This window comes from Bacillus sp. 1NLA3E, assembly GCF_000242895.2.
In the GTDB taxonomy this organism is placed as follows: domain Bacteria; phylum Bacillota; class Bacilli; order Bacillales; family Cytobacillaceae; genus Bacillus_BU.
This window is the reverse complement of record NC_021171.1, coordinates 2,710,559-2,768,229: the sequence shown is the minus strand read 5'-3', so window position 1 is coordinate 2,768,229 and position 57,671 is coordinate 2,710,559. Positions and strand designations below refer to the sequence as shown.

Sequence of the window (57,671 nt, the reverse complement as noted above, 5' to 3'; positions counted from 1 at the left end):
TCAAAAGCTATTTGAATATGGAAGTCGAGATTGAAATATCAGGAAGAACATTTTTTACAGGAATACTTCTTGACATTGGTCTTGATATTTTAGTCCTTTTTGATGGACAGGAATATTTATACATTCCACTCATGCACCTCCATAATATTAAAGAAAGAACCATCAAAATAAATGAAGAAGGAACAGTGCAACCAACTGGAAAAATGCCATTTCAAAATGAGAAGGAAACCATCTCTTACCGAAAAATACTCAATAATGCCAAAGGGCAATTCCTGGAGGTTTTTGTTACCGGAAATCGCTCTATTCATGGATATATAACCAGTGTTTTAAATGATTATATTGTCTTTTACTCACCAGTTTATAAAACCTTATTTATTTCCATGCAGCATCTTAAATGGCTAATTCCCTATTCAAGTCAATTAACACCTTATACACTGAGTAATGCAGTTTTACCTGTTGTTCCTTCAAGTATTCCGTTGTCTCGCTCATTTGATGAACAATTAAAAAAATATGAGGGTAAACTCCTTGTTTTTGATTTAGGTGATAACCCAAATAAAGTAGGGTTAGTGAAAAGTATTCACAATAATATTGTTGAACTTATCACAGCAGGAGGTCAAAAAATCTATTGGAAGCTAACGCATTTAAAAACGGTTCATATCCCTTGAATATCCAAAAAAATACCAATGAGGTTACCTCATTGGTATTTTTTAATAAAAAACCAGCTTAATCCAATAATATAAGCAAATCAAGGTGAAAACCATTGATGGAGGGATTGTAAGGATTGTAACCTTAACATATTGTTTCCATGTAATTTTCACATTGTGTTGTTTTAGAATATGCATCCAAATAAGGGAGGCTAACGTACCAATCGGAAATAGGAGGGACCCAATATCACTTCCGATTATATTTGCTAAATAGATGGTTTTCATTGTAATGGGATCAAGGCCCATTTCCGTAAGTGCAAAGGTACTAATCATTAGGGCTGGGTGATTATTAAAGGTATTAGAAAGAATCGCTGTAAGGGTTCCCATTATCAAACTAGCATGAAGCAAGCTGTTTGACACAATAGGTTTTATATACTCAATTAATAGGTGGGTTAGACCGATATTGTGCAATCCAAAAATAATCACATACATGTTAAAGGCAAAAATGAAAATATGCCAAGGAGTTTTTTTTATCATGTCCAAAGGATTAATCTTTAGGATGTACCATCGCCAGCCTAATAACCCAATTGAGCAAAGGGCAGCTACTAAAGAAACGGAGACTCCGATATAGGATGCGACAAATAAGCTGATTCGTACAATGAAAATGAAAATTAAAACCCAAATCATTAGTCTGGTTTGTTTTTTTTCAAATGCCACATCAGGGTCGGATTGTAGTGGATGAAAATTTTGTAATCCAAATAGGCTGATTCGTTTGGGCAATAGGGGAAGCGTTTTGGGAAGGTCTTTATAAAATGTCACAAAAAGTAGACCTGATAGGAACAAAAGTCCAGTTGTTGCAGGGACAAACATCATTATAGTGTGCAGGTACAAATCCATACCTATTATCTTTAATGCAATCAGGTTCACAATGTTACTTACCCCTATGGGTGCACTTGATGCCGTTGCTATAATCGCTCCACTTATAAGATATGGTAATTTTTGGTGATGTTTTAAGCCGATATATTTTAAAAGTAATATTAAAATTGGTGTGGTAATTAAAATACTTCCATCATTATTTAAGAAAAGGGTCATCATAAAGCACAGTAGGTTAGTCAACCAAAACAGTCTGATTCCAGAGTTTTTTGTTGCAATCAAAAGCTTGGCTGCCACCCAATGAAAAAATCCAAAGCTTTCTAATGCAATAGCCATTACCATAGTTGAGATGATTGTAATCGCTGCACCACTTACTTTTGAACTTATCTCACCTAGATCTGCGATTGATACACTGCCACTTATTAATACAAAAATTGCCCCAATGGTGGCAGGAATTGCCTCATTGATTCCTCTAGGTCGCCAAAAAATGAGAGTCATTGTTAATAGAAATGAGAGGATCGTGAAAAAAGGAGTGAATTGTGAAAAATCCAACACCTCCTTTCTAGTTTGGGGGAAAATGTTTTAAAGACCTCACTCCTTCATCTGTCATTAGTATTTAGTTATACTGTATCTATACGTGTACCTACGGGAAGTTGTACTAAACGTTTCCATTAAATCAAGAAAAATCCACTACTATCCACTAAAGATATTTACCCATAAAAAAGATAATAATCAGGAAAAATCGCTAATTAATGGCTTGCCCAAATTTTAAAAAGGTGTTGGGAGCAGGACAAAACAAAAAAATCCCCCTCTTGGATTTCAAGAGGGGGAAAATATATTAATTGGGGTAGGTGGATATCTTAAATATTGGCTCTGTTAAACTAGAATGTTGATTTCCGTTTCAGGCACTCGCGCACCTTAGGGGCGGGAGGTGAGCCTCCTCGGCGCTGAAGCGCCTGCGGGGTCTCACCTGTCCCGCTGCTCCCGCAGGAGTCTTCGTGCCTACCACTCCAATCAACATTGTGCAAAAATCAATATTGAGCTATAACACAGCCTAAAAGTTAGGAATTCAGCGTATTATGAATTCCAGTATTAGCTTTCACCAGAATTTCATCAAACTTCTTAACATCAGCTTTCTTAGATGATAGAAGGGTACCAACAATGGCGGCAATAAATCCGACTGGAATGGAAATGATTCCTGGATTGGTTAAACTTATCAGCGGTTTACCTACAAAGATTGCTACACCAGCCTCAGGAGACCAAACGTTTGGACTGATTGCAACAAGAACTAAAGAGGTAATTAATCCAACTAGCATCCCCGTGATTGCACCTGTTGTATTGAATCGTTTCCAAAAAATTGTGAACAAAATAATTGGTAGGTTAGCACTTGCTGCTACAGCAAAAGCTAGGGCTACTAGGAAAGCAACATTCATTTTTTGTGCAAACAGCGCTAGGATGATCGATAATACTGCAACACCTATCGAAGCCCAACGTGCTGCGACAATTTGTTCTTTTTCAGTGGCTTGTCCGCGGCGGACAATGTGACTATAAAAATCGTGCGCAAAGGCGGAGGCTGCTGTAAGAACGAGACCAGCAACTACTGCTAGAATAGTAGCAAAAGCTACTGCAGATATAAAAGCAAACAGGAAGTCTCCACCTAGTGCTTTTGCTAAAAGTGGCGCAGCCATATTGCCTGCTGCGTTAGCTGCTACAATATTGTCATAGCCTACAAAGGCAGCTGCCCCAAAACCAAGGAAAATCGTCATAACATAGAAGATTCCGATTATCCAGGTAGCGTATACAACAGATTTACGAGCTGTAATGGAATCTTTTACAGTAAAGAAGCGAATTAAGATGTGCGGTAATCCTGCTGTACCTAAGACAAGGGCTAAATTAAGTGAGATCGTATCTAACGGGTTGGTAAATTTGTTTCCTGGATTTAGGAAAGTTCCGGCTAAAGGTGTGGCTGATTTCATGGCAGTAAACATTTTCATTACATTAAAATCAAATTTTGAAAATACGATCATTGAGATAATAAACGTTCCAACCATTAATAAAACCGCTTTAACGATTTGTACCCAGCTTGTTGCAGTCATTCCACCAAACACAACGTAAACTGTCATTAATGTTCCAACGATGAGGACAGCGTATACATAATCAATACCTAGTAAAAGCTTGATCAGACCACCTGCTCCTACAAGCTGTGCAATCATGTAAAAAATAGAAATGGTCATTGTATTTAGGGCTGCGACACCTCGGATTTTTTTATCATTGAAACGTGCCGCTATCATGTCTGCTAATGTATATTTTCCTAGATTTCGGAGGGGCTCCGCTACCACATAAAGAACAACTAAGTAGGCAACTAGAAAGCCAATGCTATAAAAGAATCCATCGAAACCGGTTAGGGCAATCATTCCGGCAATACCTAGGAATGATGCAGCGGACATGTAATCACCTGCAATTGCCATTCCGTTTTGCCATCCTGTTAAGCTGCTGTCTGCAGTATAGAAGTCGCTGGTTGTTTTCGTCCTTTTCGAAGCAAAGTAGGTAATAACAAGCGTTAGACCAACAATGATCAAAAATAGTATGAATGCGAGTTTATTCAAAACTTTTCCCCCTTAGTTCACTAGTTCTGAGATTCTTCGATAATTCCCTCGACCATTTGATCAAATTTTCTAGCTTTTCCAGAATAAATGCCACATAGGGACCAAGTCATAATGAACTGAGCTGATCCAAACACCCATGCCCAAGTAATGTCACCAAAAGCTTTCTGATTCAGGATGTCAGAGTAAGCGGTCAGAACGGGCAGTGTAAAATAAAACACTAAGAAAAATATTGACATGGGTACAATAAAGCCTCTTTTTACGCGAAGTAGTTTTTGAAATGAAGCTGTTTTGACAATCTTCGAATAATCAAGTTCTGCGCCATTATCATCAAAACCTTTATTGAAAGCCTTTTCATTAACTGCCATAAAAATCCTCCCCTATGATCGATTTGTATTGGTTGTCTACCAAATACAGTCTTTATTATAGCTTCTGCTAATATTTTTGTAAATTCAGAATATTATAAAATCTTTCATCATTTTTCACCATATATTTCGTTTAAAATGGAAAATATCTTGATTTTAGACATAAAAAGAAAAACCCCCAACAAAAATAAAGTAGGTTGGGGACAAATTTTGTAGTTTTTATTGTTGAACATAGTATGAATTAATTCTCACTAATTGAATAAACGGTTTTAACAAATAAATTAGCAAGGTTTCTAATATCGTCCTCAATTACATCTCGACCTAAAGAGATTCGAAAATACTCTTTTGCTTTTTTTCCCGAAAGTCCTAACGCAATCATCGATTGTGAGGGAGATTTCATTCCACTATGGCAGGCGCTACCAGTTGAAATAGCAAACCCATTACGATTGCACTCCAACAGCATCCATTGACCTTCAACCCCTATGATGCTCATTCCAATTATGCTTGGTAACTGATGTTGGTCACCAATGGATCCGTGTATGATAATCCGATCTGAAACTGGTCCTAGAGAATCAATCAAGATCTTCCGTAGGTTCAAATAGTGAACCATGTCTTGATCAAGAGTTGAATTCGCTTTTTTTGCAGCAATCGTCATTGCAGCAATTCCAGCCACATTAATAGTTCCAGGCCGGAATCCTTTTTCATGGGTAGTGTTTGGAAAAACAGGTACCCATGTCAATTGAGGACGAATGTAAACTGCGCCCGTACCCTTTGGACCATAAAACTTGTGACCTGATAAAGAAAGGCTATCAATATATGGAGTAATCTGTTTTAGATTCCACTTACCAAATGTTTGAACACAGTCAGAATGGAGAAGGATGCCATGTTTTTGGCAAAGTTTGCCGATTTCAACAATGGGTTGGACTGTCCCTATTTCTGAATTCCCATGCTGAATGACAGCCATGATTGTATCCTCACAGATTGCCTGAGCAAATTCAGAGACTTCTATTAAGCCCTCATCATTAAAAGGTAAATAAGTGATCCGAAATCCGTTAAGCTTTAAACGATCGATTACACTTTGAATGGAAGAATGCTCAGCAATTGTCGTGATAATATGATTACCATCTTTCTTATTCCCTGAAAGTAACGATTCAATTGCTAGAAAGTTCCCTTCTGACCCTCCACTTGTAAAGAAAATCCCTTCTTTTTCAGCATTTAGCATTTGTGAGAACTCAATACGGCAGTTTTCTAATAATTGACTGGCTTCATCACCAATATCATGGAGGCTTTGGGAATTACCATAATGTTCAGTCGCGATTTTAACATATACAGAAGCAGCGTCTTGGTCTAAGGGACAGGTTGCGGCGTAATCGAAATATTTCATTTTTCCTCTCCAGTTAACTGTAAATTTCAAAAAATACTTGTCATAAGTGTAAAACTGTGTAAAGATATGTGTCAAGACACATGTTTAGTCTCAGGAGGGAACAATCTTGAAAAAAGCTGACGTGATTATTATCGGAAGTGGAATTGCGGCGTTGCAAATGGCGCACCACATAAATTCAAATAAGAATGTGATGATACTCACAAAGTCTAATATTAAAGACAGTAACTCATCTTTAGCACAGGGAGGAATTGCTGCCTCTGTTGGCAAAAACGATCACTTTTATTATCATAGCAAAGATACAATGGATGCGGGTCGGTATCACAACAATGAAGAGGTTGTTTTCAAAATAACAAAAGAAGCACCCCAATTAATAACGGACCTACGGCAAAAAGGATTTTCTTTTGATGAAGATCGTTTAGGGCAAATGTTGCTAGGAATGGAAGGCGCCCACAGTAGGAATCGTATCGTTCATTCAGGTGGGGATGCAACAGGGAAACATGTCATTGATTTCCTTGTCGATACTTTAAAAAATAATATCTCTGTTATTGAAGATATTTTTGTATATGAATTAATAATTAATGAAAAACAGCAATGTATCGGTGTAAAAGGAAAAGATTCCGTTGGAAATATCCAATATTATTTCTCAGACCACACTGTTATTGCTACAGGTGGTTGTGGTTATTTATATAGTCTAACGTCCAATAGTCCGAATGTAACTGGTGATGGGATCGCTATGGCATATCTTGCTGGAGCGGAAATCACGGATATAGAATTTATCCAGTTCCATCCCACCATGCTAGTTAAAAATGGTCAGATATGCGGACTAATTTCAGAAGCTGTTCGAGGACAAGGGGCAATTCTTAAAACAAAGAATGGGAAAGCAATCATGGACGATATCCATCCATTAAAGGATTTAGCTCCCCGCCATATTGTTTCACAAACCATTTTTGAATATCTCCAAAATGGAGAAGAGATATTTCTTGATATAACAATGATTGAACATTTCGCGAAAAAGTTTCCAAGTATAACAGCCTTATGTATTCAAAATAATATTAATTTGAAGGCAGGAATGATTCCTGTTGTCCCCGGAAGTCATTTTCTCATGGGTGGCGTAAAGGTTGACATGAATTGTCAAACCAATATTACTGGTTTGTATGCGATCGGAGAGGTAGCCTGTACAGGTCTTCACGGAGCAAATCGTTTAGCCAGTAATTCACTCCTGGAAGGAATGTATTTTGGAAAGAGATTGGCAGAGCACATTAATTTAAGTACGGCTAGTAATGAGGACATCCAATTTCCATTAAAATCAAAAAGGCCAATCTTTATGCCACTATCCTTCCCAGACAAGAACGAATTAAGAAGGACGATGATGGAACAGGTTGGGATTGTCCGAAATAGAGAAGGATTACAATGGCAAAAGGATTGGCTTGAAGGCTTCGTACAACTTGAACAAGATTTTGGAGCATTTGATAATCTATCAGCTTCAGAGATTCAAAGCACGCTTGAATGCCTGACCTCTTTACTTATTACAACTGCGGCATTAGAAAGAACGGAGAGTCGTGGCGGCCACTTTAGATCTGATTTTCCTCTAGAGAATGATGATCATTGGCAAAATAAACAATTGATCTATCAATATGGAAAAGGGAGATTTGAAGAAGATGAACAAACTAAAGTTACGAGCTATGCTAGAGCAGTATTTTCTTGAGGATATGGGTGAACGGGATATCTCGACTGAACTCATTTTCGGAAAAGAAGAGTATGGTGAAATTTCCTTTATTGCAAAAGAAGACGGAATTTTTTGTGGTGAAGAAATTATCACTGTAGGATTCGGATTACTGAGTAATCAAAATAGGGTTGAGCTTTATGTTCATGATGGCAATAAAATTGAAAAAGGCCAAATCCTTGCTAGGGTAACAGGAAACATATCGGATTTGTTATCGGGTGAAAGGGTAATCCTTAATTTAGTTCAAAGAATGAGTGGTGTAGCCACTTTAACCCATAATGCGGTTTCAAAATTAAACGGTACGAAAACACGTATTTGTGATACGAGAAAAACAACACCAGGTTTACGAATGTTAGAAAAATATGCGGTCCGAATTGGCGGCGGCTATAATCACCGTTATGGGTTGTATGACGGAGTCATGATTAAAGACAACCATATTTCCTTTGCCGGTTCAATTACAAAAGCTGTCGTAAAAGTTCGGGAACAAATCGGGCATATGGTGAAAATAGAAGTTGAAACTGAAACGTTGGAACAAGTAAAAGAAGCTATTGCCTCGGGTACCGACGTTATCATGTTCGACAATCGAACTCCTGAAGAAATTAAAGCTTGGATTGATTTAGTTCCTGATTCAATTATTACAGAAGCTTCTGGCGGAATCACGCTGGAAAACGTAGCTTCATACGGCAGTACAGGTGTTGATTATATTTCACTTGGTTTTTTGACTCACTCAGCTAAGGCAATTGATATTAGTGTTAAAGTATCAATCACATCTTGATGATACATTCATAGGGGGGGAATTCGATGAATTTATTAGATACTCTCGTAAAAACTACTTCTATTCCTGATTATTTTAGGTTTATGAATCGGGAAGAATTGGAGGAAAGAGTAAGAGAGGTAAAGGCTAGGCTAGGAAAAAAGTTATTTATTCCAGGGCATCACTATCAAAAGGATGAAGTGTTTCAGTTCGCTGATGCTACCGGAGATTCCTTGAAGCTTGCTCAATATTCTGCGGAAAACAAAGATGCCGAAGCAATTGTTTTTTGCGGTGTTCATTTTATGGCAGAAACTGCAGATATTCTTACCGCAGAGAATCAAACAGTATATTTACCAGACATGCGTGCTGGTTGCTCGATGGCTGATATGGCCGATATTTTTCAAACAGAAAGAGCATGGCAGGAATTAATAGACTTATTGGGTGAAACGATCATTCCCTTGACCTACGTTAATTCAACTGCAGCGATTAAAGCTTTTGTGGGGCGTCATCACGGGGCAACTGTAACCTCGTCTAATGCAGAAAAAATGGTGAAATGGGCATTGGAGAGAAATAAAAGACTATTATTCTTGCCAGATCAACACCTTGGTCGAAATACGGCGTTTAATCTCGGCATCAAGCTAGAAGAAATGGCTGTGTGGGACCCAATCCTTCATAGACTAGAAACAAGAGTAGAAATCGATAAAATCAAAGTGATTCTTTGGAAAGGGCATTGCTCCGTTCATGAAAATTTCACGGTGGAAAATATTTTGCAAACTAGAGAACAATATCCGGAAATGAATATTATTGTTCATCCTGAATGTAGACGCGAAGTGGTCGCTTTATCAGATTACGCAGGTTCCACCAATTATATTATTGACCGGATTAAAGAGTCCAAAGCAGGTTCATCATGGGCAATTGGTACGGAAATGAATTTGGTCAAACGAATCATCCACCAATATCCAGATAAACATATTGTTTCCTTAAATCCGCATATGTGCCCCTGTTTGACTATGAATAGAATTGATTTACCACATTTGGTTTGGTGTCTGGATCAGATTGATAAAGGTGAAAATCACCATGTCATTAAGGTTGACGCTGAAATTGCCAAAGATGCAAAGCTTGCACTGCAACGGATGTTAGATCTGGCCTAACCGATAACAAAGCCCCCATCACTCATTTGAGTAGTGGAGGCTTTATTTTTTTTTTATTAGGTTAGCTTGCTTTAGAAAAATCATTGTTTTGTTTAATCGAGTTTAATTTTGCATAAACTGGAAGTCCGATCAAACCTGTACAGATGGATAGGAGTGCATCAAAAGGAGTGTTGATAAGAGTACTTACAATGATATAAATGGCTCCTAGAACGGCAATGATTGGTGTTAATGGGAATAACGGGACTCGATAAAGACCTTTGTTTCCAATTCCTCTTTTACGGAGTAAAAATACAGCAATAAAGGCTAAACTATAAAATGAAAACACTGTAAATATGGCTATGTCTGAAAGCCGATCAGGATTTCCTAGTGTCATCATTAAAATGGCGATAACGATCTGAAGAATTGTTGCCATTACAGGTGTTTGAAATTTAGGATGGATCATTGAAAATATTTTCGATCCAGGTAGTAATCCATTTTCCGCCATCGCAAACGGGATTCTTGGGAAAGATAATATTTTTCCATTTAGACAACCGAAAATGGAAATTAATATTCCAATCGTGATGAGGTTTCCACCCATTTTACCAAAAAGGAGTGCAGCGGCAGTGCTAGCGGCATTCGGCCCCAACTCGACAATTTTGCTTGCGGGTAATACGTGAAGCATGGCAATGTTTACAGTTAAATAGGCGACAATGACAATAAGAATCCCTGAAATAATGGCTCTTGGTAGCGTTTTACTTGGGTTCTTCATTTCTCCTGCCATATAACCAACATTCATCCACCCATCATACGCCCAAAGGGTTGCTAAAACTGCAGCACCCATACTGAAGGAGTGACTATCGCCACTTCCCATATTAAGGATATGAACATCTCCTTGGGAAATTCCAAATATAGCAATAAGCGCTATCGGGATCAGTTTTCCAATCGTTGAAATGTTTTGGATAAGACCCCCATACTGTGTTCCTAATAAATTCATGAAACCAAGGAAGATAATTGATATAATACCAATATATATATGACTACCATCTGAAAAACCAAATAGACCGGCTACCAATGAACCAAAATATAAGCTGAGTGCGCCCATAATGGCTGGTCCGTAAATGAGGGTTTGCACCCAACCACATAAAAAACCCCATAGTTTTCCATAAACTTCTTCAATATAGGCATAAAGTCCGCCTGTTTTCGGGATTTTAACACTGACTTCCGCAATCGTTAATCCGCTGGCAAGCGTGATTATTCCACCTATAATCCAAGCCCATAGCGCTATGGTAGAGTTTCCTGTAGCTGAAATTACGATTCCTGGTTTCATAAAGATTCCAGAACCGATTACAGTTCCAACAACTAATGAGGTAGCAACAGCAAAACCAATGTTTTTCTTTAGATGGATTTCATTTTTCATGTCCGTCTCCTATGCACAAATGTATTTCTTGTCTCAAGACGGATTATAACATGGATACTATCTTAATATAACTTTTTAGAAAATTATTATTTTTTAGGCTGTGTTAAAAGCTCAAGGTTGATTTTTTGCACAATGTTGATTGGAGTGGAAGGCGCGAAGACTCCTGCGGGAGCAGCGGGGCAGGTGAGACCCCACAGGCGCTTTAGCGCCGAGGAGGCTCACCGCCCGCCCCTAAGGTGCGCGAGTGCCTGGAACGGAAATCAACATTCTAGTTTAACAGAGCCATTTTTTTAAATGTAAAACTGAAGGATTAATATTCAAAAAAGGAGTCCTAATATATGCATTCATTAATATCTATATATCCACAAGCGGTGGATCACACGAAAAAAAAGGTTTTTGAAGATATCAATCATTATTTAGAAACAAAGGAAACACAGCCTTCCTATCAACAATTTAAACTCGATCGTACCCATTTTCTAGAACAAATTTGGGCAAATGTTTGGATAAATAAAGCCTCTAATGCCATTAATAAAAAAGAAAAAAAGGCTTATTTAAGTGAAAGAGGTTTTGAAGTAGAAGGGGTAGATCGAAAGCTTATTAATCAATTATTTCGAACTGAAATTAGAAACTACCAGCCATTTAATGTGTTCGATTGGGTTGATGGAATCTTTCTTCATCAGGAGATAAAATGGCAGGAGCAATATAACAAGGCTAGAATATATTTTGCTAAAAAAAGGGAAGATGCGCTGCTAGCTGAAAAAAGGCGAAATGTTGAAATGGAAATTGAAGAGGTAACCCAAGATATTTTAGAAAATGAATATCTCCATTTATATCTATATATTCGCCATTACGCTTCAAAACATTTACTAAAAGATATTGAGCAAAATCCTAAATATGATGTCTCCAAAAACTATCAACATGAAACTCTCACCGTTACTTCCGAACATTTTTATGTTGATGATTATCCACTCGTATCGGAATTTTTTGGGGAACTAACCGGAGCGATAGAGGAATCGCTACAATGGGGTCGAAGCTATTATGAATATGAGACCTATTATTCAATTTATGAAAATCTTATTACAGAATATCTTTTTGAAATAGCACCAGGATTTATTATGGAACGTCCATCCGAAATGGTTAAGTTGTTTGAGGACACCCTTAACAAAAAATTAACAGAATCAATATTAATGGAAATTATTTCTGATTCCCTAATTGAACTTGCGGAGGATTATACGGTCTATATTCAAGAGGAATATGTTTCTGATTTATTGAATCTTGAAAAGATCCCCTTTGATGAAGAGGTGCATCGCAAAATATTTGAACAGGATCAGAAACAACGGGACAAACGAAAGGCCGATGAACTAGCTGAAATTAGACGGAAAAAGCAGGAAGAAGCGCGGGTCATCGAAGATGTATTCGGACAAGAATACCGAACGAGTGTAGGGCAAAATATTCGGTTTGTTTTGCATATTGGTGAAACCAACACCGGGAAAACCCATCAGGCATTGTCAAGAATGAAGGAAGCAAAGAGTGGGCTATACCTTGCACCACTGCGACTGTTAGCGTTAGAGGTTTTTGACAAACTAAACGCTGAAGGTGTTCCCTGTTCATTAAAAACAGGCGAAGAGGAAAAATTGGTATTGGATGCCACCCATTTTTCTTGCACGGTCGAAATGTTTCACGAAAAAGATCATTTTGAGGTGATTGTTATTGATGAGGCTCAAATGATCGCCGACAAAGATCGTGGATTTTCTTGGTACAAAGCGATTTCAAAAGCAAATGCCAAAGAAGTCCATATTATCGGAAGTCGTAATATTAAAGAAATGCTCTTGCAATTATTGGGTGAATCGGAAATTGAAATTTACGAGTATAGCCGGGAAATTCCACTTGAGGTCGAACAGAAGGAATTTAATTTGGTCCATTCAAAAAAGGGAGATGCTCTTGTTTGTTTTTCAAGAAGAAAGGTCCTTGAAACGGCTTCGAAACTGCAAACTAAAGGGATTTCCGTTAGCATGATATACGGAAGCATGCCACCTGAAACAAGGAAAAAGCAAATTCAGCGTTTTATTGATGGAGAAACAACCAGGATTGTTTCTACTGATGCGATTGGGATGGGTTTAAATTTACCAATCCGGCGGATTGTCTTTTTGGAAAATGAAAAGTTTGACGGAACAAGAAGGAGACGCTTGACTTCCCAGGAAGTGAAACAAATTGCTGGTCGGGCAGGGCGTAAAGGGTTGTATAATATTGGAAAAGTGGCGTTTACCTCGGATATTATTAAAATGAAAAACCTTTTACACCAAGAGGATGAAACGGTCCTTATTTTTGCCATTGCCCCGACAAATGGTGTATTTGAACGATTTCAAAAATATTATCATGATCTTGGAACTTTTTTCGACCTTTGGGATAAGTTCAACAGCCCGAAAGGAACAAAAAAGGCTTCACTGGCTGAAGAACGTGAGTTATATGAGCTAATATGTCATACGGAAATTGAAGCAAGGCTCTCTATGATGGATCTTTATGGATTTTTACATTTGCCCTTTTCATCAAAGGAATTAGGATTAAAGCACCAATGGCTTAAGACTGTCCAAGCCCTGATTGAAGGAAATCCACTTCCAGAACCGGTCATCAAAAAGAGAACTCTAGAGGAACTTGAGCTGTCGTACAAAGCAATTGGACTTCATCTCCTGTTTTTATATCGCTTGGATAGACGGACAGAAGCGCTTTATTGGGAAAGGCTTAGAGAAGAGATTAGTAATGATGTCCATGAACATTTAAAGCATGAAGTAAAAAACTATAAAAGCAAATGTAAGCGGTGTGGAAAAACTCTTCCTTTTGATTTCCCTTATCCCATCTGTGATTCTTGCCATACCGTGCGCTATCGCAGAGATTATGATGATTACAATAGGTATTAAACGATTGACCATACTTTTTAACAAAAAGGTATGGTTTTTTTGTTTGGCTGTATTAAAGCTCAATGTTGATTTTTGACACAATGTTGATTGGAGTGGAAGGCGCGAAGACTCCTGCCGGAGCAGCGGGACAGGTGAGACCCCACAGGCGCAAAGCGCCGAGGAGGCTCACCGCCCGCCCCGCGGAAAGCGAGCGCCTGGAACGGAAATCAACAGACCTATAGAACAGTGTCGAGAGTTTCTCGACAGCTTGGTGGCGTGAAACGCCATATTAGTTTTGTATTGAAAAGAGAATTGAAAAATCAAGAAAAAAAGTTATTGTAATTTTCAGGAAATAACTTCCTTTCTGTATATCTCTCTGTTACAATGTTGAATAAAATAAAAAATTGTTTTATAACAGGCAGGAATCAGGTCAATGTTGGAGAAATAGTAAAAAGTTAGATAGAGACATAGAAAAATAGGGGATTTTAGGAGTAACACATAAATCCTTTTTACGGAGAATACAATGGTTTAGGTTGTCTAGATTTCTCGAAGCCAACCTAGTCAACATGAAGATATTTTTAAACATTGAAAGGTAGGAAAAAATAATGAATGAATATGTTGAGAACGGTAATCTAAAAATTGCTTCCGTACTTTATGATTTTGTGAATTCTGAGGTGCTTCCTGGAAGTGGTCTTTCAAAGGATGCATTCTGGACAAACCTTGAAAAATTGATTGATGAACTATCTCCAGAAAATAAAGCATTGTTAGCACGACGTGATGATTTTCAAAAAAAGATTAATTCATGGCATTTGGAAAATAAAGGTGAATACGACTTTGACAAAAATAAAGAATTTTTACAGGAAATTGGTTATCTTGAGCCAAAACCTGAAGAATTCAAAATTTCAACGGACAATGTGGATGATGAGATTGCTTTACAAGGCGGACCACAGTTAGTCGTACCAATTAATAATCCTCGTTACGCAATCAATGCAGCAAATGCACGTTGGGGAAGTCTATATGATGCTCTTTACGGAACCGATGCCATTAGTGAGGAAAATGGAACAGAACGAAGGAAGGGATATAATCCACTCCGTGGTGCCAAAGTTATTACATATGGAAAGGGATTCCTTGACCAAGCGGTGCCACTTGCAAATGCATCACATAGTGACGCTGTAAAGTATTCCATTATTAACAAGGATTTATTGGTTAAACTGAGTAATGGTGAGACAGTTGGATTAAAGGATCCATCTAAATTAATAGGCTATCAAGGCCAGGCAGAAGAGCCTGTTGCACTCCTTTTGAAAAATAATAGAATCCATTTGGAAATTCAAATTGATCGAAACCATCCGATTGGAAAAGCTGATTCTGCAGGTGTGAAGGATATCCTTCTAGAAGCCGCAATCACGACAATTATGGATTGTGAGGATTCTGTTGCCGCAGTTGATGCTGAAGATAAGGTAGAAGTATACAGAAGTTGGTTGGGATTAATAAAAGGCGACATTGCAGCGACTTTTGCAAAAGGAAAAGGAGAAATGGTTCGGACACTCAATCCTGACCGCGTATATAAAACGGTTAATGGCGGAACGATTTCACTATCAGGACGCTCACTTATGTTTATCAGAAACGTGGGTCATTTAATGACAAGCAATGCCATTTTAGATAAAAATGGCCATGAAGTTCCAGAAGGGATTTTGGATGGAGTGTTCACAAGTTTAATTTCTAAGCACGAAATATTAGGGAATAGCAAATATAAAAACTCAGTAAAAGGTTCAATCTATATTGTTAAACCCAAAATGCACGGTTCAGAAGAAGCGGCATTTGCGAATAAACTTTTCGGACGGATTGAAGATTTGATAGATCTTAAGCGAAATACGATAAAAATCGGTGTAATGGATGAGGAACGCCGCACATCATTAAACTTGAAAGCATGTATTCGAGAGGTAAAAGAAAGGGTAGCATTCATCAATACTGGATTCTTAGACCGAACTGGTGATGAAATGCATACATCAATGGAAGCAGGTCCAATGATTCGTAAAGGTGATATGAAAACCTCCGTTTGGTTGAATTCTTATGAAAAATCAAATGTTTTTGCTGGTCTTGATTGTGGACTGCAAGGTCGTGCCCAAATTGGTAAAGGAATGTGGGCAATGCCTGATTTAATGGCCGGCATGCTTGAACAAAAAATTGGTCATTTAAAAGCGGGTGCCAATACAGCGTGGGTGCCATCACCAACCGCAGCAACCTTACATGCCACTCACTATCACCTAATAGATGCATTAGAAGTTCAAAACAAATTAAAGAAAGAATCAACAGACCTTGTTGATGGAATTCTTCAGGTTCCTGTGGAGCAAAATCCACACTGGACTTCAGAAGAGATCCAACAAGAGTTAGATAATAATGCACAAGGGATCCTAGGTTATGTCGTTCGTTGGGTGGAGCAAGGGGTTGGATGCTCAAAAGTTCTTGATATTAATAATATTGGATTAATGGAAGACAGGGCTACACTCCGTATTTCAAGTCAGCATATCGCGAACTGGTTACACCATGGTATTTGTACGAAGGAACAAGTTGTTGAGACTTTACAGCGTATGGCAAAGGTGGTTGATCAACAAAATGCTGGTGATGCTGCTTATCGTCCAATGGCTCCTAACTTTGAAGATTCTGTGGCGTTCCAAGCGGCATCAGATCTAATATTCTTAGGTTATAGTCAACCAAGTGGTTATACTGAACCCATTTTACACCGACGTCGTATTGAAGCTAAGGCAAAATTTCAAGCGCAAAAGGTCCAATAATAACGCAATAAAGTAGTGGGAAATGCGCCAATGTGCCCTGGGTAAAAACCTAGCACATTGGCTTCGTTTTTTTATAGAGATGCTGTTTTTAAGCTCAATTTTGATTTTTTGCACAATGTTGATTGGAGTGGAAGGCGCGAGACTCCTGCGGGAGCAGCGGGACAGGTGAGACCCCGCAGGAGCTTAGCGACGAGGAGGCTCACCGCCCCGCGGAAAGCGAAGCGCCTTGAACGGAAATCAACATTCTAGATCAACAGAGCCTATAGAGAAAAAGGAAGAGTGGAGAAATTTATGAGTAGATTTGCAGTGTATCTTAATATGATTAGACATATTCAGCTGTCGATGTTCCCAGGCAACAACAACCTAGTACAGGGGGGCTGGTGAAATGAGAATTGGGTTTATTGGAACAGGAGTAATGGGGAGCAGAATGGTGCGGAAATTGCTACAAGCAGGATACCAGGTGATGGTCTATAATCGATCCCCAGAAAAGGCCAAGGCCCTGTCAGGACTAGGTGCCCTCAGAAAAGAGGATATTGCCTCTTTAGCACGTAAATCAGATGTAATTTGTACGTGCCTACCAATGCCAAAAGATGTATCCGATGTCTATTTAGGATCCGATGGTGTGCTAGAAAATGCAAAACCACATACTATTTGCCTAGACTTTACTACGGTAGGAACTGAAACGAGTCGAGCAATTTTTTCAAAAGCATTGGAAAAAGGGATCGGTTATTTGGATGCCCCAGTTAGCGGTGGACCTGAAGGTGTTGATCAAGGAACGCTAACAATCATGGTAGGCGGTGGAATGTCAGCATTTTTGAAAATCGTTCCAATTCTCGAGGTTCTTGGGGAAAAAATCGAATATTTAGGGCCGAGTGGGTCTGGGAGCACAGCAAAATTGATCAATCAGTACCTTGTCGCTGTGCATTCTATCGCCGCTTCAGAAGCTATGGTAGCAGGGACTGCCTTAGGTCTTGATTCCGAACAGCTTTACCGGCTACTAAAAGTAAGCTATGGTGATAGTCGAATATTAAGACGGCATATGAATCAGTTTGTCCTTGACCGGGAGTTTGAACCTGGAGGAGCAATGAAATATTTGCATAAAGATGTCGCACTAGCCAATAACCTATTTGAACAAGCTGGTCTGAAACAGTTTTTAGGACGTATTGCTGAACAATCATTTGCTGGGGCAATGGAACAGGGGTTGTCAGAGAATGATATGTCTGCGATTATTAAACCACTGGAAAAAGAATGCAACGTGGTTGTTAGTAGAAGAGGGTTTAATTAACCGAGTACCTTAAATGGACAGCTTATTTTGATAATAAGCTATTTTTGGTGAGATCTCCTATCGCTAAAGATTAGTTTTTATTCACAATGTTTGGTAATCTGAATGAAAGAAATCATATAGAAATGGGGAATGTGTATTATGGGAAAAGGTTTAACTGGGAAAAGAATTGTCATTGCTGGCACAAGGAAAACGGATGAAATTACAGCATTAATTGAGAAACAAGGGGGATCTGCTGTCGTTCGACCTTTACAGGGAACCGTATTTTTGGCAGAAAAAGAGGTAGAACCAGATCTGCGAAAGTTTGTTCACGATGGAGCAGATTGGGTTATTTTAACAACAGGTATTGGAACCGATACCCTGATCGACCTTGCTGCTAAAATGGGTATTCAAGATAGATTTTTGAAAATTATTAATGAAGCAAAAATTGCTTCGCGGGGCTATAAAACATTAGCCGTTATCAAGCGATTAGGAATTACGCCTGTTGCTGTTGATGACGATGGTACCAATAGAGGGCTTGTTCGAGCTCTAGAGAAGATTGATTTTACAGGAAAAAGAGTCATGGTACAGCTTCATGGAGAAGCGGCTCCAGCTTTAATCCGTTTTCTAGAAAAGAAGGGTGCGGTAGTGCAACAAATATTACCCTATCAACATACTCCCCCTCAAGTGGAAACAGTCGAACAATTATGCCAAGAGCTCCTACATAACGAGGTAGATGCTGTTTGTTTTACAACGGCTATTCAAGTGAAATCACTGTTTGATTATGCAAGAGATAATGGATACATAAATGAAATTGTAAACGCCTTTAATACCAACACGGTTGCTGTTGCGGTTGGGAAAATTACCGCAGAGGCGATTAGAGAGGAAGGAATCGAGAGGTTAGTTGCTCCTGAGATAGAACGGATGGGTGCAATGGTTATTGCATTGTCTCACTATTATGAGGAAGAGGCTAAAGTCAAATAATTCAGGTAATCGACGGTGAACACTTAGTGTTCGCCGTTTTCAATTTGGAGAATAATTAAGACCCAATCTTTGTTTCATAATTCAATAAACTTTCGTTATTTATGATGGGAAATTTACCAAAATAATCTATTATTAAGATATAGGAAATGTGCATTAATGAACATGGTTTGGATTTTGTCTGTTCATGAGAAAAATAGAAAGAAGGGTTTAATGTGACTAATCTTATAGTCTATTGCTCGTCGCATGGAACTACAGCAAAAGCTGCGCAGTTATTAGGTGAGAGCCTCGTTGGTAAGGTCGAATTGGTTGATTTAAGCAAGCATAAAAACCCAGATTTAACACCTTACGATGCGGTGATCATTGGCGGTTCAATCCATGCGGGAATGATACAGCGAAAGTTGAAAAAATTTATTACCATGAATCACGATACTTTATTAACCAAAAAAACCGGGTTCTTTCTTTGTTGTTTCCGCGAGGGTGCTGAAGCAAAAACCCAGTTTGAAACTGCCTTCCCACAGGATTTACGCACTCAAGCAGTTTCAGATGGCATATTTGGAGGGGAGTTCATTTTTTCAAATATGAACTTCTTTGAAAAGCAAATTATTAAAAAGGTTGCTGGTGTATCCTCTGACCAATCTAATTTAGATATTACTGCTATTAAGGAGTTTGCCGACAGGTTTAATCATGCTTCTTAAAGATTGTGTTATGGGAGTCTAATACTAAAAGGTGGTAAGCGAATATGAAATCAAAAAAAACCATTAGTATCCTGGTGCTTTGTATTGTTGCATTATCAATTATTGCGTCTTCGTACGGAGCTTTTTCTAGTCAGGGCCCAGGTGAACATGAATTTACTTCACTACAAGGACTCACTGTATCGATTTATGGTAAAGGATTATACAAGAATGATAGTGTCGATATGGCTGTACAAGCAAGGGCCCAGGATGTTATTACCTTAGTGCTTGGAGTACCATTACTACTCGTATCGCTGTATTTATTTAGGAAAGATTCATTAAAAGGAAGGCTGTTACTTGCGGGAACTTTGGGGTATTTCTTGTATACCTATGTTGATTACACTTTTTATGCCATGTATAATTCTTTCTTTTTATTGTTTGTAGCCCTGATGTCACTTAGTTTTTTTGCGTTTATTTTAACGATGATGTCATTTAATCTTAAAGCATTAAGTGCTGCTTTTACTCAAAAGCTTCCGGTTAAATTTATTGCGGGTGTTTTGTTGTTTTTAGGAGCTGTTGTGGGATTAATGTGGCTGGCCAGGATTGTGCCTCCAATATTTCAAGGAAAACCGAATTTAGGATTACAACATTACACCACTTTAGTGGTTCAGGCACTTGACCTGGGAATATTATTACCCACCTCAGTTATTGCAAGTGTGTTGTTGATAAAAAGAAATCCATTTGGCTATCTCTTGTCTACTATTCTTATAGTAAAAATGATCACGCTTTTAAGTGCCTTAACAGCAATGATCATTGGTCAGGCAATTGCGGGTATTCATATGAGCGTTGTAGAAATGTCAATTTTCCCCTTGTTTAATTTGATCACAATTGTAAGTATAGTCCTGATTTTGAAAAATATTAATGAGAATGGATATAATGATGTGAGCGCTCCGATTGTTGGATAAATTCTCCGAAAAAGGCCAATATCCATGTTTTAATGGATATTGGTTCTTTTTTGTAAAATTATTGGATGTAGACTAGAAGACGGACACGTAGAATTGGTCATTTGTTATAATGACAATTATATATAAAAGAGGACGTGTCTTTAGTGGGGAAACATTTTGATAACGAATATAAAATGCAAATAGCTCAACTAGTAGTGGATGAGGGCAAAAAGGCTACTCAGCTGGCAAGGGATCTAGATATTCCTATTGGAACAATTAGAAACTGGATACAAGTTTATAAGAGTAAAAAGAATGAAGGTTTTGTAGGTAGTGGAAACTTATCGCCTGATGTGAAGGCAGTTAAAGATCTTGAAAAGCAAATTAAGGATCTTCAGGAGGAAAACGCAATCTTAAAAAAGGCTATGCACATTTTCACGAAAAGCCCGATGTAATTTATGAGTTTATTAAGAATCACCAGCACGAGTTTCGTGTAGTGAAGATGTGCAGTGTTTTTGGTGTTTCTAAAAGTGGGTATTATGATTGGCTCAAACGAGACGAAAGCGAGCAGAGGATGGCCCGTAAAAGACTTACTGAGGAAATCAAAAATATATACTATAAATCTAAGAAGCGATACGGAAGCATTAAAATTACACGAGAACTACGTAAGACAGGATTTTCTGTATCAGAACGCCACGTTCAGAGGATCATGACAGAGGAAGGAATGAAATCCATAACAGCTCAGAAGTTCAAAGCTACGACCAATTCAGACCATGATAAGCATATTTATCCAAACCTTCTTGAACAAAACTTTAAGACATCTGGACCAGGAGTGGCGTGGGTATCTGATATCACCTACATTTGGACACGCCAAGGATGGTTATATTTGGCCAGCGTTATGGATCTTTATTCACGAAAAATCATCGGGTTTTCTATGAGCAGTCGTATGACCAAGGAACTGGTAATACAAGCGCTGGAACGAGCTGTGAGGCACCAGCCTCCTAAAAAAGGTCTGATCCACCATTCGGATCGGGGTAGCCAGTATGCATCTAAAGAGTATACAAAGATATTAAAAGACGCTGAAATACCAATAAGCATGAGTGGAAAAGGCAACTGTTATGACAATGCTTGCATTGAGTCATTCCACAGCGTAATTAAAAAAGAGCTCATATTTCACAAGGACTACAAAACGCGTAAGGAAGCAAAGAGCAGTATATTCGATTACATCCTGAGTTTTTATAATTCATGGCGAATCCACTCCACTTTGGATTATTCCACGCCAAATGAATTTGAAAAAGCCTATTATTTAAAAAACGAAGCTGCTTGATTCTAATAATTCCCCTCTCTGCTTTGTGACAAATCTGAAAGATTGTCACAAGGTGGAGAGGCCACCAAGCGGTAGCGCGGTAGAGGTTCCAAAAAGAAAAAAGCTAATATTTATGTCCGTTTTCTTGACGGAGGTCCATTATTGTTCTATTTTGAACCTTTTTTGATAGTGAGCTAGCGTAATCAGAGGAAAAATATAGCGGTAGCTGTGATAGTGAATATAAAAACCACCTGCCATTCCTTGCCCTGCGGGATAGGAAGTCGTCCAATCATCCTTTTCAATATTTTGAAGTAGATATTGGATACCTGCTTGGATGTTTGTGGTAGGTTGAGATGAGGCGGCAATCAAGGCATCCAATGCCCAGGCAGTATCAGTGAGAGTACTTGTGCCAAGAGGAACAAAATTCCCATTATTATCACTTTTACAAGATTCGCCCCAGCCTCCATCAGAATTTTGGACACTTTCAAGCCATTTCATTGCCTTTTTTATCGAATGATGTTTTGATGAGACTCCAATTGCCTTCAGGCCGGTAACAGCTGCCCACGTACCATAAAGGTAACAAATGCCCCAGCGCCCATACCACGAACCATTTTCCTCCTGTTGTTGCAATAACGATTCTAATCCCTTATTAATCATTGGACTATTTTTGGTTAGCTTCGTATAGGAACCAAAGAACTCCAGTGTTCTCCCTGTTAAATCTGCAGTTGAAGGGTCTGATAAGAAAAATTCTACTTTTTTGATTGGCAACCATTTAAGCCAATTTTGATTAATATTCCGTTCAAATGCTGACCATCCACCATCATCGTTTTGCATCGGTACCAGCCATTGAATTCCCTTACCCCAAGCTATTCTATAGCGGGCATCCACTTTAACTTTTCTGGCTATCGCTCTTAATGTGGCGGTCGTATCATCTACATCAGGGTTGATCGTATTCACATCAGAAAAACCCCATCCACCTGGCAAACCATTTGGAGCATGAATCCTCCAATCACCATATTTATTTTGTTGACGGGACAGCAAATAATCGTTTGCTTTTTCCACCATCGAATCGGAAGGAGATAGACCGGTTTCCTGTAAAGCGTAGCTAATTAAAGACGTATTCCAAACGTTAGCGGTCGTATATTGTATGTGAGTATGTCCGTTTATTTTCGTTTTCATTGCTTTTAATCCATCTACGGCTTTCACAATGATTGGATCATCTTTTCTATGGCCGAGAGCTAGTAAGGCAAAAATCATCAGAAAGGTTGAACTAAAATAACTATAAAAAGTCCCATCAGGCTCAATTCGGTCGAGCATATATTGTTTTGCACTTAGAATGGCTTGTTTATGAAGACGCTCGGGTAATCCAATCAAGCTTTTCACCCCCTGATAAATGGCGGAATGTAACGACCGCCACTCCTGTGAACGATTCCAACCAAAATTATCATCCATTCTCCCGAGTAATAGATCAGAAAGATCAGGGCTCTTTTCTGTCCGAATCTTAAACTTTTTATTAGCCAAAATCATAATTGGACTGAGATTGGCTCTCCCATATACAGAAAAGCTAAAGAAATTTAATGGAAAAGTAACTGGGAGTAGCATGAGTTCTACAGGAAGTGGAAAAAAAGTGGGCCATTTATATTGCCCGGTTAAGGCAAGCATAATCTTTGCTAGCTGATGGATATTGTCTAACCCACCCCTTGCTAAAATAAATCGCTTGGCTGCCTGGATCCTATCATCAGTTTCTTGATAATAACCTGAATATAGGAGGCTATAATACGCTTCTGTAGTTGAAGTGATATTTCCGTCTCCTTCATCATGAAAAAGCTTCCAGGCTCCATTTTTCTCTTGTTTACTTAATAGTCTTTCAGCAAGTTCCTGGATTAATTCCTCGTCATCTATCTCCAATGTTCTTAATAAGATAATCATATAGGAGTCTGTTGCGACCCCTGTTTCAAATGGGTAAGCCCAAGATCCATCGAACGATTGATCTTTTCGGAAAATGTCAATTAACCTTTGAATCTCTTTTTCTACATTTAATTTCTTCAATTGCCCTATCACTCCCAGCTTTTTGGCTTTTAACCAAAGATATTCTGAGGAAAAGTAGCGCATTACATAAAGGGAGGTATGTAAGATTTTTTTTCTGAAAAAAAATCAAAATAACCCACAGCTTCCCACCAACCTTCTGGAGATAAAGGAGGAATTAAAAAGAAAAAGTAAACAACCTCATAATATGCCATTTCAAGCACTAAACCTTTCGAGCGAAGAACAGAAGCTAATCCAACGTATTAACATCCAAACAAGCCTCCTGAATAAAAATAATGTGACAAGAACGAAGGCATACCTAGATTTTTATCAAGCCCATCCCGAAATACATTGGGCATTTTTGGGTCATATGGTATCAAGAAATGGCGGCTGGAACATGACGGATTTGCGAGGAGATCTGCTTTCTGGGTTATTGACGAAGAACGAGAAGAAATCGTATTTTGCCTTTTTAGAAAGAGGGAATTGGTTAATTTTTCAAGATGCTTATCCGCAATTTTTGCTTTATGAAGAGAGTCTGGCGAGAAAAAAATCGTTGTTTTACCTTTTAACCCATTTTCAAGTATCAACTTTTATGGAAACAATTTGGAATCATTTTTTCCTTCATCAGGATCGCTTTATTTTAACGGTGGCTTTGATTATTAACGAACAAAGTTATTTAGAGAAAAGGGTGGTCCAGCACCCTGTTTATAAAAAAGAGGTATTTGATACACTCGAATTTAAGCTTCAAGACCTTTTCTCCTTCACGCATATCCTTTTTCCATATAGGAAGGGAGGTAAGGTTCGTTTAGTCGGTCAAGTGCTTAGACATTTTGATAGTGTGAATGAACGGATAAAATTGGGGAAACGCCTCTATTCGTTACTTTTTCAAAATAAGTTTCAGCTACATCACTGCCAAAAATGGGCGAATTCGCAGCCACATACAGGATCCCGACAAGACTATTGGCCACATCTCTTTCATCATGTGAAGGAAGGCGTACCAAGTAAGGGGTATCAATTACGGCTATATTCTTGCCGAATTAAACCGGGTGCAGCAAGGTTCTTTAGCCCTGAACTACTATTTACTTGGAAGGACGTAGCCCATCCCGCAGCTGAAGCGGGTGATTGGTTTCATGATTGGCAGGTAATTGATTATTTCAAAAAAAAAGATCAGGATGAAAACGTTGACGGGGAGATTGAAAATGAATATTGTAAAGCAATTGAAAATCTTGAACTGGCGAACATGGCGAAAAAGGCACTTTCAATATTGGAATAAGAAATTTGCAGAGGTTTTTCCGACCATCATATTAGGAACTTTGATTGGTACGTATTTGGACCTTTATTTTGTAGGGAAGCAATTCTATTCTTTTCCAGCGAGGCCAATGCCTGAAATTTTCACAGTGAATGTTTTATTAACTTTGCTCGGTTTACCGATCTTTATTTTATTTTTTCTATTTATGGCAAAAAGATTGACTGTTTGGGGGAGAGCGGGGTTTATTTTGATATTAAGTCTGTTTGGGTCCATTTTAGAAAAGTTAGCGGAAGAAATGGGGTTATTTGTTCATTCCATTCACTGGAAACATTTTTATACCTTTTGGGGGTATTTCATTTACATGGTGGTCCTATTATCTTTCCACCTGCTTACAAAAAGTAGGGATGAATCGAAGTGAAAAATAACCGAGCAACCCCATAGCAGCTCGGTTTTTAATGCCTATTTTTGGCTAAGCTTGCTGACAAATTCCTGCACCATTGGAACGGAAACATAAAGGCGTTCAGGCAAGTTTTCGATTTTATTGGATAATTTATTCATTTTCTTTGTCACTTCATTAATTTTTTCTGTTGAAAAAGGCTGTCCCTGTTTACATAATGTGCATGCCTCATCAATATAAGCCTCACGTTGTTGTTCTAATAGTACAAAATCGTTAAGTATTTGATTTTGTCCATTCACGTGTTTCGATATCGCTTTATGTACACTCATTTCCGTCACACTCCAATATTTTTCATAAGTTCTTTTATTATATACTAACAAGTCCTTTAACTTAAATAAAAAGAACACAACGGTTGTGTTGGCAAATATACCACAAAATTTCCCTGAAACAGGCTATTTACCCAAGAATTTTATAGTCAAATGCATATTCTTTAGTGTGTTGTATAAAAGAGGAGGGATTCTTGTGAATAATGAATTACCATTTGCATCTCCAATAGAACAAGGTGATGAGAGAATTTTTGGGCGCCCATTTGGTCATTTTGGCGGATTTGGCTTCGGAAGACCGTTTGGCTTCGGGAGACCGTTTGGATTTGGCCGACCATTTGGTTTTGGCTTCGGTCGACCTTTTGGCTTTGGTTTCGGTGGACCCTTCGGCTTTGGCTTCGGAGCACCGTTCCTTGGTGGATTAGTGGCAGGTTCTTTGCTTAGTCCGCTAGCTTATGGTGGATATGGATATGGTTATCCGTATGGCTATGGATATGGTTATGGGTACCCATATTGGTGATAAGTTAATTAAACCCGATTAAAAATAATAGTATAAGTGGTGAATTAAAAAAATGGCGAGTTCAAACCGTTACAGTTTGCTCGTCATTTTTTTCATTTATTGATTCTTTAGTGAGAAAGTTGCTTTTATCATTTAGTTTAATCCTTTTCTTGCCTAAAATATATGATGGAAGTTTTCAAGGATGAATAGCTTCCAATTGCAGCATATCCGTAAAAGAACCCCATAAATATTCCAGTAGTAAAATGTCCACGATGGCTAATGAAAATAGAAATGATTAGCCCAATCACCACGGAAATTGTGGGGACATAGATTTTTGGTACTTTCGCTAGTATTTTTATAATCTGAGTAACGATGATAATAACTGGAACAGCAATCACAGCATCCCAAAAATTAGTATGGATAACAGGAAACCCCATCTTTAATCCCTCCTATGGTCATTTTAACCAAATATCCCCATGATATTTCACCTTTCAAACATGTTTTGGTTCATTACTCATAAGTTAATAACAGGGAGAAAATATAGTTTTCGTCCTTATTACTCACGATTTCTGCAGAATAGGAAGGATGAAACCTGTGCATGTAATTGGAAAAAGTATTATTCGAAAGGAAGCCTATGAAAAGGTAACCGGTAAAGCAAAATATACGAATGACTTTGAAACGATAGATATGCTGCATGCTAGGTTGGTTACTAGTCCTTATGCTCATGCCAAAATTATTGATATTGATTTAAAGGATGCTCTAAACATAATTGGTGTTCGGGCAATTATTACTGGCGAAAACCTACCGCTTACTGGTGAGGATATTCGTGATCGGCCGCCGATTGCCGTAGATCGAGTGAGATACCATGGAGAAGTAGTTGCAGTTGTTGTTGCTGATAATCTAGTAAGTGCCAAACAAGGAATCGATGCAATTAAAGTGAAATATGAGCCTTTGCCAGTTGTGAACTCTCCAACTCAAGCGTTACAAAGTGATGCTCCTCTTGTCCACGAACACCTAGGTCAATACGAAAAAAGTGAAGGAATCTACCCAGAACCGGGCACCAATATTGCCCATCGGACCAAAATCCGTAAAGGTGACATCCATATAGGGTGGAATGATAGTGAAGTGACAATCGAAGAAAAATTCTCTATTCGACCTTCAGACCACGTTGCAATGGAAACAAGGTGTTCTTTTGCCGAAATTCATAGTAACGGAGACGTGGAAATTACTTCCTCTTCTCAAGCCCCCTTCATGATAAAGCGATTGATTGCTGATTATTTTAACCTGAAGACTGGGAAAGTCATTGTACATACCCCTTTGGTTGGAGGGGGATATGGAGGGAAAGCTCCCGTTCAGTTAGAAATCCTTGCCTATCTTGCCTCAAAAGCTGTTAACGGAAGATTAGTGAAGTTGGCGAATATTAGGGAGGATGATATGCTGACGTCTCCTTGTCATGTTGGGCTTGATGCCACGATTAAGCTAGGATGTTCGAGGGATGGGATGTTAAAAGTAGCGGAGATTGTTTATTTATTTGATTCAGGAGCCTACTCTGATAAAGCGATTGACTTAAGTCGGGCTGGAGCTGTTGATTGTATCGGTCCATACCGGGTTGACCATATTTGGTGCGACTCCTTATGCGTCTATACGAACCATCCATACCCAGGCCCATTTAGGGGATTTAGTCATTCCGAAGTATTGTTTTGTTTTGAGCGATCGATGGATATATTGGCCAAAAAACTTAGGATGGATCCTCTGGAACTCCGCAGCAAAAACGCTATTAAACCAGGTGATACAACTCCAACTCAATTTATCTTGAATTCAAGTACTGTAGGAAATTTACCAAAATGCATTAGTAGATTAAAAGAATTATTTCATTGGGATGAAGGTCAAGTTTTTGATCTCGGCAATAACAAAGTAAGAGCAAAGGGGATTAGTTGCATATGGAAAACTTCAACGATTGACCCTAACGCAGGATCTGGTGCGATAATAACCTTCAATAAGGATGGGAGCCTCAATTTGATGTCGGGGGTTGTGGAAATCGGAACTGGAACAAAAACGGTTTTGGCGCAAATCTTAGCTGAAAGGCTGAATATGGATGTAAATAAAGTTCATGTTCAAATGGAAGTAGACACCCGAAACACTCCTGAGCACTGGAAAACAGTAGCTAGCCGCGGTACGTTTATGGCAGGAAGAGCGGTGTTGGAAGCTGCAGAGGACGTGATCGTTCAACTGAAAAAGATTTCCTCTACTGTTTTACGTGTGCCAATTGAGGATTTAGAGGTCGCTGATAGCAAAGTATTTGCAAGGGATGATCCAAAAATCAGCCTTGATTTTGTCGATATCGTATACGGTTACACCTATCCCAATGGGAATTCGATTGGGGGGCAAATAATTGGGCGGGGAAATTATATATTAACCCAAATGGTTAATCTTGATAAAGAAACTGGGACTGGAAGACCTGGGCCTGAATGGACTGTATGCGCTAACGGAGTCGAAATTGAATTAGACAAAAGGGATTATACTTATAAAATTCTTAAAGCGATTTCGGTGGTCGATATTGGGAAGGTTCTTAATTATAAAGGAGCAGTTGGTCAAGTAATTGGTGGGATGAGCATGGGGCTATCCTATGCGGGGAGGGAGACTTTTATTTTTGACAGAGAAGGGCGAGTATTAAATCCTCAATTAAGAACCTATCGTCCGATCCGTTTTGGCGAACACCCAGAGTATGTTGCCGATTTTGTTGAAACGCCACAAATTGATGCCCCATATGGCGCTCGAGGGGTTGGCGAACATGGATTAATCGGGATGCCTGCGGCACTTGGTAATAGCTTATCAACTGCTTTAGAAACGTCGTTTCACCATTTACCTCTCATTCCGGAATTACTTTGGCGGGTAAAGGAAGGAGGCGGGGTGGTTGATTACTGGTAGAATCGATTATTATAAACCAACGACCATGCACGAGGCACTCCAGTTATATAATTCGATAAAAAACAAACAGCCTATTTATTATTCGGGAGGAACCGAAATTATCACTCTCGGTAGGTTAAATTTAGTTCAAACGGGTGGCTTAATTGACATTAAGGGAATTTCAGAATGTGATATTTTTGAAATACAGGACGATTTCTTAATTACAGGAGCAGCAATCCCCTTAACTGAAGTGGAGGAAAAAAACTTTTTCCCCCTACTTTCATGTGCTTCGAGTGAAATTGCTGACCGAACAGCCAGAAATAAGATCACAATTGGGGGGAATATTTGTGGGCGAATTTATTATCGTGAAGCAATTTTACCCTTCCTATTAGCAGACAGTCTAGTGATAATTGCAGGTCCTAATGGTTTAAAATCGGTTTCGATTCATTCAGTATTTGACCAATCCCTTCAATTACAGGAAGGGGAGTTTCTTGTTCAAATCTTAACAGAAACTCAATATTTGCACTTGCCTTTTATCTGTATAAAGAAGCGTCAACAGTGGGAAACAGGATATCCACTTGTAACAGTTGCCTGTTTGAAAAAGGGAGATGAACTTAGATTTGCCTTTAGTGGAGTATGTCCTTTTCCATTTCGTACACAGGAGGTTGAAACAGAATTAAATAATCGAGGGCTGCCGTATTCTACTAGAGTCAAAAATGCACTAGAAAAATTCCCATCACCTATCCTCAATGATGTAGAAGGTTCTAAAGAGTACCGATTATTTGTCCTGAAAAATATATTGAATGACATCCTTATGACTATGGAGGGGGAATAATTGCTTTATTCGGAAAATAAAAAACAGGATGCGAAATTCAATATCAATGGTGAAATTCGGGAGACCATGATAAGACCAACCGACATCCTATTATTTGTATTGCGAAATAATTTCGGACTAACAGGTTCAAAGCCTGGTTGCTTGAATGGCGATTGTGGTGCTTGTACGGTGATCGTGGATCAAACACCCTATAAGTCATGCATAATGTTGGCGGTTGAAACATTGGGAAAAAGTATTATTACGATTGAAGGATTGCAAAATGCTCCAATCCAAAAAGCATTTGTTGACAAATTTGCCTTTCAGTGTGGTTACTGCACGTCAGGGTTTATCATGAATTGCCATGCTTTATTAACGGAGCATCCTCACCCAACCCCTGATGTGGTTAAGGAATGGTTGGAATCTAATATTTGTCGATGCACAAGCTATAAGGAAATTGAAGATGCCTTATGGAGTGTGATTGGCGATCAAGGATAACATTAAAATAAATAATATCTATTTAAAGAACTTCGATTATCAGGAGTTCTTTTTTATAGGCACTTTTCTAAAAGATTGTTGTTTTATTAATAGGTTTTTGGAAATCAACCACACTTCTCTTTTAGTAAATGGCAACAAATTTACGAAAACAGCATTTTATATAATAAATAAAAATATATATATGGAAATTTTTTACAAAGAAACTATTTTTAAATAGTTCTTTATTTTGTCATAAAAAGTTTACATTCACTTTTCTCCATTGAAAACAAATGTTATATACTATATATTAATAGGTATAACACATTTAGATGTTTACCTTATATATGCCTCACATTTATATAGGGTAAGAGGGTGGTGGACTCTATTAAGCTTACTAAACGGCAACAAGAAATACTTCAAATTGTGAAGGAAGATGGACCTATTCCTGGAAATCAAATTGCAGAAAAGCTTTCGTTAACGAGAGCAACTCTTAGGCCGGATCTGACTATTTTAACGATGGTTGGAAATCTAGAAGCGAGACCAAGGGTTGGCTATTATTATAAGGGCCCTGAACTAGAACATCACTCAGATTGGTTTGCAACCCATTTTGTGAATCAATATAAGGCCCATCCAATTGTCATTAAAAAATCTACGTCAGTTTATGATGCAATTGTCCAGATTTTTTTAAAGGATGTTGGAACGCTTTATGCAATCAATCCGAGAGGACATCTTGCTGGGGTCATTTCAAGGAAGGACCTACTGAGAGCATCAATTGGTAATCGTAATCTTCAGGAGTTACCAGTAAGTGTAATTATGACAAGGATGCCAAACATTATCACGATTAGGCCAGAGGAGACTCTTCTTGAAGCTGCTAAGAAAATGATTGAGTATCATGTTGACTCACTACCTGTTGTTCAAGAAATTGATGATAAAACCCATACATACAAAGTGATTGGAAGGATCACCAAAACGACCATTTCACGAGCATTTCTTGAAATAAATAACATTTGAATTTCAACATGAGAAGGGAGACCAGAATTTGGAGCATAAAGAAATTGTCTACATTATTTCCGATTCGGTCGGAGAAACTGCAGAACTTGTTGTGAAAGCGGTTGCCACTCAATTTAATGGTGGCTATGTGGAAATCAGACGTAATGCGAATGTCGAAGATTTTGAAGATATTGAAGATGTATTGATTATGGCTGCCCAAAGTAATTCTATTATTGCTTATACGATCGTTATTCCAGCATTAAAGGAATATTTAGATAAACGGGCACGAGAGGAAGATATTACTGCGGTTGATCTGCTTAATCCGCTAATTGATGCCTTTACGCATAAGTTTAGTAAAGGGCCAAAACATCAACCAAAATTAATGAGGCAGTTGGATGATGATTACTTCCGAAAAATTGAAGCGATAGAGTTTGCGGTGAAATATGATGATGGCCGCGACCCGCGTGGGATTCTTTTTGCAGACATTGTTCTGGTAGGCGTATCAAGAACGTCAAAAACACCACTTTCTATGTATCTAGCGCATAAACGATACAAAGTGGCCAATGTTCCTTTGGTACCAGAGGTTCCACCACCTGAGGAATTATATAAAATTCCTAGGAACAAATGTGTGGGACTTATCATTACCCCAGATAAATTGAATATTATCCGAAAGGAACGCTTAAAAAACCTTGGTTTAACCTCCGAGGCGAACTATGCAAGCTTCGAGCGAATACTTGAAGAATTAGATTACGCAGAAAAGATAATGAAACGGATTGGATGTCCAGTCATCAATGTCTCCAATAAGGCAGTAGAAGAAACAGCTGATTACATTTTAGACGTGCTAAAAAGAGAGAGGAGTTCGTAAAATGAAAAAATTCGTTTATCTGTTTAATGAAGGACATAGTGGTATGAAGGATTTATTAGGGGGAAAAGGGGCTAACCTTGCAGAAATGACTAAAATTGGTCTGCCTGTTCCTTTCGGATTTACTATATCAACTGAGGCTTGTAATGACTATTACGACGCCGGAAAAGAAATTTCAACTATAGTGAAAGACCAAATATTAGCTGGACTTGCAAATCTTGAAGAAAAAACAGGGAAACGTCTTGGAGATCCTACCAATCCGCTTCTTGTTTCAGTACGATCCGGGGCTGTATTTTCAATGCCAGGGATGATGGATACAATTTTGAATCTTGGAATGAATGATGAGACCGTAGAGGGAATAGCGAAATTAACCAATAACCCTCGGTTTGCTTATGATTCATATCGCCGGTTTATCCAAATGTTTTCAGATGTCGTACTTGAAGTGGACGTCTACTTCTTTGAACAATTATTAGAAGAGTTTAGGGAAGAAAAAGGGTATTCCTCAGATCCTGAATTAACTGCAGAGGACTGGAAAGAAGTCATTGCTGGTTATAAAAGCATAGTCAAAAAACGGACGAAAGTAGAATTTCCTGAAGATCCAAAACAGCAATTGTTTCTATCAATTAATTCAGTTTTCGATTCATGGAATAATCAGCGGGCAATCGTTTATCGCCGCTTGAATAAAATCCCAGGACACCTTGGAACAGCAGTAAATATCCAAAGCATGGTGTTTGGTAATATGGGAAATGATTCTGGAACCGGAGTTGCCTTTACGCGCAACCCATCTACTGGTGAGAGCGTTCTATACGGAGAATATTTAATTAACGCTCAAGGAGAAGATGTAGTAGCAGGGATTCGGACGCCACAACCTATCCATACTCTACAAGGGGAGATGCCAGAAGTTTTCAAGCAGTTTTCAGAAACATGTCAGCATCTCGAACAGCATTATAAAGATATGCAAGATATTGAATTTACTGTTGAACGTGGTAAGCTATATATCCTCCAAACTCGAACAGGAAAAAGAACAGCCCAAGCAGCTATTCGAATTGCTGTTGAAATGGAAGAGGAAGGAATTATTGATAAAAAGACAGCTCTACTCCGTGTCGATCCAGATCAATTAAACCAATTGCTTCACCGTCGTATCGATGATACCTTTGAACGAAAGCTATTGGCTAAAGGCTTACCTGCATCACCTGGTGCAGCAACGGGTCGAGTGGTGTTTGATGCAGATGAAGCGGAAGTTTTAGGAAATGAAGGAAAGAAAGTAATCCTAGTCCGTCCTGAAACAACTCCTGATGATATCCATGGAATCGTCGCTGCTCAAGCTGTTGTAACAAGCCGAGGTGGAATGACTAGCCACGCTGCAGTTGTGGCTCGCGGTATGGGAAAAGCTTGTATTTGCGGATGTGAAGCATTAAAAATAGATCTGCGCGAAAAGCAATTCATGGTTGGAGACACGGTTGTTAATCACGGTGACATCATTACGATTGACGGTGGTAATGGAGAAATCATGCTCGGTGAAATACCGATGATTGATCCTCAACTTTCTGATGAGTTTCAACTGTTATTAAAATGGGCAGATGAAGAAAGAAGACTTGGAGTACGGGCAAATGCAGATAATCCCGAGGATGCTAAAAAAGCGTTTGACTTTGGTGCTGGTGGTGTAGGTTTATGCCGGACAGAGCATATGTTTATGGACCCTAAACGAATTCCAATCGTTCAAAAAATGATTATGGCTTCAAACTATGATGACCGGAAGGAAGCTTTAGATCTGCTTCTACCAATGCAACAAGGTGACTTTGAAGGGATCTTTGAGGCAATGCAAGGCTTACCTGTTACGATTCGATTATTGGATCCTCCTTTACATGAGTTCCTACCTGATAAGGAAGAACTCATTGTGGATGTAACTAAGCTGCAAATTACTGACCCAGAATCTAAAGAATTGAAAGAAAAAGAACTAATTCTTAAGAAAGTCCGTCAATTGGACGAATTTAATCCAATGCTGGGACTTCGTGGATGCCGCTTGGGAATGATTCACCCTGAAATTTATGAAATGCAAGCAAAAGCCATTTATTATGCAGTGGCAAAGGTGGTTAAAAAGGGCCTTAAAGTACAGCCTGAAATCATGATCCCACTTGTTGGTCATGTAAATGAACTGAAGGAAATGCGTCAGCTTGTCATCGATGCTGCTCGTCAAGTTCAAGAAGAAACAGGAATGGCTTTTAATTACCCAATTGGAACCATGATTGAAATTCCTAGAGCTGCTCTTACTGCTGATAAAATTGCTGAGGAAGCTGATTTCTTCTCATTTGGTACAAACGATTTAACTCAAACTACTTTTGGATATAGCCGGGATGATGCTGAAGGTAAGTTTTTACAAGCATATACTGAGCAAAAGGTCCTTCCAGAAAACCCATTTGCGGTACTTGACCAAGATGGGGTTGGAAAACTTGTTGAGACTGGTGTGAGATTAGGCCGTCAAACGAAACCTCAATTAAAAACTGGTATTTGTGGAGAACATGGTGGCGAAAAGAGTTCAATTGAATTCTGCTACAATGCTGGTTTGGATTACGTTAGTTGTTCGCCATATCGTGTGCCACTTGCACGTCTAGCAGCAGCACAAGCAACCATTCGAAAAGATTTAAAAACTGTTGAAAAAGAGCTACAAACACAAAAATAAACATCAAACAAATGAGGAGCTACCCTTTAGCTAAAGAGGTGTAGCTCCTCATTTTATTATTAAAAAGGCTGTGTTAAAGCTCAATATTGATTTTTTGCACAATGTTGATTGGAGTGGAAGGCGCGAAGACTCCTGCGGGAGCAGCGGGACAGGTGAGACCCCGCAGGCGCTTTAGCGCCGAGGAGGCTCACCGCCCGCCCCGCGGAAAGCGAAGCGCCTGGAACGGAAATCAACATTCTAGTTTAACAGAGCCATTGAAAAATTGAGAATTAATGGACAAAGGTGGACAATCCGAGACAAATGTCCACCTTTATTTTTTTTATTAGCAGAAAAGTAGTATATATCAATCTTTTCAACTTGGTACGATTTATGCATGTAGTAAAGTAGAAGGATTCGAACGGTTTTTTCTTTCATCAAAATTCATTCGTTAGGGGGATTTAATGGTGAAAACAGCATTAGAAATGAAAACCAATATCACAATGGGAAAAGCGGAATGGATGTACCGGAAAATGCTAGAAATTCGTACTTTTGAGGACAGGGTTCATGAAATTTTTGCACAAGGAAAGCTTCCCGGCTTTGTTCACTTATATGCTGGTGAAGAAGCAGTAGCCGTCGGACTTTGTGCCCACCTACATGATTCCGATAAAATTACCAGCACGCACCGCGGACACGGTCACTGTATTGCCAAAGGCTGTGATTTAAATGGGATGATGGCTGAAATTTATGGGAAAATTACTGGTCTTTGTAAAGGTAAAGGTGGCTCCATGCATATTGCCGATTTACACAAAGGGATGCTGGGAGCAAACGGGATTGTTGGGGGAGGTTTTCCACTTGCTTGCGGAGCTGCCCTAACTTCGAAGTATAAAAATACAGGAGATGTGAGTGTTTGCTTTTTTGGCGATGGTGCAAACAATCAAGGAACTTTTCATGAAGGGGTCAATTTAGCCGCCATTTGGAAACTTCCGGTTATTTTTGTTGCCGAAAATAACGGTTATGCTGAAGCAACGCCATTTACCTATGCTTCTAGCTGTAAAACCATCGCGGATCGTGCCATTGCATATAATATTCCAGGTATAAGAGTCGACGGAAAAGATGTTGTTGCCGTTTACGAAGCTGCTAAAGAAGCGATCGAAAGAGCAAGACGTGGTGAAGGACCAACATTAATTGAATGTGTCACCTACCGAAACTATGGTCATTTTGAAGGAGATGCTCAGAAATATAAAACTGAACAAGAAAAGAGAGAGAATCTTCAAGAAAGAGATGCAATATTGAATTTCAGAAAATATATCCTAGATAATCAGCTAATGGCAGAAGAGGAATTAATGTCATTAGAAGCGCTTGTTAGAGATGAGGTAGAAAAAGCTATCAGATTTGCTGAAGAAAGCCCTTATCCTGACGCAAGTGAGTTGTTAACCGACGTTTACGTCTCATATTAATTCAAGGAGGAAATTGATATGGAAAGAAAATTAAGCTTTTCCGATGCAGTAAATGAAGCGTTAAAACTTGCGATGCAAAGAGATGAAAACGTAATTTTAATGGGAGAAGATGTGGCAGGCGGAGCGACACTCGCCCACCTAAAGGATAGTGAAGCATGGGGCGGGGTAATGGGTGTTACAAAAGGCCTTGTCCAGGAATTTGGAAGAAATCGTGTCCTTGATACACCTATTACTGAATCCGGGCTAATTGGAGCTGCTATGGCTGCTGCGACAACCGGTTTACGTCCAGTCCCCGAGCTGATGTTTAACGACTTTGTCGGCGTCTGTTTAGATCAAATCATGAACCAAGGTGCAAAATTCCGCTATATGTTCGGAGGGAAAGCAAAAGTTCCAGTTACAATTAGGACGATGCATGGAGCTGGTAATCGCGCTGCAGCTCAGCACTCTCAAAGTCTATATGCCATGTTTGCGAGCATTCCAGGATTGAAGGTTGTTGTTCCTTCTACTCCTTATGATGTAAAGGGTTTACTGCTTGCTTCGATTGAGGATAACGATCCGGTCATCTTTTTTGAGGATAAGACCTTGTATAACATGACAGGGGAAGTTCCGGAAGGATATTACACAATACCGCTAGGGAAAGCTGAAATCAAGCGCACTGGGGCGGATTTAACGATTGTTGCGATTGGAAAGCAGGTCCATACTGCTATGGAGGCAGCCGAACGACTTTCTAAACAAGGGATTGAAGCTGAAATCGTAGACCCGCGCAGTATTTCGCCTCTTGATGAAGAGACTATTTTGGCTTCGGTTGAGAAAACAAACAGACTGATTATTGTGGATGAGGCAAACCCTCGTTGTAATGTTGCAACAGATATTGCGGCAATGGTTGCGGATAAAGGCTTTGATTTCTTAGATGCACCAATTAAAAGAGTAACAGCTCCGCATACACCTGTCCCTTTTTCACCTGTTTTGGAAGATTTATATTTACCTAGTGCAGAGCAAATTGTGAGAGCGGTATATGAAATTATCGGAGAACCGGTCCTATCATAACGATTATTAATAGAAAGAAGGTACAACAATGGCTACTGAAGTCGTTATGCCTAAATTAGGAATGGCTATGAAAGAAGGCGTTGTTTCAGCATGGCATAAGCATACGGGTGATTCTATAAAAAAAGGAGAGGTAATAGCAAGTATTAATTCCGAAAAAATTGAAATGGACCTGGAAGCACCAAATGATGGAGAGCTGCTGAAAATAGCTGTAGAAGAAAATCAAGAGGTGCCACCAGGAACAGTAATTTGCTTGATTGGGAAGCACAATGAACAGGTTCTAGATATTGTAAACTCTCAAGAATTGAAGACCGAAAATACTCCACCTGAAGTAGCCAATGAAGCACTTCCCGTGAGTATGGTTAACATGAACAGGAATTCATCTGTAAAAATTTCACCCGTGGCCCGAAAAATAGCCCAAGCTGCTGGGATAAACATTAGCAATCTAGTTGGTACTGGTCCACAAGGAAGAATTACTAAAGAAGATGTAGAAAGTGCGATAAATCGGGAAAATAAACATAGTGTTCAATTGCCAGAAAAAATGTCTGTACCGGAACCACGCTTACCTGTATCACCTTTTCCGGAGTTAGTAGAGGGGGACCAAATTCAACCTGTTTCAGGAATGAGAAAGGTGATTGCAACAAGACTAAATCAAAGCCTACAAAATACTGCTCAATTAACACTTTTTTCAAAGGCAGACGTAACGGAACTAAAAGCACTCCAACAGCAATTGTCACCATCAGCACAGGATTTGTTTACTGAAAAATTAACCATCACTGATTTTATTGCCAGGGCAGTAGTTTTAGCCTTAATGCAACATAAACAAATGAACTGTGCCCTTATTAACGATGAGATTCATGTTCATGATCAGGTACATCTTGGTATTGCTGTTGCACTGGAAAAAGGTTTAGTTGTACCGGTAATACGAAATGCAGAGAATTATTCAATCAGGAAGTTGTCAAATTCAATTAAATCCTTATCTCAACGAGCTCGAAAAGGTGAATTAACAGGCGATGAAATGAAAGGTTCAACGTTTTCAATCACGAATCTTGGAACATCTGGAGTCAATTACTTTACTCCAATATTAAATACGCCTGAAACAGGTATTCTTGGTATCGGTTCCGTCCAGGATGAACCTGTTTATATGGGGGAGGAACTCAAACGACGTAGTCTTTTACCGCTTAGCCTTACATTTGATCATCGGGTTTTAGATGGAGCCCCTGCAGCTGCCTTCCTTCATTCTGTGAAAGAATATTTAGAAAAACCATTATCACTTCTTTTATAGATTGGAGATGAGGGAATGGAAACAATTGCTGTGATTGGAGGAGGGCCTGCAGGCTATGTAGCAGCAATAAAAGCTGCTCAAAATGGAAAAAACGTTATATTAATAGAAGAAAAGGAATTGGGAGGCACATGTTTGAATGAAGGGTGCATTCCAACAAAAGCATTATTAAAAACGGCTGAGACATTTAAATCAATTCAAAATGCTGCTCATTTTGGAATTGAAGTGGTAGCAAATTCGGTCCAAATTAATTGGGAAAAAGCTCAGGATTATAAAAATAACATCATAAGAACTCTGGTGGAAGGGGTCAATTTTTTAATCAAACAGAATAAAATCCAATTGCATGTTGGAAAAGCTTCCTTCATAACTCCAAATTTACTTAGGGTTGTTAAGGGAGGGGAATTAGAGTTAATAATTGCTGATCAGTTCATTATTGCAACTGGGTCAAGCCCAATGGACTTACCTTCCCACTTCTCTGATGGGAAATGGCTTCTTAACAGTTCACATGTAATGAACCTGCCTGCTATCCCAATTTCGTTGTTAATTGTCGGTGGTGGTGTAATTGGCTGTGAATTTGCCAGCATTTATAGCAGGCTTGGGACAAAGGTAACAATTGTGGAAATGGCGGATCAACTTCTACCTGGGGAGGATTCTGATATTGTTGCAGTCCTCCAGAAGGGATTGGAGAAGGATGGCGTCAAAATTTATACGGCTTCAAAAGTATCATTAGATGAAAAGGAAATGAAAGCCACTATTGATTTTAAGGGAAATGAAAATATTCTTTATCCAGAGAATGTACTAGTGTCGATTGGAAGAAAGCCACGTTTAAGGGGATTGTCCTTGGAGGATATTGGTATAGATTTTTCTGATAAAGGGATTATCGTAAATGAACATATGCAAACGAATATTCCTCATATATATGCGTGCGGGGATGTGATTGGGAGCATTCAGCTTGCCCATGTAGCCTTTCATGAAGGAACTGTTGCGGCAATGCACGCCTGTGGACATGATGTGAAGGTGAATTATCGAGCAATCCCTCGTTGTGTCTATACCTGTCCTGAAATTGCAAGTGTTGGTTTTTCAGAAGCGCAAGCAAGGAAGGAATATGGGGATATTCGTATTGGTGAGTTTCCATTCAGCGCTAACAGCAAAGCGCAGATTCTAAATGAAACTAATGGAAAAGTTAAAGTAATAATTGAAAATGAATTTCATGAGATCGTAGGTATGTCAATAGTTGGACCGTATGCAACAGAGTTAATTAGTCAAGGCACAGTAATGCTTGACGCCGAATTAACAGCCGACTTTTTTGAACTTACCACAACTGCCCATCCAAGTGTATCCGAAGCTGTCCATGAGGCTCTCTTACAAGTAACCGGTCATCCGCTCCATATATTAAGTTGAAGATGAGTTAACCGAATGAATCAACACTATATCCAAAACTAGAGACTTTATTATAAAGTCTCTAGTTTTGGTTTCACTTTTTTTTGCTTTAATTGAAACCTAGGGCAAATTGATTTAAAATATAGATAATTAGGAATTTAAATCATACATAAAATAGATATCGTGAACTACTCTCCACTTATTGACCTTACGGTCTAATTGAAGTGCGAGCTTCTCGACTTATCGTTACTTTTACTAGCTAACGAAAAATGACCGAGCTAACCCTCTTGTTCCAAGAGTTTTTGTTTCTATGATAATGCTAATAAGCGTATTCCTTCATTTTTGATATTGATTGCTGAATTGTAGTCACGATCTGCCACATATCCACAAAAACATCGATAGATGCGTTCAGATAGTGTCATAGGCTTTTCTGATCCACAACATGAGCATTTTTTAGTGGAAGGAAACCACCTATCAATTTTTACTAATTGCTTTCCTTGCTCTTTTAGTTTGTATTCTAAAAAAGTAGTGAACATGCCCCATCCATTATCATGGACGCTTTTTCCAAAGTGAAGAGCCTTCGACATACCTTTCATGTTCAAGTCCTCTATCACTACGGCATCAAAATTAGATGCTAATTCTTTTGATTTATGGTGAAGAAAATTCATACGCTGGTTCGCTACTTTTTCATGTAGTTTAGCTACTGCTATACGTTGCTTATTCCAACGAGCAGAACCTTTTTTTCGTTTAGACAAAATACGTTGTGCTTTTGCTAACTTCCCTGACATTACACGATAATAACGAGGATAATTGGCTTTCTCATTCTCACTACTAACAAATAATTCAGACATAGCAAAATCTAACCCAACAACATATTCTATTGCTTTTGGTTTTATTTCTTTTTCGTATTCTGTTAGTACAGACACGTAGTATTTCCCTGATTTTGTTTTGGAAATGGTACATGATTTCAATTTGTAATTGTCAGGAATTTCTCTGTGCTGTTTGATTTTCACTAATTTCAGTTTAGGTAATTTGATATGACCCTCATGCAATCCAATATTTCCGTTTACTCGATTCGTTGTGTAAGACTGTTTTGACTTACGATTTTTGAACTTCGGATATTCAGCATTGCCTTCAAAGAAGTTCTTATAAGCATTTTGCAAGTTGATCTGTGCGTTTGCCAAAGCTAATGAATCTACTTCTTTTAGGAATGGAAATTCATCTTTGTATTTAGCAGGAGTCGGAAACTTTTGTTCTTTTTGTTTTTCTTTGTCATCCTTGAACTTTTCATAAGTCTCTTTGCGTTCTGTTAACATTTTGTTGTAGACAAAACGGACACAACCAAAAGTTTTAGCTAATAATTCTTCTTGCTTTTTGTTTGGTAGCAAACGGAATTTGAAAGCTTTGTTTTGCTTAGTCATATCAATTCACTTCCTATACATCACAGTATAGAACATATGTTTGCGTTTTTCAATTATTTTGGCTTACGCCGACCGAAATTCATCTCCCGCCTACTCACTGGGCTATGTCCTTCACATTCCTTGAGGATGGGAGACTTCTTTCGGAAATCCGTTAAAATAACCGAATTAACGGTTTTTGTAAATGGTGTATTAGGTTTTAGGAAAGGGAGATGGATCCAAATTGGAACAATCACTTTCATTAAAAACTTTGGAACGTTTTGTCAGACAAACTGAATTTCACTTTTTAGGAGAGCAAGGAACGAGTTCAGCCTTTCAAAAAACCATATTAGACCTTCAGCGTGTGGCACCTACAGATGCGACTGTGTTAATTTTTGGGGAAACGGGAACAGGCAAAGAAGTTATTGCAAGATCTATTCATGAAAGCAGTCCAAGAAAAGAAGGACCATTCATTGCAGTTAACTGTGGTGCAATCCCTAAAGACATTATGGAAAGTGAGTTTTTTGGTTATTTAGAAGGAGCTTTTACCGGGGCGAGGCGCAGCGGGTATCAAGGGAAATTTGAACAAGCGCATAATGGAACGATTTTGCTAGATGAGGTCAGTGAACTTACTCCAGCAATGCAGGTGGCTTTACTAAGGGTTATACAAGAACGAAAGGTTACGCCGCTTGGATCCACAAAGGAAATACCATTGGATATTCGAATCATGGCTGCAACTCATAAGGATTTGCGCCAGCTCATTTGTCAAGGTGGGTTTCGTGAAGATCTATTTTACCGATTGTATGTCTACCCCATCAATGTACCTCCATTAAGAGATAGGAAAGAGGATATTCCATTTTTAGCCCATCATTTCTGTAAACAGAAGCAATGGAAGGCCCATACAACCCAAGCGTTTTTCTTGAAGCTTTATAACTATAACTGGCCGGGTAATATAAGAGAATTATTTAACCTTTTAGAACGTTTATATATTTATTCCCAAGGAAAAGAATTAGATCTTTTAGAGGTGTTCCAGGCGATGGAAGAAGAAAAGAGGTTAAATGGACCAGCTGTCTTACCTTCATCATATTGGATAGAAGAAAAATCAATCGAGAATTTGAATACAAGGGAGACCATCATAAAAGATATGATGGTCGAGGCAATACAAAAAACCAAGGGCAATGTCACGCTTGCCGCAAAGTTACTCGGAGTTCCCAGAAGTACGTTTTATAAACGAATTCAAAAGTTTGGTCTTTGAAATGAATCTAAATTGAGACAAATTCCTGTGAAAAGGTTAAAATATGAGGATAATATTTTTATAGACAGCAAGGAGAAGTTTACTAATGAAACTAGTTTCCTGGAATGTTAATGGGATTAGAGCATGTGTGGGAAAAGGATTTTTAGATTATTTTTATCAAATTGATGCGGATGTATTTTGCATCCAAGAAACCAAATTGCAAGAGGGACAAATATCGTTAGAGCTAAAAGATCACTCGCAATATTGGAATTATGCAGTTAAAAAAGGTTATTCCGGTACAGCAATTTTTTCAAAGAAAAAGCCACTTTCTGTCCAATACGGGATTGGAACAACTGAACATGATTCCGAAGGCCGGGCAATTACCTTGGAATTTGAGGAGTTTTATCTCGTTAATATTTACACACCAAACTCTCAAAGAGACCTCGCCAGACTGAACTATCGAGTAGCATGGGAGGACTACTTGCGTGAATTTCTTCAAGAACTTGATACAAAGAAACCGGTAATCCTCTGCGGTGATATGAATGTTGCCCATCACGAAATTGACTTAAAAAACCCAAAATCCAATATGAAAAATTCAGGTTTTACTCCCGAAGAACGCGGGAAAATGACCGAGCTTTTGAATAATGGTTTTGTTGATACTTTTAGACATCTAAATCCTGAGAAGGAAAATGTGTATACATGGTGGTCCTACATGAATAAGGTACGTGAGCGAAATATTGGGTGGCGAATAGACTATTTTCTGGTCTCAGAAAGACTGAGAGAATCAATCATCGATACTCAAGTTCATTCTGATATTATGGGGAGCGATCATTGTCCTGTTCTGCTAGAAATAGATTTGAAGTAGTTATTTTATGCTGTTTTCTAAAAGATTGTTGTTTTTTGAACTAGTTTTGAATGCATATCGTTGAAAATGACTGATTGGAGCGGAAGGTGCTCGACTCCTGCGGGAGCAGCGGGACAGGTGAGACCCCGCAGGCGTAAAGCCGAGGAGGCTCACCGCCCGCCCCGCGGAAAGCGAGCACCTGGAGCGTAAATCAGCACTTACTCTCATAAGTAAATAGCAACAAAGTTTACGACGCATATTTTTAAAATGGTTTTTCAGAGTTCAAATATCGAATTGCCAAAGGGGACGTTAATGGAACGTCCCCTTTTTCTGTCTTAATATAATTCACTGTAAAATTCAGCAAAAGCCTTTTCTGCAGCAGCTTCTGTTGAATAAAGAGCATCATCTTCTTCAATTAAATGGAATGACTCATTTAAAAACAAGGCCAATTTGTCTGGATCCTTTGGGTGTTGAACAATCTCTGCCGGTTTTATATTGACGACGGAGGGTGTGTGAGGATTATGGTACAGAACAAATACTTCGTCCCTAGCCCGCATATTTTGAGGTTCAATTGTATCCAAAACGATTTTCATCCTTTCGTTTGTTTCCTATAGTTTGTGTTTTGAATAACGTTTCATACCAACTTTTGTTTATCTAGAGTAGGGCTTCGAATATTTTGGTTAAAAAGGGCAAACTTATATTTTATAAACTTAACAAAAATATAAAGGACGGAAGGTAAACTATGAGCGCTCGCTTTCGAGTAAGATGGTATATCAATACCTTTTTCATATTGATCCTTGTTTTAGGATCATGGCCTTATAATCATAATGTTTCAGCACAAGAGCTTAATGAAAAAACAATATTAGCCCAAAGATTAAATGGGTTTTTAGAACGGGATCCTAACCTAAAAGGCGCTCTGCTAGGTATCAGCATCCGGTCCTCTACAAACGGGAAATTATTATATCAACATAACGGTGATATCCGTTTAAAACCTGCTTCTAATATGAAACTGTTAACAGCAGTAACAGCTCTATCCAAATTAGGAGAGAATTTCCGTTTTAAAACTGAAGTACTAACTGACGGATTGAGGAATGGAAATACCCTTAAAGGTAATCTTTATTTAAAAGGGAACGGTGATCCGACGTTATTGAATGGAGATTTTGACTCTATGGCTAGGAAAATCCACCAAAAAGGGATTAAGGTGATTACTGGAGACCTAATTGGTGATGATACTTGGTACGACGATGTCAGGTACTCGCTTGATTTACCATGGAGTGATGAACAAACCTACTACGGGGCACAAATTTCCGCATTGACTGCCTCCCCAAATAAGGACTATGATGCCGGAACCGTTATCGTGGAGGTCGTGGCCGGAAAGGAAATTGGTCAATCCGCACAAATTAAGGTTACCCCGAGAACAGGTTATATTCATGTCATCAATCAAACTGTAACGGTTTCACCTGAGGGAATGAAAGAAATCACGACTGAGAGGAAACATGGAACTAATACGATTACAGTCAAAGGAACAATTCCAATCGGAGCAAAAAAGTATAGAACATGGATTGCGGTTTGGGAGCCAACAGGCTATGCAATGGACTTATTTAAACAATCTCTAGATGAACAAGGAATCAAACTTATGGGAACGGTTATTTCCAAACAAACTCCCAAAAAGGCTCATCTTTTGGTTTCGCATAAATCCATGCCCTTATCGGAGCTTTTGACTCCGTTTCTGAAATTAAGTAACAACGGCCATTCGGAAATACTGGTCAAGGAAATGGGAAGGGTTGTTAAAGGAGAGGGCAGCTGGGAAAAAGGTCTGGAAGTACTCCAGTCTGAGCTGGAAAAATTTTCAGTAAACCCGAACACATTAGTGATTAGGGATGGTTCTGGAATTTCTCATGCCAATCTAATTCCAGCCAATGAAATTTCAAACCTGTTATATTCTGTCCAATTCCAACCCTGGTTCCAAACTTTTAGAGAGTCGTTACCTGTTTCTGGAGACAGTCATAAAATGGATGGGGGAACATTGCGGAAACGTATGAAAGATCCTTTTCTACAAGGAAAAGTTAGAGCAAAAACTGGAACTTTATCAACGGTTAGTTCCTTGTCTGGTTATATAGACACAAAAAGTGGAGAAACTTTGATTTTTTCAATCCTAATAAACAATTTACTCGATGAGTCTAAAGGTAAGGGTATTGAAGATGAAATCGTCACCATCTTAGCGAATATGTGAATAGAAGAGGAGACGATAATTTTGAGGTTCACGATTTTTTGCAAATAGCCATATTTTGCTAGTCATACACATAAAAAAGAGCAAAGAAAAAGCTGACCTAAAAAGTCGTTATTAACGACCTTTTAGGTCAGCTTCTATGCAAATAATACACTAGCCTTGATGATGCTCGGGGTTATTACCGCTATTAAAAATTTCGGATAATTTCGAGCCGTTATCACCAAAATTTAAATTAGTACCTATTGTTTTAGAATTAGCCGTATGACTATTTTGATAGGTGGGTCCAATATTAATATTGGCATTATTTGCAAGAGAGTTCACCATAAAATGAGTAATATTGATCGTGTATTCCATATTAATCACCGTCCTCATTTCATAATATTGATTATAAAAGAGCATGATTGTCCACATACCCAATCGGTGAGAGAAATTTTTTCAAAAGAAACATGAAGAACTAAAAGTTAGGTTCGCTAGGGTTTACCCGCTGGTAGAAAAAGGGATAAACCTAGTTAGTAAGTAATAAGTTCTTGAATTAGTTCTGAAAGCCTTATTAAGGCCCTTTTTAATTGAGGAAGTGGTGCATATGAATAAGATAGGCGTAAATGTTGTTGGTCATTTCGATCATATATATTCCCAGGATTAAGCAGAATCCCTTCTTTAAGGGCTTTTTCAAATAAATTACGAATTGAAATCTGTTTATTGATAGAAATCCAAATATAAAAGCCACCTGCTGGTATACTCCAGCTTGAAAGGTCTCTTAAATGATTATTTAATACATCAATAGTAAAGTCTCTGCGAAATTTTAATTCTGTTCTTATCTTTTTTATATGCTCATCATATAAACCACTTGAAATCCATTCAGCAACTGCATATTGAGATAATGAACTTGAACCATAGTCAGTTTGCATTTTAATATCTGCTAAACGTTCAACTACAGGTTCAGGCCCAACAATCCAACCAATTCTTAAACCAGGACCAAGAGTTTTAGACATACTACCAATATATAAAACAAGCCCTTGATCGTCTAATGCTTTTATAGGATTGGGGGGTGCACTTTCAAACCATAAATCCCCATAAACATCATCCTCAATGATCGGTAATCTTTCGCTTTTACAAACATTCAGTAACTCCATTCGCCTATTTGAAGACATTAATATACCTGTTGGATTATGAAAAGAAGGTATGGTATATAGTAAAGCTCCATTATGCTGCCTTTTTAATTTTCCAATCTGGTCTATTAGAATCCCTTCATTATTCAAAGGAATTCCAAATAAGTTCATTCCTGCTGATTGAAAAACGTGCACCGAATTTAGATAGGAAGGTGATTCAAGAAAAACGGTTGAACTACGCTGCAATAAGCCTAAAGAGATTAACTGTAAGGCTTGAAGCCCTCCTGAAACAATCAATATTGCAGATGGAGAGGCGATAATCCCTTTGGTTTTTAAATAATCACTTATTATTTCTCTTAAGTAGATGTCCCCTTTTGGTTCTGAATATCCTAAAGAAAGCATTTTTGAAGAATGAGTCTGGAACATTTGTTTCATTTTTTCAACTGGTAACAATTCTGGAGAGAGCTCTCCCGTACCGAGACGGGTAATATCTGGGTTTGTTTCTGCTTTATTTATCTCTTGAATCATTTGTATATTTGGTTGATAAGAACCAGACTTTACATAACTATTCCAATCAGGTGGTGGAGTAGAAGCAAGAAGACTCCATGTATTATTTATCACAACAGTACCTTTTCCAGCATTTGATTCGATTAATCCATCCGCGGCTAGCTCTCCTAAGGCATATACAATTGTACTTCGATTAACTTGAAATTTCTTCGCAAGTTCCCGTTGTGAAGGAATTCTAGTACCGATAGACCATTCACCGTTCATTATTTTTCTTTTAATGTACTCGTAAATTTGTTGATGTAGTGGGATCAACGATAATTTGTTTATCACCCATTCTTTTGACATAACCAAGACCTCCGCATATTTTAATAAATTATAACCGAATGGTTGGGTCTATATCCAACCAAATGGTTGGAGACCTATCTTAATTCTTCATTTACAATGTCATTATTAAACAAGCAGGAGGAGTAAAAATGTTTGAAGCAATTCTTCATGGTTTGATCTTAGCGTTTGGGTTAATACTCCCTTTAGGAGTACAGAATGTTTTTGTTTTTAATCAAGGTGCAACTCAACTAAAGTTTAATAGGACTTTACCAGTAATTATTACGGCGTCCATTTGTGACACGATCCTGATATCTTTGGCTGTTTTTGGAGTAACATTTATTATTTTAGGTATTTACTGGATTAAGGTGGTTTTATTAATAGTTGGTGTTATATTTTTAGTGTATATGGGCTATGTGACTTGGAGAAGTAAACCTAATCTATCTTCAGCTGAAGAAAAAACGCTTTCTTCAAAAAAACAAATTGTTTTTGCATTGTCAGTCTCCTTATTAAATCCGCATGCTATTATGGATACAATCGGCGTAATTGGAACAAATTCATTAACATATTCTGGCCCAAGAAAACTTGCTTTTACTTTAGCTTGTATTGTAACTTCTTGGGTATGGTTTTTCTCTTTGGCCTTAGCTGGAAGGCAAGTTGGAAGGCTAAATAATTCAGTAAGCTTCATAACCATTTTAAATAAGCTGTCTGCTCTAATTATGTGGGGAACTTCAATATATCTAATTTATATACTAAATTTATAAAAGAACAGATCCCAAAACTAAAACTAGGAAGTTCTTCCGAATGTAATACGTGGAGAAGGAAAGGGAATGATAATGGATAATCCCGATAAAGATGGAAAAAAGGAGACATTAAAATGAAGCCTTTTGAAATAAAAAACATGATTATCGATGACGAATTTGCTGGCGAGGAATCAGTAACAGCGGATTTTACACATAAAAACAAAGAGTATAGCATTACATTTAAGAAAGCAGATCTTGAAATTGTTAATATTTGGGTTTTTGAGAATGGTACATCATTTCCAGCAAATTTAACAGATAATATTATTGAATCAATAAGAGAAGATGTTAAAAAGAGAATCTAGTCAATTATTGTGGACCCGTTAAGAATTGTATGGAGGATAATAAAGGGCTTAGGGATATTAATCTCCAAGCCCTTTTATTATTATTTTAATGGTGAGCCAAAGTTCCCTTCAAATAAAGATTCATCTAATGGATTTCGACTAGAAGGTAGCTCTCTTTCACGCAATGGTTCTGGTAATTCTTCTGCTTTTCCTTGGTATCCAATCGCAATCAGTGCATTAGTTGCATAATCCTCTGGTATATTTAAGACTTCCCTTGCTTTTTCAAAATCAAATCCTGTCATTGGGTGGGTAATGAGCCCTTTTTTCGTCGCTTCTAAGGAAAGATAGCCCCATGCAGCTCCAGTGTCAAAAGAATGTGAGGGAATTGGACCATTCTCAGAGGTGGTTTTTGAAATAATAACAGCAAGAACAGGAGCCTTTTCACACCATTTCCGGTTAAACTCACCAATGAATGGATAGAAATTTTCGCGACTTTCTTGATCGCGAGAAATGATAAATCTCCACGGTTGAAGGTTATATGCAGATGGAGCCCAGCGTGCTGCCTCAAAAATGCTTAAGAGGACATCGTTTGGAACATCTTTTTCTAAGAAAGATCTTGGTGACCAACGGTTCAGGTATACCGGATCAATTTCATATGTAGGCTGGCGGAATTTTTCAACGCCCTGTTTTTGTGCCGAATAGTCAAATTTTTCATCTCCTTGGTCGTTTTAGTTCATATCCCTTATTGTATGTTATTTGTGAGTGTATTTCCAACTATGTGAATCGGATTAAACGGTTGTTTCCTCTACTTCTAAATATTACCTTTGCTAATTTTTTTCAAAGATATAGATGCTAATAACAATCCCATAATTATAGGAGTGTTATGATGAGGAAAATTACAAAACCAATAGTTGTTATCATTGTCTCTTCTGTAATCCTTATCTCTGTTATTTCAATATCTAGAATGAGGAGTCCAGAGAGAACAGAAAGAACCACAATCCAACAAACTGAAAATAAAACCGATCCCAGATTTCTATATGATATGACCAAGATTCAAAACGTTGAGAATATGCCGCATCTCCTTCGGGTAAATAGTCTTGAAATGGGTGAAACCATTAAAGGACATTTACGAAAAGACCCTTCTGTCCATATTATTCAGCATCCAGAGAACAATGAAAGTCACTTTAACAAAAGTGAAGTGATTGTCAAATTCAAACAACATCCAAACGCAACTGAGTTGGATAAAATGTCGAAGGATATACATGGGGGAGTAGTGAAAAATTTAGATTCCACTATTGTGTTTAGGTCAGAGAAGCTCACGACCTCAGAGCTTACGGATTATTTTAAAAACCTATCAAATGTGGAGTTTGCCGAACCCAACTATCTTTATTTGCAAAACCAAATTGGTCCGAACGACTTGCTTTATAGGGAGCAATATCAATGGAATTTACCGAGCATTAGAGCTGAAAGTGGCTGGGATTTATCTCGGGGGAAAGAGGATGTCGTCATCGCAATTGTTGATACAGGTGTTGATTTGAACCATCCTGATCTAAAGAATCGATTAACTGAAGGTTTCAATGTGATTGAAAACAATAATTATCCTGATGATGATAATGGGCATGGAACTCATGTAGCTGGCATTATTGCTTCTGAAACAAATAACCAAGAAGGGGTTGCAGGAATTACTTGGTTTAACAAAATCATGCCAGTGAAAGCAATGGAAGCAAAAGGCTACGGAACAAGTTTTGATATCGCGAAGGGAATTATCTGGGCAGTTAATCATGGAGCGGATGTTATTAATCTTAGTCTGGGAAATTACCAGGGATCTGCTGTTATGAAACAGGCAGTCGAGTATGCATACAAGAAGGATGTGGTTCTAATTTCTGCCTCAGGAAATGATAATTCCTCACAGCCAAGCTTTCCAGCTTCTTACCCTGAAGTCCTTGCCGTTTCGGCAGTTGACTACAATGGAAATAGAGCCACATTCTCCAATTACGGGGACTATGTTGATGTCACTGCACCTGGGGTGGAAATTCCAAGTACCTATTTTAATCGACAGTACGCAGCATTGTCAGGCACATCCATGGCTTCTCCACATGTGGCGGGCCTTGCAGGACTCATTCGTTCGGAAAACCCAAAGCTTACCAATAAAGAAGTGATGAATATCATCAAGAAAACAGCGTTTGATTTAGGTGATAAAGGTAATGATATCGAATTTGGTGGGGGATTAATAGATGTGAGAAAGGCCTTGGAGGCAGCGAAACCTAAGTGATCTTGTGGTAAATAAAAAGGAAAGGGAGCCGTCCCTTTCCCTTTTGTTGTCTTATTTTCTTCCGAAGTCTGCTTTGATTTCCCCTAGCTTATTTGTATCCCACTTCAATATTTTATTGGGGTAGCGGTTTTCTTTTAACCATGCTTCTGCTCTTTCAATCAAATTCCAAACAGTCTCCGTTTCTTTATTTCGGACTAAGCTGGTATTGGCTTTTTTATTTCTTACCCATGAAAGGGCAGTAACAGAATCTGAATAAATATCCGTATCAAGTCCTTGTTTTTTAAGCATTGCAAGGGCGTGAACAATGGCTAAAAATTCTCCAATATTATTTGTACCAAGTGTAGGGCCAAAATGGAATAGCACTTCACCCGTTTTGGTGCTTACCCCTTGGTATTCCATCATTCCAGGATTTCCACTGCATGCCGCATCCACAGAAATACTATTGGGATTGAAAACAGTTACTTCCGAAGATCCTGATTTTTTAGTTGCATTTTTCACTTTAGAAAATGAATAATTTGGTTTCCCGTTAGAATAAGCTTGATTTGCTTCCTCTAAAGAGGGAAAGGATTTAAAGCTTGCACCTTGAAAACCCTTTGTTTGCTTCTCGCAATCAGCCCATGATCGAAAGACTCCTGTGTTTCGACCCGCCCAAACAACATAATACTTTTTCTTATCAGCCATATAAAATATATCCTCCATGTAAAAGTGAATCAATTGTGATGATGCTATATGGTTTCCATTATAACAAAGTATCATGGAAGTTAACCGGTTTCTTGAAATGGCAACATTCAAAAAACTGGAGAAATGTTGATGCGATGAATTAATCAACAATCAATCATTTATTTCCTGGTGCAGGTTGGTCCACACCTTTTACACGGTGATGATGACCGTCATTTTCGGTTGTATTAAAGTCATAATAATGGACGTGCATTCCATTCCCAACAGGAATAGCCGGGCCAGAATTTGCTTTATAATGGTGGGTATGGCCGTTTTCAAAAACTACATAACCTTCTGTATGGTGGATATGACTTCCATCCTGGGTTTGAATGGGGGGAGAAGTAACATCTAAACATTGATGAACATGCCCAGCATTAACTGATGTGTAATCAACTGAACCATGGGTATGATGTGGAACAAATCCTGTTACGAAATCATCTTTTCCTACCTTCATCAAACCATCACCTCTTATTTTGATAATTTACATTAATTATGTATATGTTTTAAGCAAGTGAATAATCCCTAATTTCAACTATCTCGTCGCATCCCGCTAACATATGCAACCTTTTACTCCCCATGGATTCTATCTATTTTAAAATTTCTTTTTATTACCCGTTAATTTATAATAGAAATGAGAAAATCAATCAGAATTTCGATAGAAAATAAACTTATCGTTATTCCACGTTAATCCAGTAATGTGGATTTTTCTTATTCTAAAATAAAAAAGTGTAGAAGTCAGTTTACCATGGGGTGATCAATTTGATTAGAAAAAGATTCCGACATATCCAACGGTACCGAGAAATTGTCAACGCTTTTATCCGCTATGGTTTCGGATTCGTTATAAAAGAAATGGGACTTATTGAACTCCTATCGATGCCAAAACGATTATTTGTGGAAGTAAATCCTGAAACAGAAACGCAAAATACATCAACAGGCGAGAGAATCAAAATGTTTTTAGAGGAACTGGGGCCAACCTTTGTAAAAATGGGTCAGGTTGCAAGTACCCGATACGATCTTATCCCTTCTGAAATTGTTAAAGAACTCGAAAATTTACAAGACAATGCACAACAATTTCCATTTGAAGTAGTGCAGGAGACGATTGAAAAAGAACTTGGCCAACCAATTGGACAAGTTTTTAATGAGTTTTGTGAAATCCCCATTGCAGCAGCCTCAATTGGACAAGTTCATTATGCAATATTAAAAACAGGGGAAAAAGTAGCTGTAAAAGTCCAACGTCCAAATATGAGGAGTATCATTGATACAGACTTAGAAATTTTGCAGGATTTGGCTATTTTGGCAGAACAGCGCTTGGCTTGGGCAGCACGTTACCAAATTCGTGATATTGTGGACGAATTCTCGAAGTCTCTCCGGGAGGAAGTCGATTATTCAATTGAAGGTAGAAACTCTGAAAGAATAGCCAAACAATTTATCGATGATCCGAAAGTCGTGATTCCAAAAGTTTTTTGGGAATACTCAACCAAAAAAATATTAACCATGGAATTCGTCGAAGGCACAAAGTTGTATGAAACCGAAATGCTCCATCAAATGGGTAATGACAATAAAATTTTAGCCAAAAGGATTGTTGATTCCATCCTTCATCAAGTCTTAATCGAAGGATATTTTCATGGAGACCCGCATCCCGGCAATATATTAGCCTTACCTAATGATGTAATTATTTTTCTTGATTTTGGAATGGTGGGAAGACTCACTCCAGATATGAAACATCACATTGCCTCATTAGTCATCGCTCTCATGCGTCAAAATACAGATGATGTAATTAAAGCCATTACTCGAATGGGTATTGTCCCAAGCGATATCAACATATCCATGTTAAGGGGAGACGTTGAGAAACTGAACGAGACATATTATGATGTCCCTTTAAGTAAAGTTAGTCTTGGTCAGGTAGTAAATGATCTGTTTTTAGTTGCATACCGGCATAACATTAGGATTCCGCCTGATCTTACACTTTTAGGTAAGACACTCCTAACAATGGAGGGAATTGTTGTAAAATTAGATCCTGAAATCAGCATTTTAAAGGTTGCAGAGCCATTTGGGCGTAGATTATTAATGGAACGATATGACCCGAAAAAAGTTGTTGGTAATTTGTGGCATCAAATAGTCGACCTTGGAGAATTTGTAAAAGATTTACCCAAAGGACTAAAAGAACTTACACTGCTATTTAAAAATGGTAAAGTGAGGCAGGAAATATCCTTTCCAGAAATAGATTTAATACTGGCTAAATTGAATCAGATCAGTAACCGGATTTCATTTAGTATTGGTTTGCTCTCGTTCAGTATTATCATCTGTGGTCTAATCATCGGTTCTTCTTTAGGGGGACATTCATCCTTGTTACTATTAAAAATTCCAACGATTGAGATTGGATTCATTGTAGCAACCTTAATGTTTATGTTGTTATTATATTCAATCTTTAGGTCGGGGAGATTTTAATTTCTTTGCTTAAAAAATAATAATTGCTCTTTTTTCTGAAATGAATTCATTGTTGGTTGGTAACACTAAGAGCATGTAGACCAATTTTATGAAAAAATTGGTAAATAAAGCTTAAGGGGAAGTTGACCATGACACTATCACCAGAGCAGAGGGTCGAATTATATGGCTTTAATAATCTTACCAAAACATTGAGTTTTAATATGTATGATATTTGTTATACAACCACAAAAAGTGAGCGCGAGGCATATTTTCATTATATTGATGACCAATACAATGCTGATCGATTGACTAATATATTGTCCAATGTATCTGACATTATAGGCGCCCATGTATTAAATATTGCCAAGCAAGACTATGTTCCTCAAGGATCGAGTGTAACATTTCTGGTCTCTGAGGGCCCCGTAATTGAAGTCCCAAATGGATCCTTTGCAGAGTCACCAGGACCGCTACCTGATGCAGTTGTTTTGGCGCTCGATAAGAGCCATATTACTGTACATACGTATCCAGAGTCCCATCCTGATGAGGGAATCAGCACTTTTCGGGCGGATATTGATGTATCAACCTGTGGAGAAATATCTCCTCTTAAAGCATTAAATTATCTGATTCACTCATTTGATACTGATATTATGACAATTGATTATCGTGTTCGGGGTTTTACGAGAGATATAAGTGGACACAAATTATTTATTGATCATGAGATTAGTTCAATTCAAAACTACATCCCTGATGAAATAAAAAATATATATCATATGATTGATGTAAATGTTTATCAAGAAAATATTTTTCATACCAAATGTAAACTTCGGGAATTTGATCTAAACAATTATCTATTTGGATACACAAAGGAAAAGCTTAGTTCAAAAGAGGTTGAGGAAATTACCGAAAAACTCAACTTAGAAATGGATGAAATTTTTTATGGGAAAAACATCCAATGAACTTGGACAAATGTCTGCTATTTAATTCTGAACATTGGGCGCATGTCTATGCTCTTTAAGTGCTCCTACATACTATAGACTGTAACCTAAACAAAGGAGCGATATTATGGAAGACAATAGACAAATGTTCGGAGGATATGCAGGTATGGGAGGTTATCCAGGACACGGCGGGTACGGTGGCATGGGAGGTTATCCAGGACACGGCGGGTACGGTGGCATGGGAGGTTATCCAGGACACGGAGGTTTTGGCAGCCCGATGGGTTATCCAGGACATGGAGGCTATCCAGGAGGATATGGACACCACTATGGACATTATGGGCATCATCATCATCATCACCCACATCACTTTCCAGGAATATACGGCGGTATGGGTGGTTACCCAGGACATGGTTATCCAGGACATGGAGGCTACCCAGGATATGGTGGATATCCGGGTATGGGTATAACAATAGGTGTACCAAGAGATTATGACTATTTAGAATAGGTTAATGAAAATAAAACCGGGCACCTTAAATCAAAGGGACCCGGTTTTATTTGGACTCTAAAAATAAAAGGCGCTAATCCTGTACTGCGCCTTTTCATTCGTTAATGTACGAATTTAGTATGTATAAAGAATCTCCTCTCATTTTATTCGGATAATTGGTTCCGAGTTAGCTCTTCTTCAAAATAAAATGTACCTGGATATTCCGTTAATATATAAGAAAATCTCTTCATATTCTTAACATATTTCCATTTTAAAATAGTAACGGTTTCTCCAGTAGCTTTAACATTTACCGTTTCACCTGCGTTGTATAGGTTATTTAAGTGTTTCAATTTGACACTCCCTTTTCTATCCTTAATTAATTATATCATAAATGTGGTCATGTTAATGTGTAACTTAATGGGACTGGCTATTTGACTTGTTTCCTCTATAGTTTTAAGCTCTTGTAGTACCACTGTTTACTTGCCTATTTCTTCTAAATCTGATATTCTTAATTAGAATTATTTTTGTTCGGTATGTAAGGGAAAGATAATATACTGCTTTTCGCCTAGATATCATTAAGAGCAAGAATAGTAATACAATGTGTGTTTACACACTAGGAGGCAACAAACATGGAAAACGGAAAAGTTAAATGGTTTAACGCAGAAAAAGGTTTCGGTTTCATCGAACGCGATGGTGGAGAAGACGTATTCGTACATTTCTCAGCTATCCAAGGCGAAGGCTTTAAAACACTTGAAGAAGGTCAAGCTGTAACTTTTGATGTAGAAAAAGGCGCTCGTGGACCTCAAGCTGCTAACGTTCGTAAAGCTTAATTAAAGAGTAATCGCTCAAAAACAGACTCATTTCAGAGTCTGTTTTTTTTTATGCTTAAATTTATCATTCTCAATGATTGAGTAGGAAATACTATATCAAGAAAACAAAATAATTTACTAACTGTAGAATGAATGATTTATTAGATGTTGTTAAAATTTAACTCTTTTATGTAGAACATACGAAAAATGGAATAGAAAAAGTCCGTTCTTATTCCTTGGTTTTAAGTTTGGAATAAATAAGCATTTGGAGAAAAAATATGCTATTATCGAAAAGTACAACCAAAAGAAAAGGAGATTTTTGATGATCATGAAGAAAATAATCAAGTGGGTAGCTTTGGCAGCAGTGTTAACGTTGACTCTTAGCATAGGAAGCAAAGCCCTTGCATCAGATAATAGTAGTAGTGAAGAAAGCATTAATGAAAAATACGGACTGCCAATTGTGGTATATGGAGCAGCGTTATCTCCTAGCCAAAAGGACGAAGTCAGATCATTGCTTGGTGTTACTGATCCTAGTAAGGTTAAAGAAATCACAGTTACGGGTGAAGACATTTATACATATATCAAAGGTGATCGAAATTCTAATATGTATTCTTCAGCCAAAATCACGAGAAAAGATTCGGGGGAAGGACTTGTTATTAAGCAGGTTACGCCGGAAAATATTACTGAAGTTACAGATGAGATGTATGCAAATGCTCTTTTGACTGCAGGGATTAATGATGCTGTGGTTGAAGTGGCATCTCCAATAAAAGTGAGCGGCCATTCTGCGTTAGTTGGAATTTATAAAGCCTACGATGCAGGTGAAGGAGCGGGACTAAATAAAGATCGAACTGAAGTCGCTAATCAAGAGCTAAATTTAGCAACGGATTTAGCGAAAAAAGAAGGCCTAGATAAGGATAAAGTTAGTGAGCTCCTCACTGAAATTAAGAAGGAAATTGCCGATCAAAATCCAGCTTCAAAAGAAGATATTGCCAAAATTATTGATGATAAATTAAAAGAGTTAGGAATCCAATTGAGTGATCAGGACCGCCAGCTTCTTATTGATTTGTTTGAGAAAATGCGAGGCCTTAATATTAATTTTGATAATGTCCAATCTCAGCTGGATAATCTTTCTAAGGATATCACCAATAGAATCGAACAAGCAATTGGAGATAAGGGGTTTTTACAAAAGGTTGCAAC

At 38.3% G+C, this 57,671-nt stretch carries 49 protein-coding genes and 2 pseudogenes (2 of these 51 running past the window's edge); 35 read left to right on the top strand and 16 right to left on the bottom strand.

Going from position 1 to position 57,671, the window contains the following annotated elements:
- Positions 1-665, top strand: the 3' portion of a protein-coding gene (locus tag B1NLA3E_RS13090) for a hypothetical protein (protein WP_015594309.1). 10 nt of this gene lie to the left of the window's left edge; the window shows 665 of its 675 coding nt (coding positions 11-675); its start codon lies off the left edge, out of view; it ends in the stop codon at positions 663-665.
- A gap of 42 nt (positions 666-707) precedes the next feature.
- On the opposite strand, the gene B1NLA3E_RS13085 is transcribed toward B1NLA3E_RS13090, so the two are convergent.
- From B1NLA3E_RS13085 to B1NLA3E_RS13070, 4 genes are all read right to left on the bottom strand, one after another.
- Positions 708-2,036: an arsenic transporter gene (locus B1NLA3E_RS13085; protein WP_083935189.1), complete on the bottom strand. Its 1,329-nt coding sequence runs from the start codon at positions 2,034-2,036 to the stop codon at positions 708-710.
- A 542-nt stretch (positions 2,037-2,578) separates the two neighbouring features.
- Positions 2,579-4,123: a solute symporter family protein gene (locus B1NLA3E_RS13080; RefSeq protein ID WP_015594307.1), complete on the bottom strand. Its 1,545-nt coding sequence runs from the start codon at positions 4,121-4,123 to the stop codon at positions 2,579-2,581.
- A 20-nt stretch (positions 4,124-4,143) separates the two neighbouring features.
- Positions 4,144-4,488, bottom strand: a complete 345-nt coding sequence (locus tag B1NLA3E_RS13075; protein ID WP_015594306.1) for a DUF485 domain-containing protein — start codon at positions 4,486-4,488, stop codon at positions 4,144-4,146.
- Positions 4,489-4,726: 238 nt separating this feature from the next.
- Positions 4,727-5,869: an IscS subfamily cysteine desulfurase gene (locus B1NLA3E_RS13070; RefSeq protein ID WP_015594305.1), complete on the bottom strand. Its 1,143-nt coding sequence runs from the start codon at positions 5,867-5,869 to the stop codon at positions 4,727-4,729.
- Between the two features lie 106 nt (positions 5,870-5,975).
- Here B1NLA3E_RS13070 and nadB point away from each other — a divergent pair, with 106 nt between their 5' ends.
- Genes nadB through nadA form a run of 3 tightly spaced genes read left to right on the top strand, consistent with a single transcriptional unit; the run spans position 5,976 to position 9,497 of the window.
- Positions 5,976-7,574 (top strand): L-aspartate oxidase, encoded by a 1,599-nt coding sequence (gene nadB / locus B1NLA3E_RS13065; protein WP_015594304.1) that lies wholly within the window; start codon positions 5,976-5,978, stop codon positions 7,572-7,574.
- On the top strand, positions 7,528-8,367 hold the full coding sequence (gene nadC, locus B1NLA3E_RS13060) for a carboxylating nicotinate-nucleotide diphosphorylase (RefSeq protein WP_015594303.1): 840 nt from the start codon (positions 7,528-7,530) through the stop codon (positions 8,365-8,367). Before nadB ends, nadC begins: the two co-directional genes overlap by 47 nt.
- Positions 8,368-8,393: 26 nt before the next feature.
- Complete coding sequence (gene nadA, locus B1NLA3E_RS13055; protein ID WP_015594302.1) at positions 8,394-9,497, top strand: quinolinate synthase NadA; 1,104 nt, start codon at positions 8,394-8,396, stop codon at positions 9,495-9,497.
- A 61-nt stretch (positions 9,498-9,558) separates the two neighbouring features.
- On the opposite strand, the gene B1NLA3E_RS13050 is transcribed toward nadA, so the two are convergent.
- Entirely contained in the window at positions 9,559-10,893 is a 1,335-nt protein-coding gene (locus B1NLA3E_RS13050; protein WP_015594301.1) for an APC family permease, read from the bottom strand.
- A 338-nt stretch (positions 10,894-11,231) separates the two neighbouring features.
- Between B1NLA3E_RS13050 and B1NLA3E_RS13045 the strand changes: the two genes are divergently transcribed.
- The 7 genes and pseudogenes from B1NLA3E_RS13045 to B1NLA3E_RS13010 all read left to right on the top strand — a co-directional run bounded on the left by B1NLA3E_RS13045 (position 11,232) and on the right by B1NLA3E_RS13010 (position 21,763).
- Positions 11,232-13,808 carry a helicase-related protein gene (locus tag B1NLA3E_RS13045; protein WP_015594300.1) on the top strand — a complete coding sequence of 859 codons (2,577 nt, stop codon included), beginning with the start codon at positions 11,232-11,234 and terminating at the stop codon, positions 13,806-13,808.
- A gap of 584 nt (positions 13,809-14,392) precedes the next feature.
- On the top strand, positions 14,393-16,579 hold the full coding sequence (locus B1NLA3E_RS13040; RefSeq protein WP_015594299.1) for a malate synthase G: 2,187 nt from the start codon (positions 14,393-14,395) through the stop codon (positions 16,577-16,579).
- 385 nt (positions 16,580-16,964) lie between these two features.
- Positions 16,965-17,864: an NAD(P)-dependent oxidoreductase gene (locus B1NLA3E_RS13035; protein ID WP_015594298.1), complete on the top strand. Its 900-nt coding sequence runs from the start codon at positions 16,965-16,967 to the stop codon at positions 17,862-17,864.
- A gap of 138 nt (positions 17,865-18,002) precedes the next feature.
- Positions 18,003-18,824, top strand: a complete 822-nt coding sequence (locus B1NLA3E_RS13030; RefSeq protein WP_015594297.1) for a uroporphyrinogen-III synthase — start codon at positions 18,003-18,005, stop codon at positions 18,822-18,824.
- Between the two features lie 212 nt (positions 18,825-19,036).
- On the top strand, positions 19,037-19,519 hold the full coding sequence (locus B1NLA3E_RS13025; RefSeq protein ID WP_015594296.1) for a flavodoxin domain-containing protein: 483 nt from the start codon (positions 19,037-19,039) through the stop codon (positions 19,517-19,519).
- 44 nt (positions 19,520-19,563) lie between these two features.
- Complete coding sequence (locus tag B1NLA3E_RS13020; protein WP_015594295.1) at positions 19,564-20,460, top strand: hypothetical protein; 897 nt, start codon at positions 19,564-19,566, stop codon at positions 20,458-20,460.
- Between the two features lie 143 nt (positions 20,461-20,603).
- Positions 20,604-21,763 (top strand): annotated as a pseudogene (locus tag B1NLA3E_RS13010) (IS3 family transposase).
- Between the two features lie 138 nt (positions 21,764-21,901).
- Here the strand turns inward: B1NLA3E_RS13010 and shc are convergent.
- The gene (shc, locus tag B1NLA3E_RS13005; protein WP_015594294.1) at positions 21,902-23,791 is read right to left on the bottom strand and encodes a squalene--hopene cyclase; all 1,890 of its coding nucleotides are present in this window, start codon (positions 23,789-23,791) and stop codon (positions 21,902-21,904) included.
- Positions 23,792-23,975: 184 nt separating this feature from the next.
- Between shc and B1NLA3E_RS13000 the strand changes: the two genes are divergently transcribed.
- Positions 23,976-25,040 (top strand): DUF2515 domain-containing protein, encoded by a 1,065-nt coding sequence (locus B1NLA3E_RS13000; RefSeq protein WP_015594293.1) that lies wholly within the window; start codon positions 23,976-23,978, stop codon positions 25,038-25,040.
- Positions 24,967-25,434, top strand: coding sequence for a CBO0543 family protein (locus B1NLA3E_RS12995; RefSeq protein WP_041580513.1), 468 nt, complete (start codon positions 24,967-24,969; stop codon positions 25,432-25,434). Before B1NLA3E_RS13000 ends, B1NLA3E_RS12995 begins: the two co-directional genes overlap by 74 nt.
- A gap of 41 nt (positions 25,435-25,475) precedes the next feature.
- Here B1NLA3E_RS12995 and B1NLA3E_RS12990 read toward each other — a convergent pair whose 3' ends face one another.
- Positions 25,476-25,742, bottom strand: coding sequence for a YpbS family protein (locus B1NLA3E_RS12990; RefSeq protein ID WP_015594291.1), 267 nt, complete (start codon positions 25,740-25,742; stop codon positions 25,476-25,478).
- Positions 25,743-25,935: 193 nt separating this feature from the next.
- Between B1NLA3E_RS12990 and B1NLA3E_RS12985 the strand changes: the two genes are divergently transcribed.
- Positions 25,936-26,256 carry a hypothetical protein gene (locus B1NLA3E_RS12985; protein WP_015594290.1) on the top strand — a complete coding sequence of 107 codons (321 nt, stop codon included), beginning with the start codon at positions 25,936-25,938 and terminating at the stop codon, positions 26,254-26,256.
- A 137-nt stretch (positions 26,257-26,393) separates the two neighbouring features.
- On the opposite strand, the gene B1NLA3E_RS12980 is transcribed toward B1NLA3E_RS12985, so the two are convergent.
- Entirely contained in the window at positions 26,394-26,672 is a 279-nt protein-coding gene (locus B1NLA3E_RS12980; protein ID WP_015594289.1) for a hypothetical protein, read from the bottom strand.
- 157 nt (positions 26,673-26,829) lie between these two features.
- Between B1NLA3E_RS12980 and B1NLA3E_RS12975 the strand changes: the two genes are divergently transcribed.
- The 10 genes from B1NLA3E_RS12975 to lpdA all read left to right on the top strand — a co-directional run bounded on the left by B1NLA3E_RS12975 (position 26,830) and on the right by lpdA (position 40,125).
- Positions 26,830-29,163: a xanthine dehydrogenase family protein molybdopterin-binding subunit gene (locus B1NLA3E_RS12975; RefSeq protein ID WP_144061475.1), complete on the top strand. Its 2,334-nt coding sequence runs from the start codon at positions 26,830-26,832 to the stop codon at positions 29,161-29,163.
- Positions 29,150-29,977 carry an FAD binding domain-containing protein gene (locus B1NLA3E_RS12970; protein ID WP_015594287.1) on the top strand — a complete coding sequence of 276 codons (828 nt, stop codon included), beginning with the start codon at positions 29,150-29,152 and terminating at the stop codon, positions 29,975-29,977. The genes B1NLA3E_RS12975 and B1NLA3E_RS12970 overlap by 14 nt, the downstream gene beginning before the upstream one ends.
- Complete coding sequence (locus B1NLA3E_RS12965; protein ID WP_015594286.1) at positions 29,978-30,451, top strand: (2Fe-2S)-binding protein; 474 nt, start codon at positions 29,978-29,980, stop codon at positions 30,449-30,451.
- A 354-nt stretch (positions 30,452-30,805) separates the two neighbouring features.
- A complete protein-coding gene (locus B1NLA3E_RS12955; RefSeq protein WP_015594284.1) occupies positions 30,806-31,441 on the top strand; it encodes a helix-turn-helix transcriptional regulator in 636 nt (211 codons plus the stop codon).
- 28 nt (positions 31,442-31,469) lie between these two features.
- Positions 31,470-32,285, top strand: a complete 816-nt coding sequence (locus B1NLA3E_RS12950; protein ID WP_015594283.1) for a pyruvate, water dikinase regulatory protein — start codon at positions 31,470-31,472, stop codon at positions 32,283-32,285.
- A 1-nt stretch (position 32,286) separates the two neighbouring features.
- The gene (ppdK, locus tag B1NLA3E_RS12945; protein ID WP_015594282.1) at positions 32,287-34,962 is read left to right on the top strand and encodes a pyruvate, phosphate dikinase; all 2,676 of its coding nucleotides are present in this window, start codon (positions 32,287-32,289) and stop codon (positions 34,960-34,962) included.
- Between the two features lie 461 nt (positions 34,963-35,423).
- Positions 35,424-36,398 (top strand): thiamine pyrophosphate-dependent dehydrogenase E1 component subunit alpha, encoded by a 975-nt coding sequence (locus B1NLA3E_RS12940; RefSeq protein WP_187292188.1) that lies wholly within the window; start codon positions 35,424-35,426, stop codon positions 36,396-36,398.
- Between the two features lie 18 nt (positions 36,399-36,416).
- On the top strand, positions 36,417-37,445 hold the full coding sequence (locus B1NLA3E_RS12935; protein ID WP_015594280.1) for an alpha-ketoacid dehydrogenase subunit beta: 1,029 nt from the start codon (positions 36,417-36,419) through the stop codon (positions 37,443-37,445).
- A 28-nt stretch (positions 37,446-37,473) separates the two neighbouring features.
- On the top strand, positions 37,474-38,727 hold the full coding sequence (locus B1NLA3E_RS12930; RefSeq protein WP_015594279.1) for a dihydrolipoamide acetyltransferase family protein: 1,254 nt from the start codon (positions 37,474-37,476) through the stop codon (positions 38,725-38,727).
- A gap of 15 nt (positions 38,728-38,742) precedes the next feature.
- Positions 38,743-40,125, top strand: coding sequence for a dihydrolipoyl dehydrogenase (gene lpdA, locus B1NLA3E_RS12925; protein WP_015594278.1), 1,383 nt, complete (start codon positions 38,743-38,745; stop codon positions 40,123-40,125).
- A gap of 287 nt (positions 40,126-40,412) precedes the next feature.
- Here lpdA and B1NLA3E_RS12920 read toward each other — a convergent pair whose 3' ends face one another.
- Positions 40,413-41,525 (bottom strand): RNA-guided endonuclease TnpB family protein, encoded by a 1,113-nt coding sequence (locus tag B1NLA3E_RS12920; RefSeq protein WP_015594277.1) that lies wholly within the window; start codon positions 41,523-41,525, stop codon positions 40,413-40,415.
- Positions 41,526-41,811: 286 nt separating this feature from the next.
- Between B1NLA3E_RS12920 and B1NLA3E_RS12915 the strand changes: the two are divergent.
- Together B1NLA3E_RS12915 and B1NLA3E_RS12910 are read left to right on the top strand one after the other, a co-directional pair.
- A pseudogene (locus tag B1NLA3E_RS12915) lies at positions 41,812-42,756 on the top strand (sigma-54 interaction domain-containing protein); the annotation flags it as partial.
- Positions 42,757-42,841: 85 nt separating this feature from the next.
- Entirely contained in the window at positions 42,842-43,600 is a 759-nt protein-coding gene (locus B1NLA3E_RS12910) for an exodeoxyribonuclease III (protein WP_015594275.1), read from the top strand.
- A 314-nt stretch (positions 43,601-43,914) separates the two neighbouring features.
- Here the strand turns inward: B1NLA3E_RS12910 and B1NLA3E_RS12905 are convergent, their stop codons facing one another.
- On the bottom strand, positions 43,915-44,172 hold the full coding sequence (locus B1NLA3E_RS12905; RefSeq protein WP_015594274.1) for a transcriptional regulator SplA domain-containing protein: 258 nt from the start codon (positions 44,170-44,172) through the stop codon (positions 43,915-43,917).
- Positions 44,173-44,321: 149 nt separating this feature from the next.
- Here B1NLA3E_RS12905 and dacB point away from each other — a divergent pair, with 149 nt between their 5' ends.
- The gene (gene dacB, locus B1NLA3E_RS12900; protein ID WP_015594273.1) at positions 44,322-45,812 is read left to right on the top strand and encodes a D-alanyl-D-alanine carboxypeptidase/D-alanyl-D-alanine endopeptidase; all 1,491 of its coding nucleotides are present in this window, start codon (positions 44,322-44,324) and stop codon (positions 45,810-45,812) included.
- A gap of 150 nt (positions 45,813-45,962) precedes the next feature.
- Here dacB and B1NLA3E_RS12895 read toward each other — a convergent pair whose 3' ends face one another.
- Together B1NLA3E_RS12895 and pdxR are read right to left on the bottom strand one after the other, a co-directional pair.
- Positions 45,963-46,163: a spore germination protein gene (locus B1NLA3E_RS12895; protein ID WP_187292103.1), complete on the bottom strand. Its 201-nt coding sequence runs from the start codon at positions 46,161-46,163 to the stop codon at positions 45,963-45,965.
- A 155-nt stretch (positions 46,164-46,318) separates the two neighbouring features.
- Positions 46,319-47,770 (bottom strand): MocR-like pyridoxine biosynthesis transcription factor PdxR, encoded by a 1,452-nt coding sequence (pdxR, locus tag B1NLA3E_RS12890; protein ID WP_015594272.1) that lies wholly within the window; start codon positions 47,768-47,770, stop codon positions 46,319-46,321.
- 128 nt (positions 47,771-47,898) lie between these two features.
- Between pdxR and B1NLA3E_RS12885 the strand changes: the two genes are divergently transcribed.
- Both B1NLA3E_RS12885 and B1NLA3E_RS12880 read left to right on the top strand, forming a co-directional pair.
- Positions 47,899-48,510, top strand: a complete 612-nt coding sequence (locus tag B1NLA3E_RS12885) for a LysE/ArgO family amino acid transporter (RefSeq protein WP_015594271.1) — start codon at positions 47,899-47,901, stop codon at positions 48,508-48,510.
- Positions 48,511-48,623: 113 nt separating this feature from the next.
- Positions 48,624-48,851, top strand: a complete 228-nt coding sequence (locus B1NLA3E_RS12880) for a hypothetical protein (protein ID WP_015594270.1) — start codon at positions 48,624-48,626, stop codon at positions 48,849-48,851.
- Positions 48,852-48,931: 80 nt separating this feature from the next.
- Here B1NLA3E_RS12880 and B1NLA3E_RS12875 read toward each other — a convergent pair whose 3' ends face one another.
- Positions 48,932-49,480, bottom strand: coding sequence for a nitroreductase family protein (locus B1NLA3E_RS12875; RefSeq protein WP_051120155.1), 549 nt, complete (start codon positions 49,478-49,480; stop codon positions 48,932-48,934).
- A gap of 233 nt (positions 49,481-49,713) precedes the next feature.
- Between B1NLA3E_RS12875 and B1NLA3E_RS12870 the strand changes: the two genes are divergently transcribed.
- Positions 49,714-51,102 carry a S8 family peptidase gene (locus tag B1NLA3E_RS12870; RefSeq protein ID WP_015594269.1) on the top strand — a complete coding sequence of 463 codons (1,389 nt, stop codon included), beginning with the start codon at positions 49,714-49,716 and terminating at the stop codon, positions 51,100-51,102.
- A gap of 51 nt (positions 51,103-51,153) precedes the next feature.
- On the opposite strand, the gene B1NLA3E_RS12865 is transcribed toward B1NLA3E_RS12870, so the two are convergent.
- Together B1NLA3E_RS12865 and B1NLA3E_RS12860 are read right to left on the bottom strand one after the other, a co-directional pair.
- The gene (locus B1NLA3E_RS12865) at positions 51,154-51,783 is read right to left on the bottom strand and encodes a ribonuclease H1 domain-containing protein (protein ID WP_015594268.1); all 630 of its coding nucleotides are present in this window, start codon (positions 51,781-51,783) and stop codon (positions 51,154-51,156) included.
- Between the two features lie 154 nt (positions 51,784-51,937).
- Entirely contained in the window at positions 51,938-52,276 is a 339-nt protein-coding gene (locus B1NLA3E_RS12860) for a YmaF family protein (RefSeq protein ID WP_015594267.1), read from the bottom strand.
- Positions 52,277-52,578: 302 nt separating this feature from the next.
- Here B1NLA3E_RS12860 and B1NLA3E_RS12855 point away from each other — a divergent pair, with 302 nt between their 5' ends.
- From B1NLA3E_RS12855 to B1NLA3E_RS12845, 3 genes are all read left to right on the top strand, one after another.
- A complete protein-coding gene (locus tag B1NLA3E_RS12855; RefSeq protein WP_041580510.1) occupies positions 52,579-54,267 on the top strand; it encodes an ABC1 kinase family protein in 1,689 nt (562 codons plus the stop codon).
- A gap of 128 nt (positions 54,268-54,395) precedes the next feature.
- Positions 54,396-55,202 carry an adenosylmethionine decarboxylase gene (gene speD, locus B1NLA3E_RS12850; protein ID WP_015594265.1) on the top strand — a complete coding sequence of 269 codons (807 nt, stop codon included), beginning with the start codon at positions 54,396-54,398 and terminating at the stop codon, positions 55,200-55,202.
- 106 nt (positions 55,203-55,308) lie between these two features.
- On the top strand, positions 55,309-55,686 hold the full coding sequence (locus B1NLA3E_RS12845; RefSeq protein WP_051120154.1) for a hypothetical protein: 378 nt from the start codon (positions 55,309-55,311) through the stop codon (positions 55,684-55,686).
- A 143-nt stretch (positions 55,687-55,829) separates the two neighbouring features.
- On the opposite strand, the gene B1NLA3E_RS12840 is transcribed toward B1NLA3E_RS12845, so the two are convergent.
- Positions 55,830-56,015, bottom strand: coding sequence for a hypothetical protein (locus tag B1NLA3E_RS12840; RefSeq protein WP_041580509.1), 186 nt, complete (start codon positions 56,013-56,015; stop codon positions 55,830-55,832).
- Between the two features lie 279 nt (positions 56,016-56,294).
- Between B1NLA3E_RS12840 and B1NLA3E_RS12835 the strand changes: the two genes are divergently transcribed.
- The gene (locus tag B1NLA3E_RS12835) at positions 56,295-56,495 is read left to right on the top strand and encodes a cold-shock protein (RefSeq protein WP_015594263.1); all 201 of its coding nucleotides are present in this window, start codon (positions 56,295-56,297) and stop codon (positions 56,493-56,495) included.
- 307 nt (positions 56,496-56,802) lie between these two features.
- A protein-coding gene (locus B1NLA3E_RS12830) for a DUF1002 domain-containing protein (protein ID WP_041581076.1) crosses the window boundary here: on the top strand, positions 56,803-57,671 show its 5' portion. The gene runs 46 nt beyond the window's last position; only the first 869 of its 915 coding nucleotides appear in the window; the start codon lies at positions 56,803-56,805; the stop codon falls past the right edge of the window.

Bases quoted from the DNA above. Each gene is read 5' to 3' on its own strand.
- B1NLA3E_RS13075 (WP_015594306.1), bottom strand. From the start codon at position 4,488: ATGGCAGTTAATGAAAAGGCTTTCAATAAAGGTTTTGATGATAATGGC.
- B1NLA3E_RS13070 (WP_015594305.1), bottom strand. From the start codon at position 5,869: ATGAAATATTTCGATTACGCCGCAACCTGTCCCTTAGACCAAGACGCT.
- nadC (WP_015594303.1), top strand. From the start codon at position 7,528: ATGAACAAACTAAAGTTACGAGCTATGCTAGAGCAGTATTTTCTTGAG.
- nadA (WP_015594302.1), top strand. From the start codon at position 8,394: ATGAATTTATTAGATACTCTCGTAAAAACTACTTCTATTCCTGATTAT.
- B1NLA3E_RS13050 (WP_015594301.1), bottom strand. From the start codon at position 10,893: ATGAAAAATGAAATCCATCTAAAGAAAAACATTGGTTTTGCTGTTGCT.
- B1NLA3E_RS13045 (WP_015594300.1), top strand. From the start codon at position 11,232: ATGCATTCATTAATATCTATATATCCACAAGCGGTGGATCACACGAAA.
- B1NLA3E_RS13040 (WP_015594299.1), top strand. From the start codon at position 14,393: ATGAATGAATATGTTGAGAACGGTAATCTAAAAATTGCTTCCGTACTT.
- B1NLA3E_RS13035 (WP_015594298.1), top strand. From the start codon at position 16,965: ATGAGAATTGGGTTTATTGGAACAGGAGTAATGGGGAGCAGAATGGTG.
- B1NLA3E_RS13030 (WP_015594297.1), top strand. From the start codon at position 18,003: ATGGGAAAAGGTTTAACTGGGAAAAGAATTGTCATTGCTGGCACAAGG.
- B1NLA3E_RS13020 (WP_015594295.1), top strand. From the start codon at position 19,564: ATGAAATCAAAAAAAACCATTAGTATCCTGGTGCTTTGTATTGTTGCA.
- B1NLA3E_RS13000 (WP_015594293.1), top strand. From the start codon at position 23,976: ATGCCATTTCAAGCACTAAACCTTTCGAGCGAAGAACAGAAGCTAATC.
- B1NLA3E_RS12995 (WP_041580513.1), top strand. From the start codon at position 24,967: ATGAATATTGTAAAGCAATTGAAAATCTTGAACTGGCGAACATGGCGA.
- B1NLA3E_RS12990 (WP_015594291.1), bottom strand. From the start codon at position 25,742: ATGAGTGTACATAAAGCGATATCGAAACACGTGAATGGACAAAATCAA.
- B1NLA3E_RS12980 (WP_015594289.1), bottom strand. From the start codon at position 26,672: ATGGGGTTTCCTGTTATCCATACTAATTTTTGGGATGCTGTGATTGCT.
- ppdK (WP_015594282.1), top strand. From the start codon at position 32,287: ATGAAAAAATTCGTTTATCTGTTTAATGAAGGACATAGTGGTATGAAG.
- B1NLA3E_RS12940 (WP_187292188.1), top strand. From the start codon at position 35,424: ATGAAAACCAATATCACAATGGGAAAAGCGGAATGGATGTACCGGAAA.
- B1NLA3E_RS12935 (WP_015594280.1), top strand. From the start codon at position 36,417: ATGGAAAGAAAATTAAGCTTTTCCGATGCAGTAAATGAAGCGTTAAAA.
- B1NLA3E_RS12930 (WP_015594279.1), top strand. From the start codon at position 37,474: ATGGCTACTGAAGTCGTTATGCCTAAATTAGGAATGGCTATGAAAGAA.
- lpdA (WP_015594278.1), top strand. From the start codon at position 38,743: ATGGAAACAATTGCTGTGATTGGAGGAGGGCCTGCAGGCTATGTAGCA.
- B1NLA3E_RS12920 (WP_015594277.1), bottom strand. From the start codon at position 41,525: ATGACTAAGCAAAACAAAGCTTTCAAATTCCGTTTGCTACCAAACAAA.
- B1NLA3E_RS12910 (WP_015594275.1), top strand. From the start codon at position 42,842: ATGAAACTAGTTTCCTGGAATGTTAATGGGATTAGAGCATGTGTGGGA.
- B1NLA3E_RS12905 (WP_015594274.1), bottom strand. From the start codon at position 44,172: ATGAAAATCGTTTTGGATACAATTGAACCTCAAAATATGCGGGCTAGG.
- dacB (WP_015594273.1), top strand. From the start codon at position 44,322: ATGAGCGCTCGCTTTCGAGTAAGATGGTATATCAATACCTTTTTCATA.
- B1NLA3E_RS12895 (WP_187292103.1), bottom strand. From the start codon at position 46,163: ATGGAATACACGATCAATATTACTCATTTTATGGTGAACTCTCTTGCA.
- pdxR (WP_015594272.1), bottom strand. From the start codon at position 47,770: ATGTCAAAAGAATGGGTGATAAACAAATTATCGTTGATCCCACTACAT.
- B1NLA3E_RS12885 (WP_015594271.1), top strand. From the start codon at position 47,899: ATGTTTGAAGCAATTCTTCATGGTTTGATCTTAGCGTTTGGGTTAATA.
- B1NLA3E_RS12880 (WP_015594270.1), top strand. From the start codon at position 48,624: ATGAAGCCTTTTGAAATAAAAAACATGATTATCGATGACGAATTTGCT.
- B1NLA3E_RS12870 (WP_015594269.1), top strand. From the start codon at position 49,714: ATGATGAGGAAAATTACAAAACCAATAGTTGTTATCATTGTCTCTTCT.
- B1NLA3E_RS12865 (WP_015594268.1), bottom strand. From the start codon at position 51,783: ATGGCTGATAAGAAAAAGTATTATGTTGTTTGGGCGGGTCGAAACACA.
- speD (WP_015594265.1), top strand. From the start codon at position 54,396: ATGACACTATCACCAGAGCAGAGGGTCGAATTATATGGCTTTAATAAT.
- B1NLA3E_RS12845 (WP_051120154.1), top strand. From the start codon at position 55,309: ATGGAAGACAATAGACAAATGTTCGGAGGATATGCAGGTATGGGAGGT.
- B1NLA3E_RS12835 (WP_015594263.1), top strand. From the start codon at position 56,295: ATGGAAAACGGAAAAGTTAAATGGTTTAACGCAGAAAAAGGTTTCGGT.